Below are 46,826 nucleotides of genomic sequence, written 5' to 3'. Positions count from 1 at the left end.
CTGCCCGCCACCGTTGCCGTGGCCACCGCCGCTGCCGTTGCCTCCGCCGCTGCCGTTTCCTCCGCCGCTGCCGTTTCCTCCGCCGCTGCCGTTGCCTCCGCCGCTGCCGTTTCCACCGCCGCTGCCGTTGCCGCCACCGTTGCCGTTTCCACCGCCGCTGCCGTTCCCGCCACCGTTGCCGTTTCCACCGCCGCTGCCGTTTCCACCGCCGCTGCCGTTTCCGCCGCCGTTGCCGTTCCCGTTGTCGGAGCCCTTGCCACCGCCCGAGCCCTTGCCATCGCCCGAATTGCCCGGTGCGCCGTTATCGTTGCCGCGCGCGAGCGGGACGACGGCGACCGCCGCGACCGAGACGGGCGGCGCGCCGTTACCCACCAGCCCACCAGTGGTCGACGACAGGTCGACCGGCTTCGCTTCGACTGGCTGCGTGATCACGCTGTTGGACACATCGCTCCAAGCGAAGTCGTCCGAGCCTTTGGCGTCGGTATTCGCCACCTTGGGTTCGTCTACGCCCTTCACTTCACCGGTCTTCGGGCCTTCTGCCGGAGCGGCGCCCCGCCCCGGCGAGTCGATCACGCGACTCTGGCCGCCCTGGATCGACAGTCGATAGCGATCGCCCGAGCTGACCATCGCGACCATTCCGGGGCGGACGAGATCGTTCGCACCGCCATCGACCGTCGACACGCCAACCGCGCCGTCGAGCACCTGCAGCGAGGTGCCGGCATCACCGACCGTCACCGAGAAGGTCGTGCCCTTCACAACGGCGGCGAGATAGGGGGTCTGCACGCCGAAATGCGGCTTGTCGGTATGCTTGATCCTGAACAGGCTCGTGCCCCATTCGAGGAACACCTGCATCAGCGATGCGGACTTCGCATCGGGGAGGCGCACGCGGCTGGAAGCCGACACCGTCACGAAATCTTCCCCGCGGACCAGCACCGCGCGCGACGACGTGCCCGTCAACAGCGTCGCACCCGCCGCCACGACCGAGCCACGCCCGACCGGGTGATCGCCGGCGGTATCGCGCACGACGACGCGCCCGCTCGCCTCGCTCAGCGTCCAGCCGGCACTCTGCGCGAACGCCGGACCTGCCGTAAACAGCGCCAGCGCGCCGAGCGTCGTCTTCAGGAAAATGTTCATGAGCGTCCCCAATCTTGGGACAGCTCTTAACGGTCGGGGCTGAAACAGTGCTTAGCGGCTTAGGTTAAAACGCCGGGAAGGTTTGATCATTTCGTAAGGATTTCACTCTAATTCGCCTCTTGTACGGAGGTTAGCGTGCAGTATCGGGCCGGGTTTTTCGTATTAACCTATGTCAGTATTGCTGCGGCGCCCGAGGCGCACGCGCAGTCGGCGCTTGACCGTACAACGCCGCCCGTCCGGGGCCCCGAGACGACCGCACCCGACGTCCCGCCGTCTGCGCCGACCGTCGCGATCGACAATTCCGCGCCGGTGACGGCAACTCCGATCGACGCGCCCGCGATCACCGTCGGCGCGATCTCGCTCAACGGGTTGGCGGTCCTCAGCCTCGACCAGTTCACCGACATCATGGGCGACTATATCGGCCGCTCGCTGAGCCCCGCCGATCTCGCCGCGTTGGCCAATCGTGTCGCGCAGCGCGCGCGCGACCGCGGTTATGTTTTCGCCGCCGCCCGGATCGCGCCGCAGAAGCTCGCCGCCGGCATACTGGTCGTCGAAGTCGACGAGGGCCGGATCGACCGCATCGACGTGCAGGGCAGCGACAACAAGGCGGTGCGCGCGGCGCTCGATCCGCTCGCCAATGGGCAGCCGGTCTCGATGGACGATCTCGAACGGCGCCTGCTCATCGCCGGCGACATTGACGGCATCCGCATCAAGCAGACGCGCTACGTCCGCGACGGCGAACAGCGTGTGCTGGTGGTCACCGTCGTCCAGAACAGAGCGACGGCGCGGGTGGCGATCCGCAACGACGGAACGCGCCCGATCGGCCCGGTGCAGATCCATATCGAGGGGATGGTCTCGCAACTGCTGGCGTCGGACGATTCGCTGACGGTCGACTATTCGACCGCGGTGCCGCAGGTCGACGAGTTGCAATATGCCCGCGTCCGCTACGAAAAGCGGCTCAACGCGTCGGGCACCGAGCTGTCGCTGACCTCGACCTTCTCGGCGGTACGGCCGGGTTCGTATCTGTCGGGTTACGAGATTCTCGGCCGCAACTGGTCGCAGTCGATCGCCGTCCTCCAGCCGCTGCTTCGCCGCCGCCGCGCCAGCCTGTGGCTCAACGCCTCGGCGGAGATCGACAGCCTCACGCAGCGGCGCGGTGGTCAGCTCGTCCGCCGCGACCGCGAAACCGTGCTGCGGCTGGGCCTCTACGGTTACGAGGATTTCCTCGGCGGCCGACTGCGCGCGAGCGCGGTGCTGTCGCAGGGCCTCGATCTGTTCGACGCGACCGAACCGGGCGACCCGCTGGCATCGCGCTACGATTCAGACGGGAGCTTTACCGCCGCCAATCTGTGGTTCGAATGGACCCGCTCGCTGGGATCGGGGTTCAGCGTACGCTTGGCGGGCGACAGCCAGCTCGCGTCGCAGCCGCTGCTCATTTCCGAGGAAGTCGCGCTGGGCGGCAGCGGATTCCTGCGGGGCTATGACTGGAGCGAACGCTCGGGCGACAAGGGCGCGATGGGGTTGGCCGAACTGCGCTACGACGTGAAGCGGCCGTTCGGCATCGCCGATCGCGCACAACTCTACGCGTTCGGGGATGGCGGCGTAGTGAGGAACCTGTCGAACGGCTTCGGCGGCGGGTCGCTGGCTTCGGCCGGCGGCGGCGTCCGCGTCGATTTCTCGCGCGTCATCGGCGCGACCGCCGAAGTCGCCGTGCCGCTGAGCGGGCCGCGCTATGATACCGGCAACCGTCAGCCACGGCTGAATTTTGGCCTGTCCACGAGTTTTTGAGAATTGCTCGCGGCCGCTTTACGGTGTGTCGTGTGAAGCGGTCGATGACCGCACTGGGACGCGCGCTGACCATCGCCAACAGATGGCCGCTTTTGGGAAACTCCAAGGCGATCTGAATGACCGAGATTGGGGCGCATTGCCGCCAGGCCGTTCCCGCCCCCATAAGCCGACTTCCTGTGTTGACATACGCCTGCTTGCCGCAGCTTAGATTGCAGCACCATTGGAGGAGAAAATATGCCCGGAAGTTTGTTGGCAACCCCGTATCCGAGCGCAGCTGAGTGGAAGAAACTCGTGGAGGAGTTTTCTCCAGAGGCGATTGCGCACAAACTTCTGCTTTCCCACGTCCCCTATGTCTTTAGGGATGAGCCGCTAAAGTTTGCCCTTTTTCGGAAGACCATTGCCGATGCCTTCGATGTCGAGCCAAGCAATGTCTTTATTGTTGGAAGCGCCATGGCGGGCAGAAGCCTAAAAGGTAAATCCATCGAAAAGGCTTATTCCAGCAAGAGCGACATCGACACGCTGATCGTTTCCGAGCATCTGTTCACGACATACGTCATGAAGTCGCTCGCATGGATCAAAGACTGCACTAAGCCTGATTTCACGACCAAGCCGCATCCTACTTCTCCATCCGTAGCGGCCGACAAGACCAAACATATTTTTTGGCTCGCTGATAGCGCGCACAAGGGCATTTGGCGTCCAGATAGCCTGCCGCCGGAGGCTGACGCGAGAAACGAATTCTTTGATAAGTTCTCAGCAGTCTCATTGAAAACATTAGGCCTCCAACTTTCGGAAGATACGGTCGCCAAAGTTAATGGCCGAGTTGCTAGGTCATTCGATGATGCGGTGCGCGATCTCACCAGCAGCCTCTCGAGGCTTAGGAAGGAGTTCAGGAACGAGCCTGTCGAACCCGAGGTCGATCCATCCGATAACGACATGACTGCCTCACAGAAGGGCAGTTAGCCACGGTATCGCTGACGGCCAACATGAGTTGAACCAGCGACCGCTTTTAGAAACCCCCGTTGGTCCGCTGGACGTCCGAAATTAGGGCGCTTTGCTGCCTAATTTCTCAGTGAGTCATTCGTCAGCGGGCCGTATACCTGCGGTCTAAATTCTATAACTCCCGGCAAACGCGTTCGACCGCTCTAGCGGCAACCCTACAATTTCGAACGAATAGCCCACGCTCTCAATTCTAAATGATGGATCCCACTACCGAGCAACGTGCTAAAGTTCGTGGAAGTCCTCCTCGCGAAATTCCAATGCTCCCCTCGTTCCATCATGCGCTCGGATTTCCTCCGCCCGACGAAGCTCGACGCGCCGGATTTTACCCGAGATGGTCTTTGGCAGCTCGCTGAACTCGATCCGCCGTATTCTCTTGTATGGTGCCACGCGCGTGCGGACGTGTCGAAAGATCGACAGAGCAGTATTGCGATCGGGGACTTGGTCGGCCGCCAGGACGATATACGCTTTGGGCACTGCAAGTCGCAGAGCATCCGGCGCCGGCACGACCGCCGCCTCCGCGACGGCCAGATGTTCGATCAGGACACTCTCCAGCTCGAATGGGCTGATGCGGTAGTCCGACGCCTTGAAGACATCGTCACGCCTGCCGACGAACGTGTAATAGCCATCCGGGCTGCGCGACGCGACGTCGCCAGTGCGATAATAGTCCCCTGCGACAGGATCCACGTCGTTGCCGTCGGTCCGATAGCCGCACATGAGTCCTCCGGGGCGGGACGACAAACGGAGTGCGATCTCACCCTCGTCGGCCTCGCTATCGTGCTCGTCGAGCAGCACGACGTCGTAGCCCGGCAGCGCGCGTCCAACCGAGCCCGCTCGACCCTCCTGCCCCGGCGTGTTCGCAATGAGAGCCGTCGTCTCCGTCTGACCATATCCATCGCGGAGGGTGAGATCCCAGGCGCGCTCGACCGCCTGGACGACTTCCGGGTTAAGCGGTTCGCCTGCGGCGCAAACGGTGCGTAGCTTCGTGGTCCAGCGAGTCAGATCCTCCTGGATCATCATCCGCCAAACCGTGGGCGGCGCGCAGAGCGACGTCGCGCCGTGACTGGTAATCGCGTCCAGAAGAGCTGGAGCGCTGAAGCGACCGAGATTGGCGACAAGAACCGTGCTCCCGGCGTTCCAGGGAGCGAACAGGCAACTCCACGCGTGTTTGGCCCACCCCGGGGAGGACACGTTGAGGTGAGTATCCTCGGGGGTCAGGCCCAGCCAATACATCGTCGAGAGGCTGCCAATCCCGTAGCTCCGGTGGCTGTGCACTACGAGCTTGGGCTTCGATGTCGTGCCCGAGGTGAAATACAACAGAATGGGATCGTCCGCACCAGTCTCGCCGATCGGCGTGAATTCGGCGGGCGAGCGATGCAGTTCGTCGAACGAGAGCCAGCCGTGGGGCGGTTCTCCGGCGGCTATGCGGACCATGTCCGTGCCAATCGCACCGAAACGTTCAGCGAGATCCGCGTCCGCGATCAGTAAGCGCGCGCCGGCAACAACCAGGCGCTCCGAGACTTCGTCCGGCGTGAGCAGCACACTGGCGGGAACCGTCACTGCGCCCAGCTTCATCGCGGCCAGCATCGTCTCCCATAGTGCGGGCCTGTTGCTGAGCATCAGGAGGATGCGATCGCCCCTCTTCACGCCTAGACGACGCAATCCGTTCGCCACCCGGTTTGACCGCTCCGACAACTCCGCGAAGGTGATACGCGCGGCGTGCTCACCGACGATGTGGAGTGCGACGCGGTCCCGCCGGTCGCTGTCGGCAAGGACGGCGTCGAACCAATCGAGCGCCCAGTTGAACCGATCTACCGTCGGCCAGCGAAACTCCGCGACTGCCCGATCGTGATCATCGCGAAGATCGAAAAGCAGGTCGCGCGCCTCGAGGAAACTCAATCCACCCATCCCTTCATCCCCTTAACGGCTCATCCACGGCGCGCATTATCACGATGCCGTCACACCCCCCTCGGTAGATCCTTGAAGGCTACATCGCGGTCGAGGCGCGGCTCGAGCGGAAGACCGAGCACGCGTTCGGCGACGATGTTCTTGAGAATCTCGTCGCTGCCGCCGGCAATCCGTAACGCCGCGCCCCAGAAGAAGCTGTGCTGGAAACGGCTGCTCAGAGCCAACGCATCGTCGTCCATCACGATGCCGTGCTGATCGAGCCGGTCGATGGCCTCGGTAGCCATGTCCTGCATCAGACGTGCTGAGATGAGCTTCCCGATCGACGCTTCAGGCCCTGGCGTCTGGCCGCGGCTCAGCGCGGTCCGCGTTCGCAGCCGCGCTAGCTTCAGTCCCTGCGAGGCCACATACCAATTGGCGAATTTTTCACGGAAGCCGCCATCATCGAGCACTGAGCGCGCGTCGGATCCATAGGGAAGGTCGATCACGAGATCCAATAGCTCTCGGCTGTCAGGGCCAAGCCCGCCGCCGACGGAGAGGCGCTCGTTCATGAGCGTGATGAGCGCGACCTGCCAACCTTCTCCGACGCCTCCAATTCGTTGCTCGTCCGTCAGGCGGAGATCGGTGAAATATACCTCGTTGAAGTCGCTTCCGCCGGACGCCTGGTGGATCGGCTTCACCTCCACGCCCGGAGCTTTCATGTCGATCCAGAACATGGTCAGGCCGCTGTGTTTGGGTACGTCCGGGTCGGTGCGTGTTAGAAGCAACCCGAAGTCGGAATAATGCGCACCAGAGGTCCAGACCTTCTGCCCGTTGACGAGCCAGTCTCCAGATCCATCATTCACCCTCGACGCGCGTGTCCGACTGGCGGCCACATCCGAGCCGGCCGACGGCTCGGAGAATAGCTGGCACCATATCTCCTCACCGCGGAGAGCGGGACCGACGAAGCGCTTCTTGTCGCCTTCTCGTCCCGCGGTCATGATCGTCGGCACGCACATGCCGAGACCGATCGTGTAGATCCCCGAGGCGGCGCCGCGCTTTCGTTCCTCTTCCTCGAAGATGATCTGTTCGGATGGCGTACCCCCGGGGCCGCCCCATTCGACTGGCCACGTGATGCATGCGAACCCGGCATCGGCCTTGCGGGCCTGCCAGTCCCTGGCAACGCGGATCTCCTCCTCGTTCTCACGACCGGGCGTGTCGCTGAAGCGAACCTCAGGTGCGTTCTCGTCGAGCCACGCTCGCGCACGGGCGCGGTAGGCGGCTTCATCTGGGCTATCGGTGAAGTCCATTACATCCCTCTCGGTCAGTGCGCTCGCCGAGGATCGAGCCGGCGGAGCAGCCGGTCGGACCAGACCGGTGGTCCCCCGAGTACCAGCGCTAGCTGCCGCGCGCGCCGGACGTGCAAATGGCAGTCAACCTCCCAGGTGAACCCCATCCCGCCATGGACGTGCAGGTTTTCCTTCGCGGCGACATCATACGCCTGTGTTCCCGCAATGCGGGCGGCGGCGGCAGCTTCAGGCAGTTCCGGTGCGTCGGCGTCGAGCGCCCAGGCACCGTAGTAAGCATTGGATCGTGCGAGCTCGATCCTGACGTAAACGTCAGCGAGCTTATGCTTGATCGCCTGATAGCTGCCGATCTGTCGCCCGAAGGCGAAGCGTTCTTTGGCGTAGCGGACTGCGCTTTCGAGACAGCGATCCGCGCCACCGATCTGCTCGAATGCCAGCAGGGCGGCAGCGCGGTCGAGGATGCTGGACAACAAGGCGCCGCCTCCCCCGGCAGCACCGAGCCTCTCACACTTCAAACCGTCGAAGATGATCTGCGCGGCGCTTCTGGTCGGATCGAGCGTCCGCAACGGTTCGCGGGTGACACCCTCGTCGGCAAGATTCGCTACGAACAGGCCGACGCCTTTCTCGTCCTGGGCCAGGACGATTGCATGCGTGGCGACGTCTCCGTCGGTCACCGGCGACTTCTCACCAAACAATCGGCCCTCGACAACATAGACCGCCGCTGACTCGGCGGTGTAGCCCGGCCCTTCGCTGGTCGCGAGGCAACCGATGATGTCGCCGCGCGCGACGCCGGGGAGATATGCGTCTCGCTGCTCGTCGGTGCCGATCGCCAGGATCGCCTCCGCGAAAATGTAGACGGTCGAAGCGAAGGGGATCGGGGCAACGGCGCGTCCCAGTTCCTCCGCGATGGCGCAGAGTTCTACGTAACTGAGCCCGTTTCCGCCCCACCTCTCGGGAATTGCCACGCCGGTCCAACCCATTTCGGCGACGGCGCGCCATAGTTCGCGATCGAACGGCATGCCGTCGTCGTCCAGCACCTTGCGCGTCACCTCCATCGGGCACCGCGCCGCAAGAAATCGCCGCGCTTCCTCCTTGAGGAACTTCTGCTCGTCCGAATAATCAAAGTTCATTCAGTCGCTCCTCGGGCGAAGCCGGTGCTGAGCGGCCCTGACCGGTGTCCGTCATCTCGCTCAGGAGGCTTGCTGCGCGGCGCGGGCGGCGAGCATTTTCTCGACGTTGGCGCGCACCGCCGGTGGCAGGCTCTCGATGTCGATCGGGGTCCCGTTGACCAGCATCGCCTGCATGTGGCCGATCTGATGCATCTGAAACGCGTGATCCATCGCCGCCTTCCGACCCGCCTGGTCCTGCGCGAAGTTCATTGCCTGCTTGACCAGCTTCATCGTGAAGGGGTTGTTTGCGGCGATGGTTGTCGCGAGCTGGAGCGTGCGCTCGGCGAGATCGACGCGCGGCACCACGTGGTTGACCATGCCGAGTCGACGCGCGTCCTGCGCTTCCAGCCAACCGCCGGTGAACAGCCATTCCTTCGCTGTGCGGACATTCATCTCGTAGGTGTGCTGAAAGAACTCGACGCCGGGGATGCCCATCTCAGCTGCGGTGGCGTCGCGGAAGCGTGCGTCCTCCGAGCACACGATCAGGTCGCACGCCCAGGCCAACATCAGTCCCCCCGAGATTACAGCTCCCTGCACCTGCGCGATCGTCGGCTTCGGGGCGTTGCGCCAGCGCTCTGTGATCTCGAGGTAGATTTCCTTCTCCCGCGCGTAGGAGCCATGCCATCCCGCGCCACCATATTCCGACCACAGACCAACGACGCGGTCTGACGGAGGGTTCGTCGGACCATCGCCGCCGATATCGTGCCCGGCGTTGAAGTGATCGCCTGCGGCGGCAAGGATGATCACGTTGATCTGATCATCGGCACACGCGCGTTTGAACGCGTGATCCAACTCATACGTCATGACGATGCCTTGGGCGTTGCGCCGGTTCGGGCGGTTCATGACGATACGCGCGATATGCGGTGCCGGCGTCTCGTAGATCAGCTGCTCGTAGGTTTCTTCCTGCATGTTCCGCCCCTTCAGTCCACGCGCCGCACCAGGCATCGTTCCGCCGGATCGCCGACGGTTCTGGCGACCATCTGCAACACCGCGGCGCGCGTCCAATGCGTTTGCCGCGATCGCTATGAAGCTGTGGAATAGACCGAAGCCGTGCGGGGCTGGTCTATGCGTGCGCGGCATGCCCGTTGACGCTTTGGCGCGGGCACGACGTCCGGGTCGCTGCTACCAACTATTCTCGATACCGCACCTGAATCGGACTTTCATGTCCGACGACGCGGCGCGGGATGAGGAGAAATGAACTTGGCGACTAAAGGGTATGATCCCGCGACTGCGGACGGCTCGTTGATGCCCATTGGCGATCTGCTTGCTCATCACGCCAGGCGCGATCCCGGCAGACCTGCAATCACCTTCGCAGGCAGAACCGTCAGTTACGCCGAGCTCGACGAGAACTCGAACCGGAGAGCGCGGCAACTGGCGGCACTAGGTGTCGAGGAAGGTGACGTCGTCACACTCGCGATCCCGAACGGTTTCGAGTTTTATGAAACCGTCTTCGCGGTTTGGAAGCTCGGGGCGATACCAAACAACGTCTCGCCGAAGCTGCCCGCAGCCGAGCTGCAGGCGATCATCGAACTTGCGCGCCCGCGCTTGCTTGTCGCACCGAAGAATGTCGGCGCAGGCAGCCATGCGTTCCTTGTCACGGGAACTCCCCCCGGGGACCATCTGTCCGCCGAGCCTCTGCCGACGAAAGTATCGCCGAGGTGGAAAATCGCGACAAGCGGGGGCTCCACCGGACGGCCCAAGCTTATCCTCGACAAGCGGCCCGCGCTGTGGGGACCGACGGATACGAGCCTTGGCCTGCTGCCCGGCGACACGATGCTCAATCCCGGTCCGCTCTACCACAACGCCCCGTTCGCGATGAGCTGCAGCAACCTGTTTACCGGCGGTCATGTGGTGGAGATGGGACGATTCGACGCGGCATCGGCGCTGGAACTGATAGAACGCCACCGCATCCAATGGGTCAATTTCGTACCGACGATGATGCATCGCATCTGGCGCCTGCCGGCCGAACAACGGGAAGCGCTCGATCTGTCGTCGCTACGCGTCGTCTTCCACATGGCGGCGCCTTGTCCACCCTGGTTGAAGGAGGCGTGGATCGGTTGGCTGGGAGCTGATCGGATCTTCGAGCTCTATGGCGGCACGGAAGGTCAGGGTTTCACCGTCATAACCGGCGGGGAATGGCTGGAGCATCGGGGTTCCGTCGGGAGGGTCTTGGACGGAGCTCGATTGCGCGTCCTGGACAACGATGGCGAGGATTGCGCGCCCGGAGAGGTCGGGGAGATTTATCTGCTGCCCGATGGCGGCCAGAATTCGACTTACGAATATATCGGCGCGACGGCGAAGGCGCATGGAAGATGGGAATCCCTCGGCGACCTCGGCTATCTTGATGTCGACGGCTACCTCTATCTGGTCGATCGCCGCACGGACCTCATCCTCGCCGGCGGTGCCAACATCTATCCGGCGGAGGTAGAGGCAGCGCTCGACGAGCATCCCGGCGTCCTGTCGAGCATCGTGATCGGTCTCCCCGACGCTGATCTCGGTCAGCGCGTTCACGCGATCGTGCAGCTCACTGAAGCAGCGGGCGACCAAGTTGACGATCAGGTGCTGAGCGATTTTCTTTCAAGCAAGCTCGCGCGCTACAAGCTGCCGCGCAGCTTCGAATTCGTTTCGGAGAACCTGCGGGACGATGCCGGGAAGGCGCGCCGGTCAAAGTTGCGGGAGGAACGCTTGGACAGGAATACTGAACCCACGGCGTAGCGCCGCGATCAAGCGTCCTCGATCTGGTCCCGACAGGCCTTGATGAAGGCTCGGACAGCCGGCCGTGGGCTCGACCGGAGTCGGGTGGCGATACACAACGACGCGAGCGGCCAGGAATCCAGGTAGGGAACCCTCGTGAAACGGCGCTTGAAAGACTCGTGGTTAGCGTAGTCGATCGAGGCGATCCCGATCGCGTCGCTCCTCGCCACGATCCGGGCGGCGAGCGGGAAGTAGTCGATAAAATGGAGCTTGGTATGGGCCTCGACGCCCTCGGCCTCATAGATCCTACGGATCATAGAATCGTAGGGACGGGAGTCGGACGAGGAAATCAGAACGTATTTCGCGATCTCGGCGTCCGTCACCGTTTCACAATCCAGGATCGGGTGTCCGTTTCTCACGAAGAAGGTAGTTCTGATCGGCGGAAGAGAGTCCAGCCGAAAGTCCGGCTGCTCCACGAAGGCCGCCTCGAAACCCAGCGCGACGTCAATCGTGCCTGCTCTCAGGTGTTGAACAGCTCGCTCGAAGTTCGTGCCGGTGACCTCCAGCCGAATGCTTGGATGACGCGTGATCAGGGAGCCGAGCGGATTGACGAGAACCCAATCCAGGGATGCGGGGCAGACCCCGATCTTGAGATAACCTGCGAAAGGGTCGGATCCTGGCATCGAGCCGCGAAGAAGATCCTGCGTATCGTCGAGGATCCGCGCCGCGCGCTCGACAAAAGCCCGTCCTTCCTCCGTCACGATGATGCCGTGTGCCGTACGGTTGAAGATCAGATAGCCCAGTTGCCGCTCGAGGTCGGCGACGCCCTTTGTGATCGCCGACTGCGTCACGCCCACGCGGTCGGCTGCGGCGGTGAAGGATCCCGCACGCGCGGTGGCTACGACGTAGGATAACTTGCGATGCAGCACCCCAGCTGACTACATCGCTTCCCCTCGCTTCGCCAGCCGTGGGAAGATCCGCCGCCCGTTCGCACTGGCCATCGCCTCAGTCTCCGAACAGAAAATCCGTCAAGGACACTCGCCAGCGCTCTGGTTCGTCGAACCAGCCGTGTCCAACGTTCTCGAAGACTTCCAGCCGCCCCTTACCAGCCGGTAGGGCGGCGTAGATTTCACGGGCCAGCGGAGCTGGGACGACGGGATCGCGGTCTCCATGCAGGACGAGCGTCGGACACTGTATCCGCGAGAGGGCATTCCGGAAGTCCATTGTGTGCCAATCGCCGCCGGCGCTGAAGAAAGTGCCCAGCGTCCCTGGCTGGACGGTCACGCGGGTCATCACTTCCGGGTCCACACCGCTCACGGTGTACAGCGGAGCACAATAAGTGATGTAGTCCGGAAAGGCCTCCGCATCACCGTTCAAGAACCTCTCCGCTGCAGCGGCCGCTTCTGGCCCGCCGAGCCGCTCGAATACCCCGACCGACAGGGCGGGGTCACTGCGAGGGGCAGTGCAGAGCAGGGCGAGCTTTGAGAGCCTGTCCGGATACTTCGTCGCAAAGGCCTGAGCTACGAATCCACCAAACGAAGCGCCCACGACGTAGGGCTGCTCAAGTTCCAGCACGTCGAGCAGGCCGGCGAGATCTTCAGCCCATTGCGCCAGCGTCCATGTGGACGGCTCGCTCGCGTCACTGCGACCCATGCCGCGATGGTCGTAATAGATAACCTGCGCGTGGTCGGCCAAACTGTCGGTGAACGGCTTGAAGTTCGTGTGGTCGGATGCCGGCCCCCCGTGAACGAGAAGCACCGTCGGACGCTCCCGCATCGACGGCCCCTCCGGAACCAGGCTCTGACCGTCCAGATCGACGAACAGCCTTACGCCGTTGACGGCTACACGCATGATTCAAGTCCCCTTACAGTGCAGGCCAAAGTCACCATTCCAGGAGGCCGCTCAGCAAACGTTTCTGGACGCTTCGTCCACCGGTGATTGCGTTACGGCGCCAATCGGAGGAGGAAGGATATAAACCTTCGATCACGACACGCCGCAGTTCCTCCCTCGTCCGCGAGGAGACGCCGCGTCCGAACTTTAGCCACCGATCGGTCCGCAACGCGTCCCACACCGTCGGATTGTCGAAGGTGCCCACCTCGACGACGAGGCCGGCCCATTCCGCGAGCGGCGCGGCATTAGGCAGCCACGAGGAGAAGAGGCCGTTGTAAGTGGGAAGTAGCCCATCGCCCTCGAACGCGGCTGAAAAACTGGCTTTGCCATCTTCGCCGATCCATGAGCACACGCGCTCATAGGCATCCGATTGCGGGGGATGCATACAGATGTAGCAGAGCTCGCCGAATTCCCCGAGCCCAGTGTGCCATTCCACGAATGCGACCTTCTTCGAGGATGCGAGCAGCGGAGGCAGATGCTCTGTGACCATCCGGTTCGACCAGGCGGGAGCCCGCCCACCGAAGTTCAGGCCGGTCGGCTCATCGAATTGCCCGCCCGTCAGCGCACTGAGCGCGGGTCCCATTCCGTGCCGGCCGACCAATGTCGCGGCAAGCTCGGACGCCGACGGCCGTTCATCAAGCCAGTCGTCCGGACAGACGAGTGGATGGGCATCGACGTAGATCGGGTTCGATGGAAGTGGCGTTGTGAAGTCGAGGAAGTTGCGGTTGACGTCGATGTTCAGATCGTCGGTGCGCGAGAGATACGAGAAGCCCCACGGATTGAGACCGTGCAGCGCCACGACCTTCACCCCGTCGGGTATTTGGAGATCGCGCAGAAAGTCGATCTGGATGGCGGAGCCGGCATAGCCTTCCTGGCCATGCGTCCCCGAGACGAGAAGGAGGCACTTTTCCGCCTGGGGATCGCCGAACGTCGCGAAATCCATTGCCAGTTCTTCGCCGTCGCGCCCCAGCGTGGGGTGGATGACGGACTTGACCGGTGCATTCGCGGTTCGGGCGATCCCCAGGAATTTGGCGCGAGCGTCTACATAACGTTCGCTGTAGCTATCGAGCATTAGAAGTTGAACCTCACACCGCCGCCGATCGTCCGCGGCCGGAACCGACTGGCCGTAATGCCCTTCTGGGGAAAGCCGAGCAACGAGAAGTAGGGAGTGTAAAAGGAGGGCGCGATCGCCGATTGATTGTTCGTGAGGTTCTCGACGAACACGAACGCCGTCCAGTGCTTGGTCCCCAGTTCATACCTGGCGTCCAGACGGAGATTGTCTTGGCCGTACTGGGGCAGCTGGGAAAGGACCGTGAACGGCCGCTTGGACGCATACTGCAGGCTCGTACTGACCTTCCCGATCAGCGAGCCGATGTTGTGGCTCTGAGCTACCGAGACGGCGACCGACCATTCCGGAACCTGATTGAGTGGCGTCCCCGCGAAGAACAGCGGCGTGGCGGTCGCCGGGTTGGTGCCCGGCGCGTAGAAGTTCCGCTTGATCTCGGATTTCGTGTACGAGCCCGAGAAGTCGACGGAGAGCGACCTCACAGGGTGCATCCCAAGCAACCACTCGAAGCCCGTCGTGCGCGCGTCACCGGCGTTGAGCACGGTGTTGGCCGCAACAACGGTTCCCGGAACGACCACTGCCGCCGATTGCTGGATGTTCTTGATGTCGTTATGGAAAAACGCGCCCTCGAAGTGCAGCGCGTTGTTCAGCACGTCACCCTTGAAACCGACCTCATAGGCAGTGAGGTCCTCGGCATCGACGCGCCCAGTGCTGGTGGGCACGACCGACTGCGCGAGGAATGTGGAGAAACCGACATCGACGGTCGCCGGCCGGAAGCCGCGAGAGTAGGTCGCGTAGACGGTCGTGTTGCGGACCGGATGCACCGCCAACGTCGCCTTGGGGCTGAAGCGGTTCGTCGAATTGTGATTGAGCACGAGGTTCGGCAGCACGGGTCGGAAGTCGCTGCTGTTGTTGGTGGCGTCGTGGAAGTAGCTCCCGCCGAGGGTCACTTCGACCTTGCGATCCAGCAAAGCGAGCGTGCCTTCACCATAGACCGTGTACTGCTCAGACCTGGTGTCGTCATCGACATTGAACGGTGATCCGAGACCGGAAAGGTCTTGGCGCAGCGCCACGCGTCCGTTCTTGTAGAAGGCCCCGACAAGCCACGAGAAATCGCTTTTCGTGGTGGAGGACAACCGGACTTCCTGCGCGAATATCTTGGTTCGCAGGGTCGTTGGGATCGGCGCGACGAAGCCCGCGTCGTATGCGCTTCTCCAGTTGAGATAGCTCGAGGTGCTGGTGAGAGCCGCGCCCCCGAAATCGTAGTTAACCACGGCGCCGACCTGATCGTAATCGGTGCTGGTCCTAGTGTTGGTCAGCGCATACCACTTGTTGGCGCCATCCGCGCTATTCGTGCCATCCGCGTCGATGCGGCTCGCCGCACCTTGAAACTGAATTTTCAGGCGATCGGTCGGCGCGAACAGCAGCTTACCCCTAAGGTTGAGCCGCCGCGAGTAGTTGTAGTTCGTCAGATTGCGGTTGGGGGCCTCGATCCAGCCCGCATCGTCATTGTAACTGCCCGAGACGCGGAGCGCGATGTCGTCACCGATGGGCACATTGAGGGCGCCTCCGCCCATATAGTTCGTGCCGCCTCCCTGAGTGCTAGAGACGCGCCCCTCTCCCTTTTCCTCGAACGCGCCCAACACTGGATCTTTGGTATGGACGAGCACAACGCCGCCCGAGGTACCCGCTCCATATAGCGACCCCTGCGGTCCGCGGAGGATTTCGACCCGGTCGAGGTCATAGGGCGACGGATCAGGCAGAAAGTTCTGATTGATCAGCGAGAACGGAAGGTCGTCGAGGTAGAAGCCGACGGTCGCGGCGCCGAACGTCGCGTTGGCGCCGCGGATGCTGATAGAGGTGCCGCCGGCGAAGTTCGTGTCGGTGATTGATACGGCCGGGGTCGTTCCCAAAACGTCGACGAGGCTGCGCGCTCCTGCATCTTCCATGGACTTGCCATCGATGACGGACACCGCCGCCGGCGTATTCGTCAGCGTCTGCGGTCCCCGCTTAAGGGCAGTTACGACGATGTCGTCCTCGGCCGGCGACGATGTGTCTGCCGGAGCCGTGTCGGTCGCTGCATTGGTGGACTGAGGCTTTTCCTGACCTGCGGCCGGGCTCGCAATGGCGATCGCCAGCGCGAGCGCGGCAACGCCGGAGGTTGAACGGAATTTGATCATTTTTGCCCTCTCCTGAACCCGCTTTTCGCTTGTTGTTCGTATTCGCTAAATCGGTCCCGCCATCGGCCGACGATTTCACGCACAGGAAGCGACAGCACGAGCGGGGTGTCCAATGCCAAACGCCTGAACCGTATGCCGCTGAGGAATAGCGCTGGCAGTCTCACAACCTCCCGCAGGCCGACTCCAACTCTCCTCACATTGTGGATCGGGAACGCCGCGTTACATCTCAGTGCGATGTTCAGTCGGCACGCTCGGTGAAGGCGCCGATAGATTCCGCGAAGTGTCCCGAGCTCATGCATTGCTGTTGCGCTTCCGCCTCTAGGCGGATGATTGCCGCGAGGTCGTCGCCCTCGGCACCGACGGCCATCACTTCCTTCGTCTTTCGCAAGCCCATGGGAGAGGCTGCAAGCAATTCCGCTACGAGTTCCCGCGCGGTGTCCTCGAGCTTCTGGTCGTCGACGACCTGCGATACGAGGCCCGTGGTCAATGCGCGCTCGGCATGGATGAAGCGCCCAGTCATCATAAGTTCGGCGGCAACAGAACTTCCAACCATTCGCGGCAGAAAAAAGCTCGTTCCAAGTTCGCAGCCGGACAGACCTAGTTTGACGAACGCCACGTTCATCTTCGCGCTTTCGCCGGCGATCCGGATATCGGAGGCGAGCGCGAGGTTGAACCCGCCGCCACATGCTGGGCCGTGAATAAGCGCGACGATCGCCTGCGGACACGACCGCATCTTCAATATGATGCCTGTCAGCAACGAGCCCATCGCAGCTTCGCGTTCGAGCCGCATGTCGTCGTCGCCATCGAACCACTGAAGGTCGAGTCCGGAACAAAACGCTCGCCCTGCACCGCGCATGACCACGATGCGACGGGTGTCATCGGATTGAAGCCGCCCGAAGTAGTCCGAGAGTTCCCAGGCCATTTTCCCATCAAGCGCGTTGAGACTCTCAGGCCGATTCAGTGTCAGCCAATCGACCGCCCCGTCCCGGACGACGGCGATACGCGTATAGTCATGCACTCCCAAAGCGCTCCCAGCCGATAATCTTGCTAGACTACCGTTAGGGCCAATGTGACCTCCGGCGTCATTCCAATGCCGCTCACGCAATGCCGACCGGGCATAGTGATGGTGCGGTCGTGGTTATTCCTCCACGGCATAAAGCCGGCGAGATTTGCGCTTGGCTCGGCCGTGATGGGCCGTAGGGGAAGGACGTGGACGCTCAGCGGGCTGGGGGAGGTTAAATGGCCCACCGCTTCGCTGGGATTCGATGAGAGTTCTGACGGTGATAAGCGGGACGGCGAGAGAGGATTCCTGATGACCGACGTGCAGGGACGGGTCGCATTCATCACCGGCGGTGCGAACGGCATCGGACTCGGCATCGCACGGAGCTTGGCACGCGCTGGAGTCAAATTGGCGCTTGTCGACCTCGACACCGATGCATTGGACCGAGCGCGCAAAGAGTTGAGCCGCGTGACCGACGTCGAGATTTATCGGCTCGACGTTAGGGACCGCGATGAATACGCGGCCGTCGCGCAGAAAGCGGAGGAAGCGCTCGGGCCCGTCTCGCTGCTCTTCAATAACGCTGGTGTCGCGACCGGTGCACCTGCCGAGAAGCTGACTTACGCCCTTTGGGACTGGGGTATCGGGATCAACTTGAACGGCGTGATCAACGGCATCCAAACATTCCTCCCGCGGATGGTCGAAAGAGGTGCGGGAGGCCACGTCGTCAACACGGCGTCCGGATCCGGCCTAGCTGCGACGAGCTCCGGCGTGCTCTACTGCACGGCGAAATATGCTGTGGTCGGCATGTCGGAATCGCTCAATTTAGAACTCGCCCCCCGTGGGATCGGCGTGTCGGTGCTGTGTCCAGGACCGGTCGCCACGGATATCGTGGAACGATCGGCTGAAGCAACTCCGGCCACGGGCGCCCATCTGTCCGAGGAACAAGAGCGGCGCGGCGCGGCGCGCCGGGCCCACATGACCGCCCTGTTGCAGCAGGGGGTTAGCACGGCTGACGTTGGTGAGATGGTTCTTGCAGCGGTCCGGGCCAACGAGCTCTACATCCACACCGACCGGATGATGGAGGACTTCATCAAGCGTCGGACGAAAGCGCTGCTCGACGCCATGCCGGCCGGATCCGACGCATCAAGGGATGAGGTGATGGCGCGCTCGTTCACTGTGAAATCGTCGGATCAGAAACAATCCTCCTGAGCAAACAATCAAGATCGAAGAAGAGGCCACGAATGGTATCTGCCCAAGGGGCTGATGTTGGTTACTCGATCACTCTCGGGCCGGAATGTCCCCAAAGTTTGTCGTTCCCACCACGCCCAACGTCATATGAACGAACGACGGGTTTCGGGTTTGCGTCGAATTAGCCCGAACGACCGCAATTGGGGCGCCTAGTTGCCAGGCCGCTTTGCGCAGGCCTCCGCGTATTGCGACGGTCCAGTGGCTTATCGCGGGCGAAAGTGTGCATTGTATGAATGGTACGCACCGCCGGAAGCGGCTCAAACGTTCGCCAATTGTTGGCAGAGCAACTGCACAGGGAGGATTCAAGACGAGTTTCAGCCCCGTTCTAGGAATGATTGGAGCGAGCGTCATCACATCCGGGAACGAACGGAACCAGATCGCCAGACTGGCAGCCCCGTCGGCCTACCTGGAAATCGCGAAAGGGCAGTTGCTCTGACAATCCCGCTGACGATCCACCTTGCCGCCAAGACGATCGACTAGGAAGCGTCCCGCGCATCGCCGGCGGGCTGTTGTATCCACCGAGCAGCAGAGTTTCGCGACGAGCCAAAATAAAGGCGTATTTCCGGATATTTACAGGCAATTTGAATGAGAATTCGGTAGGAAATGCGGGCCACAGAACTGCGACTCCTAATGGGGCTTACTCGGGTCAATAAATCCCGACCTATTTTCGGTCGGGACGCCATTTTTGCCGGCGCGCGAGTTCGCCCGTTCTCACCAGGCCCATTCTATCCCAACCCGGCCATTTAGGGGAACGGCTGGCGTCATTTGATCTCGATACGCCAGGGAGAATGGGTTGCCGTACGCAAAACGGTTGGCGGCACTGTTCGTCAGATTATCGATCGACAGCGTGACCTCCATCCGCCCGTGCCGGACCCCTGCGAACAGGCCGAGCAGCCAGTAATTGCCCTGGCTGACGTCCAGCAGATCGCCTGTTCCGAGCACCGAGCGGCCAACATAATCGGCAGTCAGACCAATCCGCGGTATCGCGCCACGCTTCTTCCATTCGTATGACAGGCCGGCGTGACCGGCAAAAGGCGGCGTTTCGGCCAGCCGACGATTATCCATTCTGGACTGGTCGGCGATGGGGCCGGAGACGATATTGTCGGTGAACAGGAACGAGCTCTCCAGGTGCAGTCCGGGCACCGGCACCCAATCGATATTGCCTTCCCCGGTCTGGATACGCGCGTTGCCGATATTGGCCGTATAAGGCTGGCCACGCCGATCGATCAGATCAGCCTGGATATCGCGCCAACCCGCGATCGATACGCTTCCCGAAAAGGATAGGCCCGTGGGCCCGGCGCGAAGCTTGCGGATACCGACCTCACCGACCGTGATCGCGTCCGGCCGGTAGTCCGCTACACGACCTATTCCTCGCGCGACGGCGAGACCCCCCGTGCGGTATCCCGTCTGGAATCGCGCAAAGAGGGCGAGTTGCGGCGTGAGCCGCCAGGACATCGCAACCGTCGGGTCAAAGCGGCGGCTCAACCGCCCTTTCACGAAATTCTCGGACTCGGGAGTGCTCGAGGGATCGCCATCGGTGCGCGCCATCGTCGCTCGCCCGCCCGCCGTCAGCGACAGGCCAGGCGATAGCGCGAAGGTCGCCTCGCCGAACAACGATGCGGCCTTGGTGACGTTGGTCACACCGATGATGTCGAAATTGCCGCCCGGCGTGCCGATCGCGCGCGTCAGGATGTCCTGATCGCTCACCAGCGTGAACCCGATCACCCAGGACCCACCGTTCGGGAGCGATCGCGACAGCCGGGTTTCCTGGCTCAGCAGTGTCTTGTCGCGATTGGCGGTATAGATGACGAAGGAAGGTCCCGCGTCGGTTGGACGCCGCGGCGTGGCATCGAACTGATCGGTCGCCTGATAGCCGACGATTCCGGTCGCCGAGAACAAGCGCAGGCCATTGTCCCAATCCTTGGAAATGACCATTCGGCCGAACAACAATTGGTTGTCGAATGGCTGCGCGATGCGCGAGCGCCGGGTCAGCGGCCCCTCGGCAAGCTCGGCATATTGGCCGTCCCGCGTATCGATCCATTGGCCGGCGGCGCCCAGTTCGACCTGCCAGCCGCCGCCGGTCTCCAGCCGCGCCGCGATCCGCCCCCCGACCGTATCGGAGCGGTTGATGTCGGCAAGCCCCCGACCCGCGTCGTCGATATATCCACCGTCGCGGCTGCGATAGCCGACCGCCCGCACGCCCAGCCGGTCGGGGAGGATCGGCAGATTGACCATGCCGGCGACATCGAAACCCGGCGTGCCTCCGAGCGTCGCCGAGATACCGCTCGATACGGAGCCCGCGACCGACGAAAGATCTACCGGGTTGGACGTCAGCCTGATCACGCCACCGATGGCACCCGAACCATAAAGCGTGCCCTGCGGACCTTCCAGCACGTCGACGCCGCGCATGTCGTATAATTTCAACCCCGGGTCGGGCCCCGAATAATTGAGCTGCACGTCGTCGAGAGAGATGCTGGTCGGCGATTGGGTGCTGCCGCTGAAGCTGCTGTCCGCAATGCCGCGAATGAACAGCTTGTTCCGTCCCGCGCCCAATTGCGTGCTCTGCAGGATCGGCCTGTCCGCCGCGATGTCGGTCATGTCGGCCAGTCCGCCCGAGGGCAGCGAGCCGCCGCCGATTACCGTCAAGCTGCCGGGATATCTGAGGAGCGGGATGCGCTGCTTGCTGGCAGTGACCACGATATCGGGAAGTGAGGCGAGAGCCTCAGGCCGTCGAGGCACCGGGCGCGGCGTGCGATGCTGCTTCGGCACCGCTGCACGTACGATCCGAAAGCCACCACCGGCCGCGCGAGCCTCGTAACCGGTAGCCCGAAGGAGACGATCGAGCGCTTCACGCACCGGCATTCTGCCATTGAGCGCCGGGGTACGGACGGATCGCAGGCCAGGTTCGGTGCTGATGATCTCGACCCCGGTTTCCCGCGCCAATGTCGTCAGCGCGATATCAAGGGTCGCGGCGGGGATCGAAACCGCGGCGTCCCGCGCATAGGCGGCCGGCGCAACGCCGACCATCGCGCAAAACAGGGATGTCGCCAGACTAGCGCGAAGCCGTCGTCGCGCCGGACAATATCCATCGTTCGCCGTCACGCCGCCACGTTGCCCCGATCAGGTCGGCCAGATGCGGGATATCCCGATCGGCGGCGCCCGTGAAGCGGATCATGCCGGTAAAGGGGCGCTCGGACAAGTCGCCTTCCACCCTGATGTCGAACGCATAGAGGCGCCTGAGCGTCGCGACGACACTTCCGATGCGCTCGCCATCGAAGCTCACCATGCCGCTTCGCCATCCGCCGACCAGAGCCGGTGCGACCGTGCTTCTGACGATCCTTCCGCCGGCACTTTCCACCGACAATGCGTCCCCGGCGTCCAGCCGCACCGCATTCCTCTTGGGCTCGAACAGCACCGCGCCTTCGGACACTTCGACGTTGAGGCCGTTGCCGACATGCGTGACGTTGAACACAGTACCGAGGTCCCGGATCGTCATGCCGCCCGCCGTCATGGTGAAGGGATGTGCGGCGTCATGACGGACATGGAATACGGCCTCCCCCTGATCGAGCATCGCGGTTCGCGGATCGTCGCGCTCGAGCCTGAGCGTTGTACCACCGCTCATCTCGATCCGCGTGCCGTCGCCCAAGGCGATCGTACGCCGCTCCCCATTGGCCGTCGCGACGACGTAGGTCGGCGCCGGCCGCATCATCATCTGCGATGCGAAAAGCGCCGCGACAGCGGCGAGGGCCAGGCCACCGCCCGCCACCCATCGCCAACGGCGGCTGACACCATTGTCGTTATCTGCCACCGGCGTCGCGTCGGGAAAACGCGCATCGCGCGCCAGCCGGTCGGTGATCGCGATCTTGTCATAGGCGGCCGCATGCGCCGGGCTGGCTTCCAGCCAGGCGATGAACTCGGCCCATTGCCGTTCGTCAGCCGCCGCGAGGCGGAGCTGCCAGTTGATCGCCTCGGCGATGACGTCGCCTTGTTCAGTCCGCACGACCGGCGCCCCCTTCATCGTCTTGACGATACGCCCCGTCGGAATCCTCAGCAAATCGGCCGAGCCGGTCGTGAATTTTTCGATAGGCGCGTTGCAGCAGCTTCTCGACACCGCTGACGCTGATCCCCAATTCCTCGGCAATGGCGCGTTGCGGCCGCTCTTCCAGCCTGAACAGGCGCAACGCCGTCGCCATGCGTTCCGGCATATCGGCGATGGCTCCCTCGACGGCGCTCCATTCGTCGCGGGCAAGCAATGTGCGTTCCTGGTCGGGAATGTCTTCCGCCGACGCAAGGCCATCCAGCCAGACCGCATTGCGGGCGCCGCGACGATGCGCGGCGATGCGTCGATCGGTCGCCAGATTAGCGGCAACCCGATAGAGGAAGGCCGCCGGCTGCGCGATCGGCTGATCCGCGAGCTGGTCGATGCGCAGCCACATGTCATGCAGCGCATCCTCGGCATCCTCGCGACTGCCGAGGCGCGCCGCCAGCAGCCGCAGCAGCATCGGACGCTGCGCCAGGAAGATGGCTTTGAGGCCGCCGTCTGCCACCGTCACCCTGCCTTTTCGGTCAGGCGGGGAATGCCAGACCTCGAGCGGCCGCCATGTCGACGATGGACCAATCGCGCAAGGCTTCGGCTTCGCGCGATCGCGCCGCGGCGATCGTATCGCCTGACCGCATTCCAGCGCCCGGGTGGCACATCACCAGATGCGTCGTTCCCGGGCGACGCAGGAAACGGGGGAAAAACAGGCGATAATCGCCCGCGAAATCGTAATGGCCGGCAAAACTGTCGTTCGTTCTGAGGCCCAGCGCTTCCGCCGCCTGGCGCAATCCTCGTGAATGCCAGGCGCTGCCGATAGCCTTGCCCGCAAAGGGACGGGCCAGCATTGCGGACAAGCGGTCTCGGCAATCGCGGATCCACGCGCCGGGCGCCCGCAACGCGGTTTCGGCCAGTACGATCTCGCGGATGCCCGCCACCGCATGGGCATGCTGATGGCCATCGACAAAGCTCGGCGGCCGCCCGAGCGCGGCAACGAATGCGTCGAATTGAGCGCTGACTTCCGAGGCGATTTCGTCGAGCGGCACGTGTCCGCGGCGCGCCATGCGACCAAGGGTGTCGATTCCCGGCAGAACGCCCTGCGGCGCGAGGTGTGGCATCGGGGTAATGGGGCGTTCCTCGGTCAGCGTGAGGTGCAACCCGATTTCAACATGGCGCGGCAGGTCCGCGAGCAGGCGGCTGTCGGCGTTCCAACCCGGCATCACCGCCATGCAGCTGATCGCATTGAGCTTTCCGGCGTTGGCCAGCGCAGCGATGGTCTCGCTTACATCGCGGGAAAAGGCGAAGTCGTCAGAACACAGGATGAGGCGGGCCAAGAACGGGTCCTTCGAGATGCTGGTATTGGCGTTCGCGGATGTGATTGCTGAGAAGATGTCGCCGCCGCAGCCGTCGGGTGAGGAACGAATAGAAAAACCAGTCCCCCGCCCAGGGTGCGCACGCGGCATAGAGCAGGCGTTCGAACAGCGTCCAGCGGATCGAATCGCGATCGCGATCGCGCGGCGATGGCATGCACCAGAGATCGCGCGAATAACCCATGACGCCGTGCCGCTGCACGCGATGGATGATCTCGTGATCCTCCAGCACATAATTCCAGCGTTCGGTGTCGAAGCCGTCGGCGGCGCGCAAGGCCTCGGTGCGGAATGCCTGGCCTGCCCCCCCCGCATGTGATTGTCTCGGTAACAGTCGCGCCGCCGTCAGCACGACGCGCGCTTCCGCGTCACGCGCCGCCGACGACGCACCCGGCGGAACGAAATAGGCACCGGCGGCGACGCAATCGCGGCGGCTCAGGATCGCTTCGGCCGCGGCGAGATAGTGCGGTGGATAGAGCGTGTCGGCGTCGCAGGTCGCGACCCAGCGCGTGCGGACCCAATCCAGTCCGGCCGCCAGCGCGGCGACCTTGCCCGGCCGGGGCTCCGTCACCAACAGATAGGCGAGACCGTTCGTCCGACACGCCGTCTGCGCGACCTCCGCCCCGCCGTCGGTCGACCCGTTGTCGATCAGGATCAGCGTCAGTGGCACCGATTGTTTGGCCAGGCTGGAAATCGTGGCGGCGAGATAGTCGCGCTCGTTGAAGAAAGGCACCAAGACGCTCCAGCAGGGGTAGCCCCGCCCGCCGACCCGCCCGGTATCGTGACCGCCTGCCGGATCGAGATCGAGATACATGCCGACTGTCCCCTGCGCGGTGTTGCCGGGATCGATGCTCGATGCGGTGCCGCCTGGCGCCGTCCCGCAGCAATCCCCTCCGGACACCGATTGTGCTGCCCCCGACAATTGACGACGGGCCTGGGGTCGATCCGCACCAGGCGCGGAAAAAAGATATTCGATCGTTCCGCGTCGCTGGCGGCGAGCGCGACGACGCGAACCCTCAATTCCACAGTTCGCGGCCGAAAAATAAGTCGCATGACGTGGCGACCGCCACCGCCTAGTTGGATCGACCGTAATGGAAGCGGCGATTGCGGATCGATGGGCGGCGGACGGGTTCGCGCGTGCGCGGACAGCCGGCCTCTTCCTGCTGTTCCTGGTGGTGGCGATCGCTATCCGATCGCGCGATTTCGGTAATCCGACCATCCATGTCGACGAGCAATATTATCTCCTGGTCGGAGACCGCATGCTCCACGGCGCGGTGCCCTCTCTCGATATCTGGGACAGGAAGCCGGTCGGATTGTTCCTGATTTTCGAGGTCATCCGATTGCTGCCCGGCGACGGCATCCTCGCCTATCAACTCGTCGCCACCGTGTTCGCCGCCGCCACCGCTTGCCTGGTCTCCCTGGGCGGCCGCCGGCTCGGGGCGACCTGGCCCGGAGCCCTCGCCGCGGGCGCATTCTATATCCTGTGGCTGTCGCTGCTGAGTGGACGCGGCGGCCAGTCGCCGGTCTTCTACAACCTCTTCGTCGCAGCGGCCGGCTTGTTGACCCTGCGCCTGCCCGACCTGGCGCGACGCGGTCGGCAGCGCGCCATCGTCGTCAACGGTATCGCCGCCTGCCTGCTCGCGGGGCTCGCGATCCAGACCAAGTACACGCCGATGGTGGAAGGCGCTTTCTTCGGATTGGCGCATCTCTGGTACCTGCGCCGCGCAGGCGCCTCCGGCCCGGCCATTCTCGCCGCGGGATCATTGTGGATCCTGTGCGGGATCGCCCCCACCGCGGCGATCGTCGTGGATTATCACGCGCGGGGGCCTGCCGCCTTTCAGGCTTTCTGGTTTTCAAACTTCACGTCGGTCGGTCTTCGCAAAGGCTACCCGGCCGCCAAGATCGCGGCGCGCCTCGCCGGCACGACCTTGCAATTGCTGCCGTTCATCATCAGCTCGATCCTGGCCTGGAGGACTTGGCCGCGGCGAAACGAGGTCGGGATCGCTTTCGGCTGGCTCGCCGCCGCGCTTGCCGCATTCGTGATGATCGGCGCCTTCTTCGATCATTACGCGCTGCCGCTGATGGTACCCCTGACGATGATCGCGGCACCGATCCTTGGCCATCGGCGCGCGGTGCTGATCGGCACCGCCTTGTGGGGAGCAGCGCTCGTCGCTTTCCATCTGGTGACCGAACCCGACGAGCGCGCGTCGACCTTCGCCGTGGCGAACGTCATGGCCGCGCATGACGGCGACGAATGTCCCTATGTCTTCGCGGGCGATTCCATTCTCTATCTGCTGGCCCATGCCTGCCTGCCGACCGCTTATGCCTTTCCCTCCACGCTCGCCTATGCACCCGAACAAGGCGCGACGGGGATCGACGAAGCGGCCGAGGTGGGTCGCATCATGGCGCGTCGCCCACCGGTCGTGGTCACGATGGATCATCCGCTCGCGCCCTGGAATCGCGACAGCCTGCGGGTGATGACCGCGGCCCTGGCGCGGGACTATCGGCTCGCCCTCATCGCGCCGCGCGAGGGTGATCACTTGCTCGTCTATATTCGTCGCGATGCGCGGCAAAATTCACCACGGGCTGGTGCGGATCGCGGCGGACCGCGGCGTCTAGTTCTCGGTCCCTTTGAGTATCCGGGTCGAAGCTGATGCGCTTGCTAATGTCCGCCGTGATCGCCGCCGTCGTGTCGTTTGGTATCGCTTCGCCCCTTGGCGCCGAGCAGATCGGGCAGGATGCCGAGCTCTGTCGGGCAGGGCGTGGTCCCGCCATTCAGGTCAATGTGCAGGGGCTGAAGGATCGCACCGGCGAGTTGTGGCTCGAACTCTACCCGGCATCGCGGAGCGATTTCCTGCGCGACGACACCGATCTGATCGCCGAGGGCAAGACGTTTCGTCGGACGCGATCCCGCCTGCCGACAACGGGAAGTGTCGAGATTTGTGTGCGCGTGCCACGGCCGGGCCATTACGCCCTGATGCTACGCCACAATCGCGTCGAACGAGACCGCTTCTCGGTATGGAGCGATGGTGCCGGCGTGCCCGCCAATCAACCACTGGGACGCAGCAAGCCAACCCTGGACCAGGCGGTCGTCACGGCCGGCGCGGGGATTACGGTCGTACCGATCAAGATGCAGGATCTGCGCGGCTTCGGCTTTTCACCGCTCGGCTGAACCGGTGGCCGTGCCGCGCGACCTCGCACGCATGCCGTGCGACCCGCGTTTAGCCGCGGGAACGCGCTGACATGGGCGGCATTCTCGACCGTTATCTGTTCCGGCAGGCAGCGCTTCGCCTCGCTGCCTTCACCGTCATCATTCTCGTCATCCTCACTCTTGAAAATGCTTCCCGGCTGGCGGCTGACGTCGATCGCTCGAACGCGCCGTTCCGGTTGCTGGCGCGGCTGAGCCTGGCCCTCGTCCCCGAGCATTTGAGTGCCGCGCTGCCGGTCGCGCTACTGCTCGCGATCGCGCTGTCGGTTCGAGCGATGGCGCTACGCGGCGAATGGCAGATCCTGCCGGCCGCCGGCATGGGTCGTAACCGTGCGTTGCTTGGCCTGATCGCGCTCGCGATCGTGGTGAGCGGCCTGGTCCTGGCGGATCGTTTCGAATGGCTCCCGGCCGGTGACCGTGCGCTGGATGCGACCTATCTCGATTTGCGCACCGGCAAATATGGCCTTCCCCTTCCGATCGGCGAGTCCATCGCCCTTGATGACAAGACCACCTTGTTCGTCTCGGGAAGCGATGGGACGGGCCAACTGACCGGCGTCGTGATCCAGCGGGACGATCGAACCTTCTTCGCCGCCAGGGCCCGGGTGTTCGACGAAGTCGACAAGGTCGCGCTGATCCTGTCGCGTGGCGTCGGCGTCATCCGATTTGCGAACGGCGCGGCCGAACGATTTCGTTTCGATACGCTGCGCATCGCCGGCCAGCCGCCGGTGATTGGCACGGTGGTCAATAATTTTCGCCATCGTCTCGACCGCCTGTCGGCAGACGGCTTGGTGCGCTTGGCGAAGACGGGCGACCCCGCGTCCGCGAACGCCGCGCTGATGGCGCTGATGATGCGTCTCGACAGCGCCTTGTTCTGCCTGTTGCTGCCCTGGATGGGGGCAATCCTCGGCACGCCCGCCAGTCGTCGTCATACCGCGGTCGGGATCGGTTTGGGGATATTGCTGGTGGTCGCGCATCTCAAATCGGCGGCGTTCGTCGAGGACGCGTTCGCGGCCCATGCCCTCGTCGCGGAGGTCGTTCACGCCCTATGCTGGCTGGCCATGATCCGCTCGCTGGTGTTGGCGGAGACGCGCCACGGCGAGGGCTTTGTCGAAACGGCGTTTTCCCGCGTCGCGCGCGCCTTGGTCCCGGATGAAGGCGCGCGACAACGCGGACGGGTTTGGTTCGCACGCCATCGAGCCGGCCGGAATGCGGCATGGTAGCCCGCGATCCGACGATATGGACCGACGGCCGTACGCCCTCGCAAATCGGTGAGGCCCTGTGGCGCGCACGGTCGCGAATGGACCTGTCGCTGGAGGACATCGCCCGGGTGACGAAGATCGGCGTGCCGACGTTGCGGACCATCGAGGAATCGGATTTCGAGCGGATGCCGCCAGGTCACGTTACCGCCGCCGCGGTGAGCGCCTATGCGAGTGCGGTGGGTTTGCCGCGAAAATGGGCGGTCCGGACGTGACTGGCGGAAACCGGCTGATCGATCGCCGTCGTGTCGGCGGTCTCGCCGGTCACGGATGTCGTGTGTTCCGATGCCGGTCATTGTCGACCCGGTCGTACGCCCGAGCGATCCAGCGCGGCGGATCGTCGTCGCCGCGTTCAGGCAAGCGCTTCGTCCTGAAGCTCTTGGACCAGCGTTCCAGCCAGTTGAGACCATCCTTGCCGGCATAGCGGTCCGGGGTCTTGTAGGCGGGATCCCGCATGGCGTCGGCAAGACTGACCGGTCGCAATTTCGCCCGACGCAGCAAGTATGCCAACCGGTCGAGGGCATCGGCATTGAGGCGCGTGCAGTGCAACAGCATCACCTGCGCGATGTTCCGGCCGAACAAAATACGAGCACTGCGCTGGGCCCAGTCGATGCGGCTCGCGGTATAGCTCAGATAGGAGCGCATGATCCGACGTTGCAGTCGACGATCGTGTCGGGCGATCGCGTCGTCATAGGGTTCGGCAAATTCCCAATCGTCGGCATCGATCGTCACCGGCGCCACGCGATAGTCGTGGAACGCGAGCCAGCCGTCTATTTCGCGCTTGGCCCGAGCGGGATAGCCGGTCTCGAGATAAGGGTGGCGAAACCAGCGCAGAGTCTCACCCCTGGCGCTCAAAAGCGTCCTGAGCACGGGTTCGCCGCGAGCGATGTCGGCGATATAAGCCGATGCCCCGATGGCGTTCGGCGAATCGTGCGAATAGGTGTGGTTGCCGAGCACCATGCGCCCATCGAGCCACCCCTGGAGGTCGGCGATCTGGCGATCGCGCTCGAGTTCGTCGAGCTTGCCGGCATTGACGAAACCGGTCGCTGGGAAACGGTGGCGCCGGAGCCCGCCGAGCAGTGCGATGTTGAACCGGTCGACATAAGCCTGGTCGGTGGCAATGGTCAGGCCCGGCAGGTCGTCGAACGTCAGCGCCACCTTGCCTTCCCGGCCGGACGCCGACGCGGCCATCGTCCAACCGAGCAACATCGCGCCGACCCAAAGGTGCAATCGACGGAGGAAACGGGGACGGTACAATCGCGGATAGCCCAGGTCGAAACTCATCGATCCTCCGACGATCAATCAACAGGTGCGCAGCTTTTGTGCTGACCTAGGCTTGATCTGCTCAAAAAGCCGTGTGCCGACGCAGAGAGTCGGGCTCATCGACGTCGCTCGGTAGGCCAACTCCCCAATCTCATCATCCTTCGTGCGTGCGTACCGTTTGAATTGGACGGCCAACGATCTGCCGCTTCTCGTCGGACAAAAGGACGTTAGCGACTGTATCGGGCGAACGGCAGGTCCCGGGAGTCGTGCCGACTGTGCTAAACGTCCGAGATTGGGGCGCAAAGCCGATCAAGCAGCCGCCCGAGAATACACAAAGATCCGGCGATAACGCTACGGTGCTTCACTGCGCAAGCCGAACCATTACGACGGCATGCGGAGCGACATCGACGGTCAAGCTGTCAGTCTTACGGCCAAGCGACTGGTGCCTCCATAAGTCTCGCACTGCCAAAAGCGTGGCGGGGGGATAGCCAATTTCCGACCAACGGGCGGTGATCGCAGCGGCCTTCTCGCCGCGATTGAATAGAACGACTGCGCGCCCGCCGTCTGACAACGGTTTCGACCACACCTCTAAGTCGCCATCATCACGCACCCGTCGGCCAGCGCCATATTGGCTATCCTGGTCAACCGCGATTACTTCCTTGTTGGTCAGGATGGCACGTGTCTTGGCGTCCATCTTCGCGATATCGTTGCCAGCGATCAGCGGCGCCGCCATCATCGCCCACAGGCTGAACTGCGAACGATATTCATCGTCGCTCTGGCCGCCATTTCCAATCTCGAGCATGTCGGGATCATTCCAGTGTCCCGGTCCCGCATAACCATAGAGCGGCTCGGTGAGATCGACGATATTGACCGTGCCGAGGCTGGTACCCTTCCGGCCCGCCCAGCTATCGTAGATATCCTCGGTCGTCCGCCACAAGTTACCGATCTTTTGGCCCCATTCCCACGGCATCGACTTGTCAATCATTGTCGGGCGGCTGATTCCCCAGTTGCAGATCGACAGGACGATGGGGCGTTCGGTGGCGCGCAGCGCATCGGCCATCGTTGCATAGGCTTCCTCGCTGTTGCGCGTTCCGGTGAAGCACCAGTCGTATTTGAGGTAGTCAACGCCCCAAGCCGCATAGGTCGCAGCGTCCTGATATTCATGGCCCTGGCTACCCGGACGGCCGCCACAGGTCTTGGTGCCCGCGTCGGAATAAATGCCGAACTTCAGGCCGCGGGCATGGATGTAGTCGGATAGCGCCGCCATGCCCGAGGGAAATTTGGCGGGATCGGCCTGGATGTCGCCGCGCGCGTCGCGCCCGCTCTGCCAGCAATCATCGATCACCACATATTGGTAGCCGGCGTCGCGCATCCCGCTCGACACCATTACATCGGCAACCGCGCGCACCTTCTCTTCGTCAATATCGCAGCCGAATTTGTTCCAGCTGTTCCAACCCATCGGTGGCGTCTGCGCCAGACCGTTGGCAGTCCGCTCTGGATCAAGCGACGGCCGGAAGATCGATCGGTTGGGTCCCATTTCCATATTGAAGATCTTCTGGCTGCCGGGATCATTCCCAGGCGGCGTCTGCGCCGCCGCTGGGGCCGCCATCGATCCGAAAAGTAACCATGCAAACACCAACAGCCAGGAAGCCAAAATCGTGCGGAGTCCAAGAAATCCGCGCGTTTGCGCAAGCTGTGGAGCGTCGCATGCTCCGATCATACGACCGAGGTCAATCGGCGAGTTCATCATGCTTCCTTCCTCCGCCTCCAAGTGGAGCGCGTCCTCGATGCTTCCCAAAAAGCGCGCGAATCCGGTTTACCTTCTCACGCTTGGGCATTGCCGGCCGGCACGAGCCCCGCAGGATGTGCCTTCAGAACGGCAAGAAAGCCCCGCGCTCGCATGGCAACCTCGTCGGCAGAAAACCCCGGCTGATAGAGCGCCGAGCCGAGCCCAAAACCTGCTGCTCCCGCCGTGGTCCATCGCGGCATTACCTCGGGAGTAATGCCGCCCACCGGAAGAATGCAGGTTCCCGCCGGTAATATCGTGGCGATGGCCTTGAGCGACGCGGGGCATGCACTCTCTGCAGGAAACAGCTTAAGGGCCGTCGCACCGGCGTTGAGCGCAGCGATGGCCTCGCTTGGCGTCACAACGCCAGGCAGCGAGACCATGTCGAGCCGGACAGTCGCGGCGATCACCCCGGGATCAACGTTCGGTGAGACGATCATCGTTCCGCCCGCCGCATGCACCGCCGCCACGTCAGCCGCCCGAAGCACCGTTCCCGCACCGACCATCGCCCGGCCGCGAAGAGCCTTGGACAACCGGGCGACGCTGTCGACGGAATCCGGCGAGTTCAGGGGAATCTCGATCAAGCCGAACCCGGCATCGATGAGGGTTTCACCAATCGCTTCGACTTCATGCGGCCGGACGCCGCGCAAGATCGCGATCAGCGGGCATCTTCCGAGAGCGATCCCGAAGGTCGCGATGTTGCCCATCGGACGGGCGCCCACCGTCCCGTTCACCGCGCTCGTCACATCCAACCCCAGCACCGCGCGAGCGTGGCCGCGGCGCTCGCGAAAGCAAGCTCCGCGTCGGCCTCTTGCACGTGGCATTCCGCGATCCGGAGCGCCGAGCGATAGAGTTCTGACAGCGTGCCGCTGCCCAGGACGACGATGGCTTTGTCGCCACCCGACAAACCAATGCGCACATCGTCGCCGATCAGGAGTCCAGAAGCGAACGAGGCATAATCGTCGCCGCCATCCAGCATGGCCCGCGCGCGGATCGAGAAGAGATCCGCAAGCATGCCATGGCCATTAAGCGCAGTTTTCACGCCATGAGCGAATTGCTCGTTCATTTCGACTTTTCCGGAGAGCAGCGGTGCGAGAACGCCTCGCGCGCGAAGGAGGTCGAACATCTCCCCAGTCATGACGGTCCGAAAGGAACGGATTGCTCCGTTCTCGACACGCACCCATTTGTTGTGCGTTCCCGGTTGGCAAATGAGGCATGTGGATGGAATGAGGTCAGCGGCGACCGCGCCCAGGATAATGGCCTCTTCGCCGCGCATGACGTCACAGCGCCGCCCCTCCCGCAGTGACACGCCGGGCACGACACGCACGCGGTCGGAGATTGCGACGGCATTTTTGGCGAGGTCGGTCATACTCGCCGGGCACGCGACGTACGGAATATTTCCGAGGCCTCGGTCGGACCCGATCATCCCACTGAGCAGAATGGGACCACCCGCCGCCTCAACTTTAAGGGCATCGACCAGCGCCTGGCACTGACGGCTGTCTTGCCGCAGGACTCCAAGGGGCTCCCTTCGCCGGCTCACTATCGATCCGTCAATGGCGATCGCAAATACCCGCCTGGTCGTCGTACCCCAATCGATAGCGAGGAGTCGGACATCCGGCTTCATCGTTGAGGCATGCACTCTCCCGGCCGAGTCCAGTGTAACGCTCATGAGACGATCACGAACGCCGACGCAAATCGCGGCGCGGGTCGGACAAGGTCCAAGATTCGGCGATTCGCCAAGACCCAATCGAGACCGATGATCCTTCCCGCTCCACTCGACATCGCGATCTATTGCTCGACCCAAAATTCAAACGCGTTGGGCGGCACCGTAATTTGCAGATTGTTGCCCTGTATCGTCGTGAGCGCCTGCTTTTCGGCGGTCAGCGAATAGCGATATCCCGTGAAATAGCTCGTAAGATTGGCGTCGATATTGAAGGTGAAGTCGCTGGTACCGCGGTTGGAAAGCACAATGACGAGTTTCCCGGTCGGCCCGCCCTGACGGAACGCGAGAATGCGCTGATCTTTTAGAACCAATGGCTCGTCGACCTGATAACGCTGCGAATTCCATGGCATCCAGTCGAGAAACCCTTCGACGGATCGCCAATTGCGCGGTTCGAAATCAAAATAACCTTTGGCGATTCCGGCGAACTTCGTGAAATCATTGTCATCGCTCGGCCGCCAATATCCCAAAGCATAGCCTTGGGCTTCGCTGTTGTAGGTCGGCTTGAGCGCGTGAAGCCAATACCAGGTCGGCGCGTTCTCGAACGTGAACCAGTTCATGATCGACTGGCCGGTATTCAGCATCCTCGCTTCAGACGTGACGTTGTCGAGATATTCGAACTCGTCGTTGAAAACCGGTTTGCCGAGCGTGTTGGTGACGAAGGTCGGCTGCGAGTCTATTTGCAGGTTCGAATCCGCGCCAATCTTGTGCCAGGTCCAGGCGTCGACGAGGCTGAGATCTAGGCCTGTCCGTAGGGTTGCCCGATTCTGCCCGTCCCAGCTGTTGGCGTGCAGCAGAATCGCCGGATAAGCGGCGCGGACCTTGGCGTTCACCGCGTTGTAAGCGGCGACATATTGAGCGTCGGTATAGGTCGCTTGCGAATAGTTTGTCTGGGTTACCACAGGTTCGTTTTGCAGGCCGAACTGGACAACCGGCACGCCATTCGCCTTCAAATAGCGAATGTCTTCGACAACCGCATCGCCGAACAACCCAAGCGTCGTCGGGTCGAACCCTTTGAGCGTACCGCCGATATAGCTGCCGGTACTCTTCCAATAGGGTGTCGGCGACCAATATTCGAGATCGACCCCCTCGACACCCGATTGCGAGATCAACGTCGACAATTCGCCGAGCTGTTCGGGCCACCGCCCATCGAGATTCTGGCCACCATTGCGGAGACCGCGATAATAGAGCCCGCCGGCCAGGCGAATGTAACGGAAGCCGTTGCCGCGACCGATGAGGTCGGTCGCGAGGCGCGTTCGTTCGCTCGCGACCAGATCGTGTGGCACCGACGTCTCGTCCGTCGGCAGGCCGTTGTTGCCCGAGCCGATCGAGTCACTCTGGATCTCGACGCCGAGACCCGCGATGACCTGGCGCGGAACGTCGAGGCGAACGGCGTAATTGGTAGCGTTCTTCGGCACGAACCGCACCGCATCGGCGATGACATAGCCATTGGCGTTCGTGCCGTCGTCGAGTTGGGTTTTGATCAGGACCGCGTTGCCGGCACCTTTGGTCGCGCCGAAAGTATAGGTACCGATCTGGACCCATTGGCCGCCGCTCGTGCGCATGTCCTTCTCGACATAGTAGCGCAAGCCGTTCGCATAAATGGAGATCGGCACCTTCGACGCGCGGTCGCTGCCATCGTTCCACCACAAATAGACGTCGTACAGCCCCGCCTGAAGTTGCGGCGCGTAGGTAACGTAACGATTGGCCGTGCCGGACGCCGCGTAAAAATAATCGGCTCCGTATTTCTCACCGCTGTAGCTGCTGGTCGTCCAAGTTCCCGTTCGCGACACATCAGGGGAGCCATTGTCGACGATCACGTCTTGCGCGTGTGCTTGGGCAGCCATCAGGAGTAAGGCACTGCCGAAATAGACGGATACGGTTGTAAGCCTCGCCATCATCCTCTCCTTACAGATTTGTCTTCGAACCATTCGACTTTCGGATTTTCACGCTCGCGAAGTGCGGATGACCGTTCTCGCAAGCGTCGTGAGCCAATCGCCAAATTTCTGGGGGCGGCAGATCACGAGACCGACAATTCGACATTCAATCCACGCCCGTTCCAGCCGACGTCTCGATGTTAAAACGGGAAGGCCATTCCCCACCTGTGGGGAGGACAAGATGAGGAATGGCCCCGTCGCGCCCGCGGGTCAGAATTTGGCGCGAACCCCGAAGGAGAATGTCCGCTCCGCGCTGCGATAGTCGCGCACCCGCTCCTCGATCCCGGTGTAGCGCAGGAAATGCGCTTTGGTGATGTTGAGGACATCGAAGGTGAGGCTGAAATTCTTAGTCAGCTTGTAGTGCGCCGATGCATCGAGCTGCCCGCCGGCCGCGACATATTCGTCGATGTTGAGGAATTGCAGCCCGTTGGTACCGTCTCCGGTCGAGGCGTATTTCGAACGCCAGTTGTACGCGATGCGCGTGTCGAACGTGCCGTCGTCATAATAACCGATGACATTGACGACGTGCCTGGAAAGCTCAGGAAACGATTGACCCGAAGACGTGGTCGCGTCGGTGAACGTATAGTTGCTGATCAATCCCAGATGCTTGAGCGGCCCGGGCAGAAAAGTGAAAGCCTGTTGGTAGCTGACCTCGGCGCCCTTGATCTTCGCGGTGCCCGCGTTGACCGGCCGGGTGAGCGTGAATAGCGTTCCGCCATCGAAACCGACCAAACCGATATTGACGTTGGTCTGCGTCGTGCTGGCAATGAAGTTCGAGACGTCCTTGTAGAATACGGTTCCGGACAGCAGGCCATCCTTGCTGAAATACCATTCGAGTGCGGCGTCGATCTGGTTGGCGCGGAACGGCTTCAAGTCGATATTGCCAGCACTCGCGTTCAGACTGGACAGGTCGGCGGTCAAGCTGGAGCGGAGTTGGGTCAGATCGGGCCGCCGCATCACCCGTCCGGCTGCCAGACGGAACAGCAGGTTCGGCTTGATGCTGAGCACCAACGTCGCGCTGGGCAACACATCGACATAACTGTTGCTCTCCGGCACGAAAGCGCCAGCGCCGCTCTGCTGCGTCTGGAAGGCGACCGAATTGACCTGCGTGCCGACGACGCGAACGCCGAAGTTACCCCGTAGATCCATACTACCGATGCTGCCCTTGAAGTCGGCGCGGACGTAACCGGCTATAGTGCGTTCACCGATGTCGGTGCGCGAACCCAAAGCCTCGGTCTTGCCGGCCGCGTCGAGGCCATAAATGTTCCCATAAGCACCCGCGTCGTTAAGCGACGCACCGGGATAGGACGTATAGAGCCACGACCGCGGAAAACTGCCGCCGACGCCGGCGAAGATGTTGTCGACCGGGAAGCCTTCGAACAGCGGGTCGAGTGCAGGGTTGGCGGCGCTCAGGCGCTGGTGCGTTACCGGATCGTAAACAACCGGGTTGTTGACATTGTTCGACTGATTGTTCTGATCGAAATGGACGAGCTTGAAGCGTGCGTTGGTGTAGCGCCCGCCGACCGACAGCTTGTCGAAGAAGCCGTCCAGATCATAGCTCAGGTCAGCGCGCGTGCTGAACTCGCGATTGCGCGTCTTGTCGGTGTTGGCGAAGGTCAGGTCTACACGATAGAGCGAGCGGTCGGACAGATTCGCCCCATTGTTGACGATAATATCGGGCACTTCGGATGGTCCGGTGAAGTCCCATTTCACCGTCGCGGGCTGGAACAGCTCGTACCGGTTGATGTACTGAATGCCATCCTCGCCGCCGGCCGATTGGGCGACGTCGAAATTGCCGTGCCAGCGATCATGCTCCCACTTGGCGTTGAAGCCGTAAGTATAGGCGGTGACATTGTCGATCTCGAGCCGTCCGTCGGCCTGGATCAATTGGTTGCGATAGGTCGCGGCCAGGAGTGTCCCGTTGTCGACTGTCGCAGAACCGGGCACGAGGTTGGCCGCGCCGTTGTTCGCGGACCGGAGCACACCGTTGAAGAACGAGCGGTTGAACTTCGAATAGGTCCCGTCGAGCTTGAGCGTGAGGGTATCGGTCGCGGCGAACGTCAGCGCGCCATCGCCACCGATACGCTCCTGCACATCGCCGCCATAATTGATACGGAGATCGGACGGGACAATGAGGTCGGCGACACCATTGCCGTCGAAGTCGTGGCCCGATCCGGTATAACCGTTCTCGACGACCCAGCCACCCCGCGCGAGAAACTGGTCCTGGCGTGTTTTGGTGTGGCTGTAGTAACCCGACAGGACGATGCCGATCCGACCGCCGGCGAACTTGTCTGCATAGAAACCCGACAGGTCGGGGTTGGTGGACTTGGCGTATTCGAGATAATTGCCTTGCGCGGTGAAAGAGATCACCGGCTTGTTGAAATTGAGCGGATTTCGCGTCTCGAGTTCGATCGTCCCGCCAAGGCCGCCTTCAATGCGATCCGCCGTCGGCGATTTCGAGATCACCAACTCGCCGAATTCCGCGGAAGAGAACGTGCGGAAGTCGACATCGCGAGACGTATCACCCGATAGCAGGGTGCGGCCATTGATGATCGACAGCGAGGGAAGGCCGCGAATGCTGACCGGCTGACCCGCCAGCGTCTCGCGCGACGCGCCGCTGTTGCGCACGATCTGAACGCCGGTGATGCGCTGCAACGAATCGGCAACGCTGCTATCGGGTAACTGGCCGATGTCCTCCGCCTTGACGACGTCGGAGAAATTGTCGGCGTTGCGCTTTTCGCTGATCGCAGAGCGCAGGCCAGCACGCACGCCGGTTACGACAATGTCCCCGGCCGCCGGAGCAGGCGACGGCGCGCTTTGAGGCGCGTCCGCGGAGGGAGACGCCGGGGCGGTCTCCTGCGCTGCCGCGGGCGTGGCCGCCAGGGAAACCATCAATGCGGTCGCGCCCGAACAAGTGAAGAGCCGCAGGCGCGCGCGCGCTCCAAATTCGATTCCAGCATGCATCGGTTTAACCCCTCCTCTGATCTTGATCTGATTGCGCGAGGGCGCAGCGTGGCCTGCCCCTCACGAGTCTTTCGCCGCATCATTTATCTGGAACTTAGTTCCACAGTCAATCAATTTTCGCGTCCTATGGCTCGCTTGCCGTGTTGGAGGACTTTCAAGCGGTCAGCGAATTGGATTAAATGTGTTTAGTATCAATATGATATGAAAGATCGGTCACCGGTATCTATTTGAGAACGAAGTTCCACCCACACCCGTTCATCAGGATTGCGGCGGTATGTTCGTGCGCGCCGCGAGGCGCCGGCTCGCCAACGCGAGCAGCATCAGCACCAGGCCGAACAAGGTGAGCGTCCAGCGGCCTTGCCGGTTGAACAGCAACAGTACGAACATGATCGCGCCCGACCCGGCCAGCGCCCAGGCGATCACGCCCGGCGGCGAATGCGAAGGACCGCCAGCGTCGTCCGGCGTGGGCGCGTAAAGAGCGGCTCGCTCCAGCGTTCGTCGCCACCCTGGGGTGACGCCGCGCGCCAGGAGGTGGGCGACGGCAAGAATCAACAGGGGCAGAACCGCGCCGATCAACACATCGACGAGATGCGTATGCGCGGTCAGCCAGTCTCCCGTCGGACCGCCGATCCCGAACCGTACGAGGAGGGCCGCTCCCGCGCTGATTCCAACGGTGGCGAAGACGCTGCGCAACCCGATCCGCCCGCTCAGAAGGCCCCATATCGTCGGCGCCATCAGTGGCCCGAAAAGCAGGCTGGTCAGCGTGACGATCACCTTTTCGGCGCCCCCCATCAGCGGCACCAATACCCCCAGCAATGTCATCGCCGCCCCGATCGCCAGCGAAAAACCCCGCCCGGCGGTAACGAGCTGGCGCTCACTCGAACCAGGGCGCCAACGTGCGTAGAATTGCTCGGTAAGGACGCCCGCGAAGACGTTGATCTGCCCGCTGACCATGCTCGCCGTCGCCGAAAAGAGCGCGGCAGCCATCATGCCCAGCATGCCGGCCGGCAGCACGCTGCGGCTAGCGAGAACATAAGCCTGTTCCGGCGGCGCACTGGCGTCGAGCAGGCGATACATGACCGCGGGCGCGAGCCATAGTGCCGGCGAGATAAGGTATAGCGCACCAAATAGGAACGCGCCTTTTCGCGCATCGCGCGTCGTCGGCACGCAGATATAGCGCTGCGCGAACGCCCATTCGGCGCCGACGATGAAGAAGTGAATCGCGATCCAGCCGACCAGGAACCAGAGCCCGTAATCGGGGGTAACGAGGTCGAAGAAATGCGCAGGCGGCGTGAGCAGCCTGGGCGCGGCCCACAAACGCAATGCCATCAACGGAATGACGAACAGGATCGCGAGCTTCAGGATGATGAACTGCAGGACGTCGGTGACGAGCACCGCCCACAACCCGCCGGCGACGGTATAGGCTGTGACGAGCACGCCGAGCACGACGATGACGAAGGCGAGCGAGATATTGCCGGTCGCCGCGTCGCGCAGCGGATTGCCGGGCGCGAGCGGCATCAGCGCGACGAGCATCACCGATACGGCGTAAAGCGCGACGCCGGAACTGACGATCCGCGCCGCCATCATCACCCAGGTGTAGAGTTGCACGGCCGGCCGGCCGAAGCGCATCTCGACAAATTCGGCCGGAGTCGAGACGCCGATCTGCCGCCATTTCCCGGCAACCAGCCAGCCGACCAGGAGGCCGGAAATGCCGAGGACCGTCGTCACCGAAATCGCGACGATGCCTTGGCGATAGGCGAGCCCGCCCCAGACCACAAACGTCCCCGCCGACTTCAGCGTCATGAAGCTGCTCAGCCCCGCGACCCACCAGGGCGATTGCCGGCCAGCGGCGAACATATCGTCAGCGCTCTTGTTGCGGCGAGCGAGATAAAGTCCGACGGCGAGCGTGCCGCCGAGATAAAGGAGCGCGACAACGATATCGACAGGTTGCATGGCCTCGCTCCGGCTCAATATTCGGGTTTGACCGGGAACCAGCCCGGACGCTGGGGATCGAGATAGGCGCCTTCGATCGACTGGACCGCGAGCGCCTCGATCATCGCCTCGTCGGGGTCGACGCCGAGACCCGGCCCTTCCGGGACGTCATAGCCCCCATCGCGAAGCACCGGCGGATTGGGGGCGATGTCGCGCGCCAGATAGGCACGCTCGGTGTCGATGGCGATGTCCATGTTCGGGATCGAGGCGGCGAGGTGGACATAGGCAGCCTGGGAGATCGCGAGTTCGCCGCCGCTGTGCAACGTGACCGGCAGGTCGGCGGCTTCGCACAGCGCGGCACATTTGATCGTCTGCCAAAGCCCGCCAGCCTCGTGCGGATCGATCAATACGACGTCGGCCGCGTCGGCGCGCAGAATCTGGCCGACGTCCTCGAGCGTATAGGCACTCTCGTCCAAGGCGATCGGCACCGGCTGCGCCTGGCGCAGCGCAGCGTGTCCAGCGAGATTTTCCAGCGGGAGCGGTTGCTCGACATAAGCGAGATCGAGATCGCGCATTTGATGAAGCATTCGGCGCGCGGTGCCTGGCCGCCAGGCGCCGTTGACGTCCGCGCGCAGCGGGTGATCGCCGATCCGGGCACGGACCGCCTCGAGCAAAGCCAGATCTTCGCGCGCGCCGAAGCCGATCTTGGCCTTGAACGTTCGATAGCCCTGATCGAGAAACCAGGCCGCCTTGTCCGCGCACGCCTTCGGGTCGGGCAAGAAGAGATAGGCCGAAGCGTCGACGCGATCGCGCCAACGCCCACCCCACAGTTTGTGGAGCGGCTGACCGGCCACGCGACCCAGCGCATCCCACATCGCCATTTCCATCGCGGCGCAGGCCATCACGGCGGCGCGCTTATGGTGGTAATAGCCGGCGCCGAGCACGTGGCGTCCGAAGCGTTCGACGTTCGCGACGTCATAGCCGATCGCGATCCGCGCGACGATGTCGGTGAATACCGCCTGCACCGGTGCTATCAGGCAGATCGTCTCCCCCCAGCCCGTGCCCCCTTCATCGGTCGTGATCCGCACGATCAATCGCGTCGCGCCGGTGCGCCGGCCGGACGCCCACAGGATGTCCTCGTTGAACGGCGCGCGAACCATCCAGTGCTTCACGTCCACGATTCTCATGCAGAAATTCCCGCTTTTGCCTGTTGTATGGAACTTAGTTCCACGATATAGACGCCAATATTGGGGCATCTGTCAAGGGATCGGGATGGCGAAGCATAAGGAAAGCGAGGCCGATGCATCGCTCGGACTGGGCGGGGCGCAGGGCGCTCAGACATTGTCAAAAGTCTTCACGCTGCTCAACCTGATTGCTGATGCGCCAACGCCGGTGCGCTTCAACGACCTGCTGCATTATTCAGGCCTGCCCAAAGGCTCGCTTCATCGCATGTTGCAGGTTCTGCTCGACTATCGCCTCGTGCGGCTCGACGACACTACGCAGACCTACCGGCTCGGCTTTCGCCTGTTTGAAATGGCCCACAAGGTGTGGAGCGAATTCGATATTCGCGCTGCGGCCCAGTCCGAGATCGCGCGCCTGCATGGTCAGATCGGCGAAACCGTTAGGCTGGGAATCCTCGATGGCGATCAGGTGCTGCTGATCGAGCAACTCGACCAGGTCGTTCCGATGCGGCTCGGTCAGGGCGTCGGCGCGCGGCTGACAGCGCGTGCGAGCGCGATCGGCAAGGCGTTGCTGGCCTATTGCCCGCCCGCGGCGATCGAAGCGCTGCTCGGCAGTCAGACGATGGATCCGCTGACGCCCAATACCATTCTCGACCCAGCCGAATTCCAACGCGAACTCGATCTGGTCAAGGCGCGCGGCTACGCTATCGCGGTCGAGGAACAACATCTCGGCGTCAGCGCGGTGGCCGCGCCGATCGTCAACCATCGAGGCGAGGCGCTCGCCGCCATTTCGATCGTCGGCCCATCCTTCCGGCTGACCCCGGATCGCCTCCATGCGCTGGGACGAGACGTGATCGAGGCAGCGCGACGCATCTCGGGCAATGCAGGTGAAACATTTATGTCGATAATGAGTGGCGTCGATCCCGTCGTCGCGCAGGATGAGAACGTGCGATGCGCGGTGCCGTCGAGCGCCCTCCTGGGAGAGGCGCCGTGCTGGCTGCCCGACAGCGGCGCATTGTTGTGGGTCGATATTCTCGGACCGTCGGTGTCGCTGACGCAAATCGAGACTCGGGAGACGCGCACGACACCGCTTTCAGAACTCGTCGGCGTGGTCGTGCCGCGCAAGCGCGGCGGCTTCATCGCCGCGACCCAGAGCGGGATCCACGCACTGGATCTGCGCAGCGGCACCACGGCGATGATCGCGACGCCCGCGTCGATGGCGGGCCATCGCTTCAATGACGGAAAATGCGATCCGGCAGGACGTTTTTGGACAGGAACGCTAGCGCTGGATGCGACGCCCAGCGGCGGTGCGCTCTACCGCCTCGACGTCGATGGATCGCTGCACGAGGTCGAACGCGGATTCCATATTTGTAACGGCCTCGGCTGGAGTCCCGACGGCGCCACCTTTTATCTTACCGACTCGGGTGCGCGCACGATCCACGCCTATGATTATGACCTCGCCTCAGGCACGATCGCCAACAAGCGCACGCTCGCCCAGTTCGACGGCGCGTCGGGCGCGCCCGACGGAATGGCGGTGGACGCCGAGGGCTACCTCTGGTGTGCCTTCTGGGACGGCTGGGCGGTTCGTCGCCTGGCGCCCGATGGCACGATCGACCGCGAAATACGCCTCCCGGTGCCACGGCCGACGAGTTGCGCGTTCGGCGGCCCCAATCTCGATACCCTCTACGTCACCTCGGCGCGCATCCGTCTTTCCGCGACGCAGCTCGCTGCCGCGCCGCTTTCGGGCAGCGTGTTCGCTGTCGAGACCGGCACGCGCGGCGTGCCGTTAGCCGGATATGGCGGCTGATGGCGATCTATCCGTCTCTCCGCCACCTCCCGGTGCTCGTGACCGGCGGCGGCGCCGGGATCGGTGCCGCAATCGTACGGGCCTTCGCGCGCCAGCAAGCGCACGTCGCTTTTCTCGAGCGCGACGAGGCGGCGGCACAATATTGCGTCGAGGCCGTCATCGCCGACGGACTGCCGGCCCCGCATTTTCGTATATGCGATCTGCGGGACATCGACGCAACGTTCGCCGCGGTCGACGCGCTCTCCCAGGAAATCGGGGCGCCGCGCGTGCTCGTGAACAACGCGGGCAACGATGAAGCCCATGCCCTTGCGTCGGTGACACCGGCTTATTTCGACGATCGGGTCGCGGTGAACCTTCGCCATCAATTCTTCCTGGCCCAAAAGCTCGCACCGGGCATGGCCGAAGCCGGGGGCGGTTCGATTATCAACCTCGGCTCGGTCAGCTGGGAAATCGGAGCGCGCGGCGTTCCGGTCTACACCACGCTCAAATCGGCGATCGAGGGACTGACCCGAACGCTGGCGCGCGAGCTGGGCGAACAGCGCATTCGCGTCAACGCGATCGCTCCTGGTTGGGTGCTCACCGATCGGCAGCGCGAGAAAGGCGCGCGCAACCCGGAGAAGTTTGCCCAATATCTTGAACGACAATGTCTCAAAGAACATCTCGAACCCGAGGATGTCGCCGAGACGGCGCTGTGGCTCGCCGCCGCCGAGAGCCGGCGTTGCACGGGTCATGTCTATTATGTCGATGCCGGCGTCGCCGCATGAGGCGTTCCGTCAATTTGCCGCTATTTTCCGCTCTACTGACAGGCGCCGTTTTACTCGCGCCCGCTGCCCAGGCTGGGCCGACCTACGAAATCCTGCCCAATCAGAAGAAGCAGACGGTGCTCGGCTTCGGCGTAGAGCTACAGAGCGACTCGATCGGCTCGGGCAATCATGGCTTACCCGACGCCGCGATCGGCATCCCCCACGATCTGACGCCGCCCGAACGCGAGCGCCTGGCGCGTGAAATGCTCAAAGGTTTCCGGTACCTGCGGCTGGCTGGCGGGCTTTATTGGCGTGGGCTAGATGCCTCCGGCAAGCAGTTCGAGCCGCGCTGGCCCGAACAGCTGAGCGAGCTCAAGACGCTGGTGGATCGAGCGGGTATCGAAGGATTGTCGTTCGAATATTGGTCACCGCCGCCCTTCTGGAAGGCCAATCGCAGCCTTGTCGGTCAAGGACCAACCGACCCGCGCAATACGTTGCGCCCCTTCGCGCCGGGATTTGCCGAGGACCCCGACTACCGGGGTGACCGAAATCGCTTCTTCGGCGATTTCGCGCATTCGATCATCGGTGACATCGACACGCTCCGCAAGGCGGGCCTTAGGGTATCGATGTTCGGAATGCAGAACGAACCGTGGGTGTCCAACAACACCTATTCTGCGAACCGCTACGCCAGTTCAGCCGACTATCTCGCCGCCTTCATGCCTGTCGCGACTGCCGTCCGCGCGTATGATCCGAAGATCACGATCCTCGCCGACACCGGGGAAGGTTTCCCATCGTTCATCGGGCCGGGCATGCGCGATCCGAAGGTTGCAGCACTGGTTGACGCTTATGCGGTCCACACGATCGGGCGCGACTCGACGACGGTGGTGACGGTCGATGCAAAAATTCGTACCGAGCTCCCGACCAAGCCTTGGTTCCAGAATGAATATGAATATCTGACGGGCGGCGCGACGCCTGCACGCACGCTCAATATCGTTCAGCATATCATCAATTCCTTCGAGATCGCCGGCAACCCGACCTGGTTCTGGCTCCATGCGCTGAAACCCGCGGGCAACGCCGAGGCGAGCGGATATGCTCTAGGGTTCTGGAATTCGCGGATCGCACCAATCGCGCCGACAGAGTCCGGCGCCTGGCTTCGCTGGAGCGGCGGCCCGCCATTGACGAACCTGCCGCCGGACCTTCGCGCGATGGAGATGGTCTATTCGCGTGGCGGCGACAGCACTCGTCCCGGCCCCTCTTTCACCTTCAACATCGACCGGCCAGCGCGTGTCCTGTTGCTGGTCGAGGAGCACGGCGGTTTCGTTCCCGAAGGATGGACCGACACTGGCCGCACGCTCAAACGCGGCGACAAACTGGACCGAATATATAGCCGCGTGTTCCAGGCGGGCAGCGTGCACATCCCCGCCCATAGTGGACGGGAGAACGGCGGGTACGGTCCCCCGAACGCCGCCTTCGTCCAGGCGATCGGCGCCCGCCCGGTATCGATCGAAATCGGCATCAATACGCCGGCCTATGTGCGCTCCCAGACGATCGCACTCGAGAAACGGACGCGCGGTCTTGCACCGGGGAGTTGGGTGTTCAATCCGCTCAACTGGAATGCGGTTGGAAGCTTCGTCAACCGCATGCCCTGGAACAGCGTCGTCCTCGCGGTGAAGACGAGCCGATAGGACGACGACGCCCGATTGCTGGTTTTCGAAAAGCCGGGCGGCAAGCGGACACTGGTCCTTTCGAACCGTCACGACCAACCGGTGACGTTCACCATTGACACCAACCTCCACAGTCGATGGCGGGGCTATCGATATGCGCCCGACAATGGCGGCCCCGGAACATTGGGAACGCCAATCGGACGCGCACAAGGCGAAGCGCTTTCGCTCAGGCTTCCGCCACGGACTTGGGAATTCTGGGAAGAGCAATAGAACGACGTATGGAAGCGAGCCAATCGCCGCAACTCGTCATCATCGAGCACGGAGACGTGCGGGCAACGATCTTGCCGACTCTGGGGGGATCGCTCGGTTCCCTGTCCTGGCGAGGCATCGATCTGTTGCGTGCGGCACCTGCTGATTGCAGCGACGTTCGAGATAAGGCGTGCTTCCCGCTTGTCCCGTTCGCGAACCGCATCGACGACGGACAATTCTCTTATGAAGAATGCGACGTCGAGCTCGAGCATTTCAGTGCCGAGCTTCTCCACGCCTTGCACGGAACCGGCTGGCAATCCGCGTGGCGGACGGACATGGTCGAGCGTGACCGGGTCGAACTCCGGCATCGGCATCAAGGCGAACGATGGCCTTGGCCTTTCGTCGCGACCGAAGTGTTCCAGTTGTTGCCCTGGGGGATCGAGATAGACTTGGCGGGGCGCTGTCAGACGAACGGGGTCGCTGCTAGCGGAGCGCAATGCCGCGTCGATCTCGAGCCAAACCAGCAAGCCCATTCAAACGGTTCAACTTATCGCCCGAGATCATCCGGCTAGTCGTGCTCATGTATGTGCGCTTCCCGTTGTCGCTGCGGAACGTCGAGAACCTGCTGTTCGAACGCGGCATCGACGTCAGCCATGAGACCATCAGGTTCTGGTGGAATCGCTTCGGGCCGATGTTCGCCGGCGAAGTGCGGGAACGCCGCGTCAGCTATATGCGCGGCTTTCGTCACTGGAGATGGCATCTTGATGAGGTGTTCGTGAAGATCAACGGCGAGACGCACTATCTGTGGCGCGCGGTCGATCACGAGGGCGAGATACTCGAAAGCTACGTCACCAAGACCCGTAACAAACAGGCCGCTCTGACCTTCGTGAAGAAGGCGCTGAGGCGCCATGGTTCACCCGATCGCATCACGACAGACGGCTTGAAGTCGTATGGCGCTGCCATGAAAATCCTGGGCAACAGCGAGCGCCAGGAGATCGGGAGGCACGCCAACAACCGGGTCGAGAATAGTCACTTGCCCTTCCGACGACGAGAGCGAGCCATGCTGCGTTTTCGCCAGATGAAGACGCTGCAGAAGTTCGCCTCGGTCCACGCCAACGTCCACAATCATTTCAATCTGGAACGCCATCTCGTCGATCGACAGACCTTCAAGGAACGCCGCTCAGCCGCCCTAGCTGAGTGGTGTCAGCTTGCAAGCTAGAGTCGTTTTCACTTAGGTTGAAGCGTATCCGGAGTTTCTGAAGTAGTTGGCGCATTCGTGGGGTGGGAAGGCGTCGAGCAGAGTGCCGATGCGGCGCCAGGTTGCATCGACAGATCGCTCGGCTGCCTTTCGAAGCAG

36 protein-coding genes and 1 pseudogene are annotated in these 46,826 nt (G+C 62.9%); 13 read left to right on the top strand and 24 right to left on the bottom strand.

All coding sequences use genetic code 11. From position 1 onward, the window contains the following. The coding region (locus ACTHJR_RS14450; protein WP_440523938.1) for a FecR domain-containing protein at window positions 1-1,134 on the bottom strand (1,134 nt) is incomplete at its 3' end. A 309-nt stretch (window positions 1,135-1,443) separates the two neighbouring features. On the opposite strand from ACTHJR_RS14450, the gene ACTHJR_RS14445 reads away from it, so the two are divergent. Both ACTHJR_RS14445 and ACTHJR_RS14440 read left to right on the top strand, forming a co-directional pair. Continuing rightward, entirely contained in the window at window positions 1,444-2,922 is a 1,479-nt protein-coding gene (locus ACTHJR_RS14445; RefSeq protein ID WP_440523937.1) for a ShlB/FhaC/HecB family hemolysin secretion/activation protein, read from the top strand. Window positions 2,923-3,156: 234 nt separating this feature from the next. Beyond that, the gene (locus ACTHJR_RS14440; protein WP_440523936.1) at window positions 3,157-3,882 is read left to right on the top strand and encodes a hypothetical protein; all 726 of its coding nucleotides are present in this window, start codon (window positions 3,157-3,159) and stop codon (window positions 3,880-3,882) included. A gap of 261 nt (window positions 3,883-4,143) precedes the next feature. Here the strand turns inward: ACTHJR_RS14440 and ACTHJR_RS14435 are convergent, their stop codons facing one another. Genes ACTHJR_RS14435 through ACTHJR_RS14420 form a run of 4 tightly spaced genes read right to left on the bottom strand, consistent with a single transcriptional unit; the run spans window position 4,144 to window position 9,187 of the window. Then, window positions 4,144-5,817 (bottom strand): AMP-binding protein, encoded by a 1,674-nt coding sequence (locus ACTHJR_RS14435; RefSeq protein ID WP_440523935.1) that lies wholly within the window; start codon window positions 5,815-5,817, stop codon window positions 4,144-4,146. A gap of 59 nt (window positions 5,818-5,876) precedes the next feature. Further along, window positions 5,877-7,112 carry an acyl-CoA dehydrogenase family protein gene (locus ACTHJR_RS14430; protein ID WP_440523934.1) on the bottom strand — a complete coding sequence of 412 codons (1,236 nt, stop codon included), beginning with the start codon at window positions 7,110-7,112 and terminating at the stop codon, window positions 5,877-5,879. Window positions 7,113-7,126: 14 nt separating this feature from the next. Beyond that, window positions 7,127-8,239, bottom strand: a complete 1,113-nt coding sequence (locus ACTHJR_RS14425; RefSeq protein ID WP_440523933.1) for an acyl-CoA dehydrogenase family protein — start codon at window positions 8,237-8,239, stop codon at window positions 7,127-7,129. 60 nt (window positions 8,240-8,299) lie between these two features. Beyond that, window positions 8,300-9,187 (bottom strand): enoyl-CoA hydratase, encoded by an 888-nt coding sequence (locus tag ACTHJR_RS14420; RefSeq protein ID WP_440523932.1) that lies wholly within the window; start codon window positions 9,185-9,187, stop codon window positions 8,300-8,302. 285 nt (window positions 9,188-9,472) lie between these two features. Between ACTHJR_RS14420 and ACTHJR_RS14415 the strand changes: the two genes are divergently transcribed. After that, entirely contained in the window at window positions 9,473-10,993 is a 1,521-nt protein-coding gene (locus tag ACTHJR_RS14415; protein ID WP_440523931.1) for an AMP-binding protein, read from the top strand. An 8-nt stretch (window positions 10,994-11,001) separates the two neighbouring features. Here ACTHJR_RS14415 and ACTHJR_RS14410 read toward each other — a convergent pair whose 3' ends face one another. The 5 genes from ACTHJR_RS14410 to ACTHJR_RS14390 all read right to left on the bottom strand — a co-directional run bounded on the left by ACTHJR_RS14410 (window position 11,002) and on the right by ACTHJR_RS14390 (window position 17,126). After that, window positions 11,002-11,901 (bottom strand): LysR family transcriptional regulator, encoded by a 900-nt coding sequence (locus ACTHJR_RS14410; RefSeq protein WP_440523930.1) that lies wholly within the window; start codon window positions 11,899-11,901, stop codon window positions 11,002-11,004. Window positions 11,902-11,977: 76 nt separating this feature from the next. Then, window positions 11,978-12,823: an alpha/beta fold hydrolase gene (locus tag ACTHJR_RS14405; RefSeq protein ID WP_440523929.1), complete on the bottom strand. Its 846-nt coding sequence runs from the start codon at window positions 12,821-12,823 to the stop codon at window positions 11,978-11,980. 31 nt (window positions 12,824-12,854) lie between these two features. Beyond that, the gene (locus ACTHJR_RS14400; protein ID WP_440523928.1) at window positions 12,855-13,934 is read right to left on the bottom strand and encodes a DUF2817 domain-containing protein; all 1,080 of its coding nucleotides are present in this window, start codon (window positions 13,932-13,934) and stop codon (window positions 12,855-12,857) included. After that, a complete protein-coding gene (locus ACTHJR_RS14395; RefSeq protein ID WP_440523927.1) occupies window positions 13,934-16,108 on the bottom strand; it encodes a TonB-dependent receptor in 2,175 nt (724 codons plus the stop codon). The genes ACTHJR_RS14400 and ACTHJR_RS14395 overlap by 1 nt, the downstream gene beginning before the upstream one ends. Before the next feature lie 238 nt (window positions 16,109-16,346). Further along, the gene (locus ACTHJR_RS14390) at window positions 16,347-17,126 is read right to left on the bottom strand and encodes an enoyl-CoA hydratase/isomerase family protein (protein ID WP_440523926.1); all 780 of its coding nucleotides are present in this window, start codon (window positions 17,124-17,126) and stop codon (window positions 16,347-16,349) included. Window positions 17,127-17,420: 294 nt separating this feature from the next. On the opposite strand from ACTHJR_RS14390, the gene ACTHJR_RS14385 reads away from it, so the two are divergent. Further along, window positions 17,421-18,317 (top strand): SDR family oxidoreductase, encoded by an 897-nt coding sequence (locus ACTHJR_RS14385; protein ID WP_440523925.1) that lies wholly within the window; start codon window positions 17,421-17,423, stop codon window positions 18,315-18,317. Between the two features lie 750 nt (window positions 18,318-19,067). Here the strand turns inward: ACTHJR_RS14385 and ACTHJR_RS14380 are convergent. Genes ACTHJR_RS14380 through ACTHJR_RS14360 form a run of 5 tightly spaced genes read right to left on the bottom strand, consistent with a single transcriptional unit; the run spans window position 19,068 to window position 24,660 of the window. Further along, entirely contained in the window at window positions 19,068-21,383 is a 2,316-nt protein-coding gene (locus ACTHJR_RS14380) for a TonB-dependent receptor domain-containing protein (RefSeq protein ID WP_440523924.1), read from the bottom strand. A gap of 25 nt (window positions 21,384-21,408) precedes the next feature. Further along, window positions 21,409-22,356 (bottom strand): FecR family protein, encoded by a 948-nt coding sequence (locus tag ACTHJR_RS14375; RefSeq protein ID WP_440523923.1) that lies wholly within the window; start codon window positions 22,354-22,356, stop codon window positions 21,409-21,411. Continuing rightward, the gene (locus ACTHJR_RS14370; protein ID WP_440523922.1) at window positions 22,346-22,903 is read right to left on the bottom strand and encodes an RNA polymerase sigma factor; all 558 of its coding nucleotides are present in this window, start codon (window positions 22,901-22,903) and stop codon (window positions 22,346-22,348) included. Before ACTHJR_RS14370 ends, ACTHJR_RS14375 begins: the two co-directional genes overlap by 11 nt. Window positions 22,904-22,922: 19 nt before the next feature. Next, window positions 22,923-23,726: a ChbG/HpnK family deacetylase gene (locus ACTHJR_RS14365; RefSeq protein ID WP_440523921.1), complete on the bottom strand. Its 804-nt coding sequence runs from the start codon at window positions 23,724-23,726 to the stop codon at window positions 22,923-22,925. Beyond that, the gene (locus ACTHJR_RS14360) at window positions 23,701-24,660 is read right to left on the bottom strand and encodes a glycosyltransferase family 2 protein (RefSeq protein WP_440523920.1); all 960 of its coding nucleotides are present in this window, start codon (window positions 24,658-24,660) and stop codon (window positions 23,701-23,703) included. The genes ACTHJR_RS14365 and ACTHJR_RS14360 overlap by 26 nt, the downstream gene beginning before the upstream one ends. A 190-nt stretch (window positions 24,661-24,850) precedes the next feature. On the opposite strand from ACTHJR_RS14360, the gene ACTHJR_RS14355 reads away from it, so the two are divergent. The 4 genes from ACTHJR_RS14355 to ACTHJR_RS14340 all read left to right on the top strand — a co-directional run bounded on the left by ACTHJR_RS14355 (window position 24,851) and on the right by ACTHJR_RS14340 (window position 28,438). Next, window positions 24,851-26,413 carry a hypothetical protein gene (locus tag ACTHJR_RS14355; protein WP_440523919.1) on the top strand — a complete coding sequence of 521 codons (1,563 nt, stop codon included), beginning with the start codon at window positions 24,851-24,853 and terminating at the stop codon, window positions 26,411-26,413. Window positions 26,414-26,424: 11 nt separating this feature from the next. Next, window positions 26,425-26,931 (top strand): DUF2141 domain-containing protein, encoded by a 507-nt coding sequence (locus tag ACTHJR_RS14350; protein WP_440523918.1) that lies wholly within the window; start codon window positions 26,425-26,427, stop codon window positions 26,929-26,931. Window positions 26,932-27,002: 71 nt separating this feature from the next. Continuing rightward, window positions 27,003-28,187 carry an LptF/LptG family permease gene (locus ACTHJR_RS14345; protein ID WP_440523917.1) on the top strand — a complete coding sequence of 395 codons (1,185 nt, stop codon included), beginning with the start codon at window positions 27,003-27,005 and terminating at the stop codon, window positions 28,185-28,187. Then, window positions 28,181-28,438 carry a helix-turn-helix domain-containing protein gene (locus ACTHJR_RS14340; protein WP_440523916.1) on the top strand — a complete coding sequence of 86 codons (258 nt, stop codon included), beginning with the start codon at window positions 28,181-28,183 and terminating at the stop codon, window positions 28,436-28,438. The genes ACTHJR_RS14345 and ACTHJR_RS14340 overlap by 7 nt, the downstream gene beginning before the upstream one ends. 49 nt (window positions 28,439-28,487) lie before the next feature. Here the strand turns inward: ACTHJR_RS14340 and ACTHJR_RS14335 are convergent, their stop codons facing one another. The 8 genes from ACTHJR_RS14335 to ACTHJR_RS14300 all read right to left on the bottom strand — a co-directional run bounded on the left by ACTHJR_RS14335 (window position 28,488) and on the right by ACTHJR_RS14300 (window position 40,985). After that, window positions 28,488-29,507, bottom strand: coding sequence for a polysaccharide deacetylase family protein (locus tag ACTHJR_RS14335; RefSeq protein ID WP_440523915.1), 1,020 nt, complete (start codon window positions 29,505-29,507; stop codon window positions 28,488-28,490). Window positions 29,508-29,847: 340 nt separating this feature from the next. Then, the gene (locus ACTHJR_RS14330) at window positions 29,848-31,236 is read right to left on the bottom strand and encodes a glycoside hydrolase family 27 protein (protein ID WP_440523914.1); all 1,389 of its coding nucleotides are present in this window, start codon (window positions 31,234-31,236) and stop codon (window positions 29,848-29,850) included. A gap of 74 nt (window positions 31,237-31,310) precedes the next feature. Further along, window positions 31,311-31,979, bottom strand: a complete 669-nt coding sequence (locus ACTHJR_RS14325) for a 2-dehydro-3-deoxy-6-phosphogalactonate aldolase (RefSeq protein ID WP_440523913.1) — start codon at window positions 31,977-31,979, stop codon at window positions 31,311-31,313. Window positions 31,980-32,014: 35 nt separating this feature from the next. After that, window positions 32,015-32,896 (bottom strand): 2-dehydro-3-deoxygalactonokinase, encoded by an 882-nt coding sequence (locus ACTHJR_RS14320; protein ID WP_440523912.1) that lies wholly within the window; start codon window positions 32,894-32,896, stop codon window positions 32,015-32,017. Window positions 32,897-33,060: 164 nt separating this feature from the next. Further along, window positions 33,061-34,893, bottom strand: a complete 1,833-nt coding sequence (locus ACTHJR_RS14315; RefSeq protein WP_440523911.1) for a golvesin C-terminal-like domain-containing protein — start codon at window positions 34,891-34,893, stop codon at window positions 33,061-33,063. Between the two features lie 246 nt (window positions 34,894-35,139). Further along, window positions 35,140-37,821, bottom strand: a complete 2,682-nt coding sequence (locus ACTHJR_RS14310) for a TonB-dependent receptor (RefSeq protein ID WP_440523910.1) — start codon at window positions 37,819-37,821, stop codon at window positions 35,140-35,142. Window positions 37,822-38,151: 330 nt separating this feature from the next. Then, window positions 38,152-39,846, bottom strand: a complete 1,695-nt coding sequence (locus tag ACTHJR_RS14305) for a sodium:solute symporter family transporter (protein WP_440523909.1) — start codon at window positions 39,844-39,846, stop codon at window positions 38,152-38,154. Window positions 39,847-39,860: 14 nt separating this feature from the next. After that, the gene (locus ACTHJR_RS14300) at window positions 39,861-40,985 is read right to left on the bottom strand and encodes a mandelate racemase/muconate lactonizing enzyme family protein (protein WP_440523908.1); all 1,125 of its coding nucleotides are present in this window, start codon (window positions 40,983-40,985) and stop codon (window positions 39,861-39,863) included. On the opposite strand from ACTHJR_RS14300, the gene ACTHJR_RS14295 reads away from it, so the two are divergent. The 5 genes from ACTHJR_RS14295 to ACTHJR_RS14275 all read left to right on the top strand — a co-directional run bounded on the left by ACTHJR_RS14295 (window position 40,903) and on the right by ACTHJR_RS14275 (window position 46,688). Beyond that, window positions 40,903-42,813, top strand: coding sequence for an SMP-30/gluconolactonase/LRE family protein (locus tag ACTHJR_RS14295; protein WP_440523907.1), 1,911 nt, complete (start codon window positions 40,903-40,905; stop codon window positions 42,811-42,813). The two genes, ACTHJR_RS14300 and ACTHJR_RS14295, sit on opposite strands and share 83 nt — an antisense overlap. Further along, window positions 42,813-43,577, top strand: coding sequence for an SDR family NAD(P)-dependent oxidoreductase (locus ACTHJR_RS14290; RefSeq protein WP_440523906.1), 765 nt, complete (start codon window positions 42,813-42,815; stop codon window positions 43,575-43,577). Before ACTHJR_RS14295 ends, ACTHJR_RS14290 begins: the two co-directional genes overlap by 1 nt. Continuing rightward, the gene (locus tag ACTHJR_RS14285) at window positions 43,574-45,241 is read left to right on the top strand and encodes a hypothetical protein (protein ID WP_440523905.1); all 1,668 of its coding nucleotides are present in this window, start codon (window positions 43,574-43,576) and stop codon (window positions 45,239-45,241) included. Before ACTHJR_RS14290 ends, ACTHJR_RS14285 begins: the two co-directional genes overlap by 4 nt. A gap of 116 nt (window positions 45,242-45,357) precedes the next feature. Continuing rightward, window positions 45,358-46,041, top strand: coding sequence for an aldose epimerase family protein (locus tag ACTHJR_RS14280; protein ID WP_440523904.1), 684 nt, complete (start codon window positions 45,358-45,360; stop codon window positions 46,039-46,041). Next, window positions 45,966-46,688: an IS6 family transposase gene (locus ACTHJR_RS14275; protein WP_440523903.1), complete on the top strand. Its 723-nt coding sequence runs from the start codon at window positions 45,966-45,968 to the stop codon at window positions 46,686-46,688. Before ACTHJR_RS14280 ends, ACTHJR_RS14275 begins: the two co-directional genes overlap by 76 nt. A 12-nt stretch (window positions 46,689-46,700) precedes the next feature. Here the strand turns inward: ACTHJR_RS14275 and ACTHJR_RS14270 are convergent. Beyond that, a pseudogene (locus ACTHJR_RS14270) lies at window positions 46,701-46,826 on the bottom strand (IS630 family transposase); the annotation flags it as partial.

This window comes from Sphingomonas sp. (genome assembly GCF_051962185.1).
GTDB lineage: Bacteria > Pseudomonadota > Alphaproteobacteria > Sphingomonadales > Sphingomonadaceae > Sphingomonas.
The sequence above is the reverse complement of the archived record's forward strand: the minus strand, read 5'-3'. Positions and strand labels throughout refer to the sequence as shown.

Excerpts from the sequence above, each read along its gene's own strand:
- ACTHJR_RS14440 (WP_440523936.1), top strand. The coding sequence starts at position 3,157 with ATGCCCGGAAGTTTGTTGGCAACCCCGTATCCGAGCGCAGCTGAGTGG.
- ACTHJR_RS14430 (WP_440523934.1), bottom strand. The coding sequence starts at position 7,112 with ATGGACTTCACCGATAGCCCAGATGAAGCCGCCTACCGCGCCCGTGCG.
- ACTHJR_RS14425 (WP_440523933.1), bottom strand. The coding sequence starts at position 8,239 with ATGAACTTTGATTATTCGGACGAGCAGAAGTTCCTCAAGGAGGAAGCG.
- ACTHJR_RS14420 (WP_440523932.1), bottom strand. The coding sequence starts at position 9,187 with ATGCAGGAAGAAACCTACGAGCAGCTGATCTACGAGACGCCGGCACCG.
- ACTHJR_RS14415 (WP_440523931.1), top strand. The coding sequence starts at position 9,473 with ATGAACTTGGCGACTAAAGGGTATGATCCCGCGACTGCGGACGGCTCG.
- ACTHJR_RS14405 (WP_440523929.1), bottom strand. The coding sequence starts at position 12,823 with ATGCGTGTAGCCGTCAACGGCGTAAGGCTGTTCGTCGATCTGGACGGT.
- ACTHJR_RS14400 (WP_440523928.1), bottom strand. The coding sequence starts at position 13,934 with ATGCTCGATAGCTACAGCGAACGTTATGTAGACGCTCGCGCCAAATTC.
- ACTHJR_RS14395 (WP_440523927.1), bottom strand. The coding sequence starts at position 16,108 with ATGATCAAATTCCGTTCAACCTCCGGCGTTGCCGCGCTCGCGCTGGCG.
- ACTHJR_RS14385 (WP_440523925.1), top strand. The coding sequence starts at position 17,421 with ATGACCGACGTGCAGGGACGGGTCGCATTCATCACCGGCGGTGCGAAC.
- ACTHJR_RS14380 (WP_440523924.1), bottom strand. The coding sequence starts at position 21,383 with ATGGTCGGCGTTGCGCCGGCCGCCTATGCGCGGGACGCCGCGGTTTCG.
- ACTHJR_RS14355 (WP_440523919.1), top strand. The coding sequence starts at position 24,851 with ATGGAAGCGGCGATTGCGGATCGATGGGCGGCGGACGGGTTCGCGCGT.
- ACTHJR_RS14350 (WP_440523918.1), top strand. The coding sequence starts at position 26,425 with ATGTCCGCCGTGATCGCCGCCGTCGTGTCGTTTGGTATCGCTTCGCCC.
- ACTHJR_RS14345 (WP_440523917.1), top strand. The coding sequence starts at position 27,003 with ATGGGCGGCATTCTCGACCGTTATCTGTTCCGGCAGGCAGCGCTTCGC.
- ACTHJR_RS14340 (WP_440523916.1), top strand. The coding sequence starts at position 28,181 with ATGGTAGCCCGCGATCCGACGATATGGACCGACGGCCGTACGCCCTCG.
- ACTHJR_RS14335 (WP_440523915.1), bottom strand. The coding sequence starts at position 29,507 with ATGAGTTTCGACCTGGGCTATCCGCGATTGTACCGTCCCCGTTTCCTC.
- ACTHJR_RS14330 (WP_440523914.1), bottom strand. The coding sequence starts at position 31,236 with ATGATGAACTCGCCGATTGACCTCGGTCGTATGATCGGAGCATGCGAC.
- ACTHJR_RS14325 (WP_440523913.1), bottom strand. The coding sequence starts at position 31,979 with ATGGGCAACATCGCGACCTTCGGGATCGCTCTCGGAAGATGCCCGCTG.
- ACTHJR_RS14320 (WP_440523912.1), bottom strand. The coding sequence starts at position 32,896 with ATGAAGCCGGATGTCCGACTCCTCGCTATCGATTGGGGTACGACGACC.
- ACTHJR_RS14315 (WP_440523911.1), bottom strand. The coding sequence starts at position 34,893 with ATGATGGCGAGGCTTACAACCGTATCCGTCTATTTCGGCAGTGCCTTA.
- ACTHJR_RS14310 (WP_440523910.1), bottom strand. The coding sequence starts at position 37,821 with ATGGTTTCCCTGGCGGCCACGCCCGCGGCAGCGCAGGAGACCGCCCCG.
- ACTHJR_RS14305 (WP_440523909.1), bottom strand. The coding sequence starts at position 39,846 with ATGCAACCTGTCGATATCGTTGTCGCGCTCCTTTATCTCGGCGGCACG.
- ACTHJR_RS14300 (WP_440523908.1), bottom strand. The coding sequence starts at position 40,985 with ATGGTTCGCGCGCCGTTCAACGAGGACATCCTGTGGGCGTCCGGCCGG.
- ACTHJR_RS14290 (WP_440523906.1), top strand. The coding sequence starts at position 42,813 with ATGGCGATCTATCCGTCTCTCCGCCACCTCCCGGTGCTCGTGACCGGC.
- ACTHJR_RS14285 (WP_440523905.1), top strand. The coding sequence starts at position 43,574 with ATGAGGCGTTCCGTCAATTTGCCGCTATTTTCCGCTCTACTGACAGGC.
- ACTHJR_RS14280 (WP_440523904.1), top strand. The coding sequence starts at position 45,358 with ATGGCGGGGCTATCGATATGCGCCCGACAATGGCGGCCCCGGAACATT.
- ACTHJR_RS14275 (WP_440523903.1), top strand. The coding sequence starts at position 45,966 with ATGCCGCGTCGATCTCGAGCCAAACCAGCAAGCCCATTCAAACGGTTC.